The sequence below is a fragment of the Desulfobulbaceae bacterium genome (genome assembly GCA_015231515.1).
In the GTDB taxonomy this organism is placed as follows: Bacteria; Desulfobacterota; Desulfobulbia; order Desulfobulbales; family VMSU01; genus JADGBM01.
In genome coordinates, this window is sequence record JADGBM010000011.1 from 1 (window position 1) to 51,767 (window position 51,767).

43 protein-coding genes are annotated in these 51,767 nt (G+C 45.7%); 23 read left to right on the forward strand and 20 right to left on the reverse strand.

The annotated features are described in order from the left end of the window. Nucleotides 1-214 precede the first annotated feature (214 nt). Nucleotides 215-634 carry a hypothetical protein gene (locus HQK80_03315; GenBank protein MBF0221251.1) on the forward strand — a complete coding sequence of 140 codons (420 nt, stop codon included), beginning with the start codon at nt 215-217 and terminating at the stop codon, nt 632-634. Nucleotides 635-670: 36 nt separating this feature from the next. Beyond that, nucleotides 671-1,063 (forward strand): thioredoxin domain-containing protein, encoded by a 393-nt coding sequence (locus HQK80_03320; protein ID MBF0221252.1) that lies wholly within the window; start codon nt 671-673, stop codon nt 1,061-1,063. Between the two features lie 74 nt (nt 1,064-1,137). On the opposite strand, the gene HQK80_03325 is transcribed toward HQK80_03320, so the two are convergent. Continuing rightward, complete coding sequence (locus HQK80_03325; GenBank protein MBF0221253.1) at nt 1,138-2,208, reverse strand: AI-2E family transporter; 1,071 nt, start codon at nt 2,206-2,208, stop codon at nt 1,138-1,140. Nucleotides 2,209-2,433: 225 nt separating this feature from the next. Between HQK80_03325 and HQK80_03330 the strand changes: the two genes are divergently transcribed. The 3 genes from HQK80_03330 (at nt 2,434) to groL (ending at nt 5,899) form a co-directional block, all read left to right on the forward strand. Then, on the forward strand, nt 2,434-3,501 hold the full coding sequence (locus HQK80_03330) for a branched-chain amino acid aminotransferase (GenBank protein ID MBF0221254.1): 1,068 nt from the start codon (nt 2,434-2,436) through the stop codon (nt 3,499-3,501). A 404-nt stretch (nt 3,502-3,905) separates the two neighbouring features. After that, nucleotides 3,906-4,193: a co-chaperone GroES gene (groES, locus tag HQK80_03335; GenBank protein ID MBF0221255.1), complete on the forward strand. Its 288-nt coding sequence runs from the start codon at nt 3,906-3,908 to the stop codon at nt 4,191-4,193. A gap of 38 nt (nt 4,194-4,231) precedes the next feature. After that, a complete protein-coding gene (gene groL / locus HQK80_03340; protein MBF0221256.1) occupies nt 4,232-5,899 on the forward strand; it encodes a chaperonin GroEL in 1,668 nt (555 codons plus the stop codon). Nucleotides 5,900-6,060: 161 nt separating this feature from the next. On the opposite strand, the gene HQK80_03345 is transcribed toward groL, so the two are convergent. After that, nucleotides 6,061-6,525, reverse strand: a complete 465-nt coding sequence (locus HQK80_03345; protein MBF0221257.1) for a nucleoside deaminase — start codon at nt 6,523-6,525, stop codon at nt 6,061-6,063. Between the two features lie 263 nt (nt 6,526-6,788). Here HQK80_03345 and plsY point away from each other — a divergent pair, with 263 nt between their 5' ends. Next, complete coding sequence (plsY, locus tag HQK80_03350; protein MBF0221258.1) at nt 6,789-7,385, forward strand: glycerol-3-phosphate 1-O-acyltransferase PlsY; 597 nt, start codon at nt 6,789-6,791, stop codon at nt 7,383-7,385. A gap of 133 nt (nt 7,386-7,518) precedes the next feature. On the opposite strand, the gene HQK80_03355 is transcribed toward plsY, so the two are convergent. Beyond that, the gene (locus tag HQK80_03355) at nt 7,519-9,411 is read right to left on the reverse strand and encodes a SurA N-terminal domain-containing protein (protein MBF0221259.1); all 1,893 of its coding nucleotides are present in this window, start codon (nt 9,409-9,411) and stop codon (nt 7,519-7,521) included. Between the two features lie 188 nt (nt 9,412-9,599). Beyond that, a complete protein-coding gene (gene polA / locus HQK80_03360) occupies nt 9,600-12,278 on the reverse strand; it encodes a DNA polymerase I (GenBank protein ID MBF0221260.1) in 2,679 nt (892 codons plus the stop codon). Between the two features lie 488 nt (nt 12,279-12,766). Here polA and flgM point away from each other — a divergent pair, with 488 nt between their 5' ends. Continuing rightward, a complete protein-coding gene (gene flgM, locus HQK80_03365) occupies nt 12,767-13,072 on the forward strand; it encodes a flagellar biosynthesis anti-sigma factor FlgM (protein MBF0221261.1) in 306 nt (101 codons plus the stop codon). Between the two features lie 193 nt (nt 13,073-13,265). Here the strand turns inward: flgM and fliW are convergent, their stop codons facing one another. From fliW to HQK80_03425, 12 genes are all read right to left on the reverse strand, one after another. Then, a complete protein-coding gene (gene fliW, locus HQK80_03370; protein ID MBF0221262.1) occupies nt 13,266-13,745 on the reverse strand; it encodes a flagellar assembly protein FliW in 480 nt (159 codons plus the stop codon). Between the two features lie 70 nt (nt 13,746-13,815). Continuing rightward, a complete protein-coding gene (gene csrA / locus HQK80_03375; GenBank protein ID MBF0221263.1) occupies nt 13,816-14,049 on the reverse strand; it encodes a carbon storage regulator CsrA in 234 nt (77 codons plus the stop codon). A gap of 71 nt (nt 14,050-14,120) precedes the next feature. Beyond that, nucleotides 14,121-18,506, reverse strand: a complete 4,386-nt coding sequence (locus tag HQK80_03380; protein ID MBF0221264.1) for a hypothetical protein — start codon at nt 18,504-18,506, stop codon at nt 14,121-14,123. Nucleotides 18,507-18,526: 20 nt separating this feature from the next. Continuing rightward, nucleotides 18,527-21,358: a flagellar hook-associated protein FlgK gene (flgK, locus tag HQK80_03385; GenBank protein MBF0221265.1), complete on the reverse strand. Its 2,832-nt coding sequence runs from the start codon at nt 21,356-21,358 to the stop codon at nt 18,527-18,529. A 5-nt stretch (nt 21,359-21,363) separates the two neighbouring features. Then, a complete protein-coding gene (locus tag HQK80_03390; protein ID MBF0221266.1) occupies nt 21,364-21,915 on the reverse strand; it encodes a flagellar protein FlgN in 552 nt (183 codons plus the stop codon). Continuing rightward, complete coding sequence (locus tag HQK80_03395; protein MBF0221267.1) at nt 21,899-22,231, reverse strand: rod-binding protein; 333 nt, start codon at nt 22,229-22,231, stop codon at nt 21,899-21,901. The genes HQK80_03390 and HQK80_03395 overlap by 17 nt, the downstream gene beginning before the upstream one ends. A 26-nt stretch (nt 22,232-22,257) precedes the next feature. Beyond that, the gene (locus tag HQK80_03400) at nt 22,258-23,391 is read right to left on the reverse strand and encodes a flagellar basal body P-ring protein FlgI (GenBank protein ID MBF0221268.1); all 1,134 of its coding nucleotides are present in this window, start codon (nt 23,389-23,391) and stop codon (nt 22,258-22,260) included. Between the two features lie 181 nt (nt 23,392-23,572). Next, a complete protein-coding gene (locus HQK80_03405) occupies nt 23,573-24,268 on the reverse strand; it encodes a flagellar basal body L-ring protein FlgH (protein ID MBF0221269.1) in 696 nt (231 codons plus the stop codon). Between the two features lie 191 nt (nt 24,269-24,459). Next, the gene (gene flgA / locus HQK80_03410; GenBank protein MBF0221270.1) at nt 24,460-25,200 is read right to left on the reverse strand and encodes a flagellar basal body P-ring formation protein FlgA; all 741 of its coding nucleotides are present in this window, start codon (nt 25,198-25,200) and stop codon (nt 24,460-24,462) included. A gap of 1 nt (nt 25,201) precedes the next feature. Beyond that, a complete protein-coding gene (gene flgG, locus HQK80_03415; protein ID MBF0221271.1) occupies nt 25,202-25,984 on the reverse strand; it encodes a flagellar basal-body rod protein FlgG in 783 nt (260 codons plus the stop codon). 141 nt (nt 25,985-26,125) lie between these two features. Next, complete coding sequence (gene flgF / locus HQK80_03420; protein ID MBF0221272.1) at nt 26,126-26,854, reverse strand: flagellar basal-body rod protein FlgF; 729 nt, start codon at nt 26,852-26,854, stop codon at nt 26,126-26,128. A 160-nt stretch (nt 26,855-27,014) separates the two neighbouring features. Then, nucleotides 27,015-27,317 (reverse strand): EscU/YscU/HrcU family type III secretion system export apparatus switch protein, encoded by a 303-nt coding sequence (locus tag HQK80_03425; GenBank protein ID MBF0221273.1) that lies wholly within the window; start codon nt 27,315-27,317, stop codon nt 27,015-27,017. Nucleotides 27,318-27,421: 104 nt separating this feature from the next. Between HQK80_03425 and queC the strand changes: the two genes are divergently transcribed. The 4 genes from queC to nadA all read left to right on the forward strand — a co-directional run bounded on the left by queC (nt 27,422) and on the right by nadA (nt 31,136). Then, complete coding sequence (gene queC / locus HQK80_03430) at nt 27,422-28,132, forward strand: 7-cyano-7-deazaguanine synthase QueC (GenBank protein ID MBF0221274.1); 711 nt, start codon at nt 27,422-27,424, stop codon at nt 28,130-28,132. Between the two features lie 60 nt (nt 28,133-28,192). After that, complete coding sequence (locus tag HQK80_03435) at nt 28,193-29,155, forward strand: glycoside hydrolase family 3 protein (protein ID MBF0221275.1); 963 nt, start codon at nt 28,193-28,195, stop codon at nt 29,153-29,155. A 231-nt stretch (nt 29,156-29,386) separates the two neighbouring features. Then, the gene (locus HQK80_03440) at nt 29,387-29,917 is read left to right on the forward strand and encodes an HPF/RaiA family ribosome-associated protein (protein ID MBF0221276.1); all 531 of its coding nucleotides are present in this window, start codon (nt 29,387-29,389) and stop codon (nt 29,915-29,917) included. A gap of 124 nt (nt 29,918-30,041) precedes the next feature. After that, nucleotides 30,042-31,136 (forward strand): quinolinate synthase NadA, encoded by a 1,095-nt coding sequence (nadA, locus tag HQK80_03445; protein ID MBF0221277.1) that lies wholly within the window; start codon nt 30,042-30,044, stop codon nt 31,134-31,136. A 120-nt stretch (nt 31,137-31,256) separates the two neighbouring features. On the opposite strand, the gene HQK80_03450 is transcribed toward nadA, so the two are convergent. The 4 genes from HQK80_03450 to HQK80_03465 are packed head-to-tail and all read right to left on the reverse strand — an operon-like array spanning nt 31,257 to nt 37,277. Next, the gene (locus tag HQK80_03450) at nt 31,257-31,922 is read right to left on the reverse strand and encodes a serine/threonine protein phosphatase (protein MBF0221278.1); all 666 of its coding nucleotides are present in this window, start codon (nt 31,920-31,922) and stop codon (nt 31,257-31,259) included. Nucleotide 31,923: 1 nt separating this feature from the next. Next, nucleotides 31,924-34,212 (reverse strand): tetratricopeptide repeat protein, encoded by a 2,289-nt coding sequence (locus HQK80_03455; GenBank protein MBF0221279.1) that lies wholly within the window; start codon nt 34,210-34,212, stop codon nt 31,924-31,926. Nucleotides 34,213-34,236: 24 nt separating this feature from the next. After that, entirely contained in the window at nt 34,237-36,462 is a 2,226-nt protein-coding gene (locus tag HQK80_03460; protein ID MBF0221280.1) for a tetratricopeptide repeat protein, read from the reverse strand. A 5-nt stretch (nt 36,463-36,467) separates the two neighbouring features. Next, the gene (locus tag HQK80_03465) at nt 36,468-37,277 is read right to left on the reverse strand and encodes a hypothetical protein (GenBank protein ID MBF0221281.1); all 810 of its coding nucleotides are present in this window, start codon (nt 37,275-37,277) and stop codon (nt 36,468-36,470) included. Nucleotides 37,278-37,590: 313 nt separating this feature from the next. On the opposite strand from HQK80_03465, the gene HQK80_03470 reads away from it, so the two are divergent. The 12 genes from HQK80_03470 to HQK80_03525 all read left to right on the forward strand — a co-directional run bounded on the left by HQK80_03470 (nt 37,591) and on the right by HQK80_03525 (nt 51,627). After that, nucleotides 37,591-38,142, forward strand: coding sequence for a polysaccharide biosynthesis/export family protein (locus HQK80_03470; protein MBF0221282.1), 552 nt, complete (start codon nt 37,591-37,593; stop codon nt 38,140-38,142). A gap of 25 nt (nt 38,143-38,167) precedes the next feature. After that, nucleotides 38,168-39,616, forward strand: coding sequence for a TonB-dependent receptor (locus HQK80_03475; protein MBF0221283.1), 1,449 nt, complete (start codon nt 38,168-38,170; stop codon nt 39,614-39,616). Nucleotides 39,617-39,667: 51 nt separating this feature from the next. Continuing rightward, nucleotides 39,668-41,317, forward strand: a complete 1,650-nt coding sequence (locus HQK80_03480) for a hypothetical protein (GenBank protein MBF0221284.1) — start codon at nt 39,668-39,670, stop codon at nt 41,315-41,317. A gap of 30 nt (nt 41,318-41,347) precedes the next feature. Beyond that, nucleotides 41,348-42,298 carry a Flp pilus assembly complex ATPase component TadA gene (gene tadA / locus HQK80_03485; protein MBF0221285.1) on the forward strand — a complete coding sequence of 317 codons (951 nt, stop codon included), beginning with the start codon at nt 41,348-41,350 and terminating at the stop codon, nt 42,296-42,298. Nucleotides 42,299-42,393: 95 nt separating this feature from the next. Then, the gene (locus HQK80_03490) at nt 42,394-43,293 is read left to right on the forward strand and encodes a polysaccharide biosynthesis tyrosine autokinase (GenBank protein ID MBF0221286.1); all 900 of its coding nucleotides are present in this window, start codon (nt 42,394-42,396) and stop codon (nt 43,291-43,293) included. Between the two features lie 6 nt (nt 43,294-43,299). After that, nucleotides 43,300-44,685, forward strand: a complete 1,386-nt coding sequence (locus tag HQK80_03495) for a TIGR03013 family PEP-CTERM/XrtA system glycosyltransferase (protein ID MBF0221287.1) — start codon at nt 43,300-43,302, stop codon at nt 44,683-44,685. 26 nt (nt 44,686-44,711) lie between these two features. Further along, nucleotides 44,712-45,542 carry an exosortase gene (gene xrt / locus HQK80_03500; GenBank protein MBF0221288.1) on the forward strand — a complete coding sequence of 277 codons (831 nt, stop codon included), beginning with the start codon at nt 44,712-44,714 and terminating at the stop codon, nt 45,540-45,542. Next, nucleotides 45,529-46,164, forward strand: a complete 636-nt coding sequence (epsI, locus tag HQK80_03505) for an EpsI family protein (protein ID MBF0221289.1) — start codon at nt 45,529-45,531, stop codon at nt 46,162-46,164. The genes xrt and epsI overlap by 14 nt, the downstream gene beginning before the upstream one ends. A 158-nt stretch (nt 46,165-46,322) precedes the next feature. Continuing rightward, the gene (gene glmS, locus HQK80_03510) at nt 46,323-48,161 is read left to right on the forward strand and encodes a glutamine--fructose-6-phosphate transaminase (isomerizing) (protein MBF0221290.1); all 1,839 of its coding nucleotides are present in this window, start codon (nt 46,323-46,325) and stop codon (nt 48,159-48,161) included. Nucleotides 48,162-48,175: 14 nt separating this feature from the next. Then, complete coding sequence (locus HQK80_03515; protein MBF0221291.1) at nt 48,176-49,465, forward strand: nucleotide sugar dehydrogenase; 1,290 nt, start codon at nt 48,176-48,178, stop codon at nt 49,463-49,465. A 132-nt stretch (nt 49,466-49,597) separates the two neighbouring features. After that, entirely contained in the window at nt 49,598-50,623 is a 1,026-nt protein-coding gene (tviC, locus tag HQK80_03520; GenBank protein MBF0221292.1) for a Vi polysaccharide biosynthesis UDP-N-acetylglucosaminuronic acid C-4 epimerase TviC, read from the forward strand. After that, nucleotides 50,620-51,627, forward strand: a complete 1,008-nt coding sequence (locus tag HQK80_03525; protein MBF0221293.1) for an NAD-dependent epimerase — start codon at nt 50,620-50,622, stop codon at nt 51,625-51,627. The genes tviC and HQK80_03525 overlap by 4 nt, the downstream gene beginning before the upstream one ends. Nucleotides 51,628-51,767: the final 140 nt, after the last annotated feature.

Sequence of the window (51,767 nt, forward strand, 5' to 3'; positions counted from 1 at the left end):
ACTGCAGCAGGGACAGGGGCTATTTCTGCCGATTTTGTCCGGAGTTTTGTCTAGCGCCTTGAGGTCACCTGAAATGTAGAGCCACTGGCCATTTTCTTTCACAAAGCTGACCTCATGAAGAGTAACAACGTTGTGTTTAGATTGCCCAACAGCTATGATGTGGCAGACATGGATGTGGTACTTAATAGTTATTAACAACAAAAAGGAGATACTTATGACATTTTTTAAAAAGAGGGCGGTTTTGCTGGTTCCGGCATTGCTGGTGATTGCTTTGGCTTCCCCCTGTCAGGCTGCGGTGGAAACTGAAACGGTTAGCACGTACAAGGGGAAAGGCGGGGCCTTAGACACAGCCGTGTCAGGTGATGGGAAGTTCTTTTATGTGTTGGCGCCAAACGGGACTATTGAAATTTTTCCGACAGACGGTGGCCCCAAGGAGGAAGTCAAATTTGACGGGAAAGCTGATAAAGTGGCGGTCTCTGAAAGTGGTGATATACTTTTTTTGACTGATTCCGCCTCTGGAACTACCCGTTTGATGTCGGTAGAGTATGTTCAATCTTTTGATCTGGCAGGGGCACCATACAAGGGTCCTGAAAATGCCCCGGTGTCTTTGGTGATCTTCAGTGATTTCCAATGACCGTACTGCGCAAAGGTTCTACCTTTACTTGAGCAGGTGCTCAAGCTTTACCCGAATGATGTGAAACTGGTCTTTAAAAATTTTCCACTGCGGAGTCATCAGTTTGCTGAAGCGGCTGGCCTAGCTGCATTAGCGGCTGGCAAGCAAGGGAAATTCTGGCAAATGCATGACGCGATTTTTGAAAATTATAACAAGCTGAATAATGAGAAGATTACTGAGCTTGCGCAGCAAATTGGTCTCGATATGGTAAAATTTGAAGCCGACAGCAATGATACGCAGTTGAAAAAACAGGTTCAGCTTGACCTTCAGAGTGGTTATGCTGCTGGAGTAAGAGGAACCCCAACTCTTTTCGTGAACGGAAGAAGAGTTAAGCAACGAAGTGTGGAAGGTTTGAGGCAAATGGTCGATAAGGAGTTGGCTAATCGTTAACGGCCTGTTACCGTACGCAACCGTAAAACAACAACACCCCGGAAGGTTCGTCCTTTTGGGGTGTTGTTGTTTTATTAGGTCTCAATTGCAAGTGGCGAGTAATTTTTTCTGTAGATATCTGCCAGAGTCAGAAAGGCTGTAATGATGTGAGGGCCGTAAATGATTCCCAGCACACCAAAGACGCTCAAGCCGCCAATGATAGACAGGAAAACAATTAAGGTGTGCATTTTGACCTGACTGCCGACAAGTTTGGGCTTTAGCAGGTACTCGATGCTCATGGAGAGTATAAAGTAAAAAACAAGTAGAAAAACAGCTTGGCCAATCTGCCCTTTCAAGAAAAAAATTATCGCCGTCGGGATCAGGACTACGCCAATTCCGACAATTGGTAAAAAGGCCATGATCCCCATGATGCCGCCCCACATGACGGGTGAACCGATTTGCAGGTAGGCAAAGACTATTCCGCCAAGGACACCTTGGATCAACCCGCAAACACCGTTACCGACGAGGATTGCCTGGGCAATTTTCTGAAATTTACTGATCAGTTGTTCTTCCTGGTTATCGGGAAGAGGTGAAAGCTGTAGGATAAAGTCAACCAGTTTGTCGTAATCGATCAAAAGAAAAAATATGATGAGTATCATCAACGAAAAATCGACGATAAAATTAATAATATTGGCGGCCCAGGAACTGGCCTGATTGTAAAGGAACAGGGCCACTGTGCGGGAATATTCTGCGAGATTTTGACTGATGTCGTCGGCGGTGAAAGTTATTCCTAAGCTATGAAGGTGCTCCTGGGCCGAAATGAACAGAGTGTTGCTCTGGGTAAGTTCTTTTAATTTAAGGGTGAAATTTATCTCTTTCATGTATTGGAATTGAGCAAAGGCCTCGTTGGATAATGAGATGACAAAAAACGTAAGGGGTATGAATACCAGTAGGACAATGAGAAAGCAGGTGAGAAGCGAAGCAAAAGTGCTGGATGTGTAGCGATTTATATAACGGTAAATGGGGCGGAAGGTATTGACCAACAGAAAAGATAGAATAAATGTTGAGATGAAAGGCCAGAACAGTCTGCCAACAAGCAGTATGGCTATTGTGAAAAGAAGGAGGAAATATTTAAGCGCATGTTTGCTTACTGAATTGTGTGCCATATTTTGTCCTCTAACATGGTGTAATATAAAGTTTTTTTGTTTGGTTAAGGAAACTTTCTGATACTACTAATAGTCTTGTTTGGGGACAAAATTCAATCAAATTCAGGAAAGTTATTAATTTTAATTGGTTCATGACAATAAACTATGGTAGTTTCGGACAAATTTTTATTGATGTGATTTGTAAATTGCCCCGGATTTTTCTTCTCGTGGCGTAAGGAGCCAAAAATGGATTTACACATTGAAAAAGCTCAGCAGGCTGAGCTGAAAACCAAGCCGGACGAATCTGCTCTCGGCTTTGGTCGGTATTTTACCGACCATATGTTTACGATGAAATACCGACAAGGGAAAGGTTGGTATGATGCCAAAATTACCAGGTACAAGGAGTTCTCAATGGATCCTTCGGCCATGGTTCTTCATTATGGGCAGGCGATATTTGAAGGATTGAAGGCATATCGGGGTAAGGATGGAGAGATATCGTTGTTTAGGCCAAAAGATAATCTACAGCGGATGAATGTTTCAGCTGAACGGATGTGCATGGCGACAATTAACGTCGATGATGTTCTACACGCCTTGAAAGAGCTCATTCGTATTGACGCAGATTGGGTGCCAAAAACAATGGGATCAACATTATACATCCGCCCGACAATGATTGCGTCAGAGCCAGGCTTGGGTGTTAAACCAGCCAAAGAATATTTGTTCTTTATCATCTTAAGCCCGGTCGGGGCCTACTACCCGGAAGGATTTAATCCGGTGAAGATTTATGTGTCGGATAAATACGTTCGGGCTGTTCCTGGTGGGGTGGGGCATGTTAAGACAGCTGGGAACTACGCTGCAAGTATTATGGCTGCTGTGGAGGCCCAAGAGGAAGGTTTTACTCAGGTGTTATGGCTCGATGCCATTGAACGACGCTATATTGAAGAAGTTGGGACCATGAATATCTTCTTCAAGATTGACGGCAAACTTATCACCCCGCCACTGTCAGGCAGTATTCTGCCTGGCATAACCCGAGACTCGGTATTGACCCTGGCGCGAGAATGGGGGGTTGAAGTCGAGGAGCGGCCAATTGCCATTGATGAAGTTATCGAGGCAAATAGCTCCGGTCATCTGGAAGAGGTATTCGGATCGGGTACAGCCGCTGTTGTTTCTCCGGTTGGTTCTCTTTATTACAAGGGGCAGACCATTACTATAAATGGTGCAAAAACAGGGGAACTCTCTCAGCGCTTTTTTGATGTGCTACAGGATATTCAATATGGCAATGTTGAAGATCGCAATGGCTGGGTTGTCGCATTATAGCCAGTTCGCGCCTGGCAGAACTCTTTTCGCTGTTTTCGTGCAATAAAGTGTGTCGTTGCGCAAGAAGTAGGGAAATAGTTTTAGAATTTCAGGATTAGCTCCGTACCAAAATTGTCTGAAGCCGGTGTGGTGTGCTTGTGATCAGAGCACCATGCCGGCCTTTTCTCCTCTCTGTTTATCGGTGTTTCTGGGCACTCCCCCTTTCTTTATCGAAGCTGAAAATATTTTTTTTGGTTCACTTGATTTTTGAAAAATCGTCACTATAGTTTCGCCCATCCTTTCATATGGATCTGTTTTTTGAGGGGCTATACTAACTTAAACCTGCGGTGCAACTTTTCTTTTTTTGGTGTCACTCGTCGGGAAAAAAGTGTTAATTTAATCAAGAATTATTATGGAGGTAGTAAATGAAGATTCGTCCTTTGAATGACCGTATCTTGGTACAAAGACTCGAGAAGGAAGCGAAAACAGCTGGTGGAATTATTATTCCTGACAGTGCAAAGGAAAAGCCGGCAGAAGGCAAAATTATTGCTGTTGGTCAGGGCAAGCTTGATGACAACGGTAAACGTGTGAAAATGGAAGTTAAAGTTGGTGACAAAGTGCTTTTTAGCAAGTACGGCGGAACCGATGTTAAGTTGGACGGTGTGGACTATCTCATCATGAGAGAAGACGATATCCTCGGAATTGTAGAATAAAACATTAAATACGACTTTATAGTTTAGGAGAAATAACGATGGCAAAAGAAATTAGATACGGCGTAAAGGCAAGAGAATCCCTGCTGGTAGGTGTTAATGCCCTTGCAAATGCAGTAAAAGTTACATTGGGGCCAAAAGGACGTAATGTTCTCCTCGATAAATCTTTTGGTGCACCAACCATGACTAAAGATGGTGTGAGTGTTGCTAAAGAGATTGAACTTGAAGATAAGTTCGAAAATATGGGCGCCCAGATGGTTAAAGAAGTTGCTTCCAAGACCAGTGACGTTGCTGGTGACGGTACAACTACTGCTACTCTTCTGGCTCAGGCTATTTTCCGTGAAGGAACAAAACTTGTAGCTGCCGGCAACAACCCGATGGAAATTAAACGCGGTATTGACGCCAGTGTTGAGGCTGTAGTGGCTGAGCTGCGCAAAATTGCTAAACCAACCAAAGAGCAGAAAGAGATTGCTCAGGTTGGTACTATATCCGCAAACAATGATTCTACCATTGGTAACATCATTGCAGAAGCAATGGATAAAGTTGGTAAAGAGGGTGTTATTACCGTTGAAGAAGCAAAAAGCATGGAGACCTCTCTTGATGTTGTTGAGGGTATGCAGTTTGACCGTGGTTACCTTTCACCTTACTTTGTAACTGATGCTGAGAAAATGGAAGTTAATATGGAAGATCCTCTCATCCTTATTAACGAGAAAAAAATCAGCAGCATGAAAGATCTGCTCCCTATCCTTGAGCAGGTTGCTAAAATGGGCAAACCGCTTTGCATTATCGCCGAAGATGTTGATGGCGAGGCACTTGCTACTTTAGTTGTAAATAAACTTCGCGGTACGCTTAATATTGTTGCTGTTAAAGCGCCAGGTTTTGGTGACAGACGAAAAGCAATGCTTGAAGATATCGCTGTTCTTACCGGTGGGCAGGTTATCACCGAAGATCTTGGTATTAAGCTCGAGAATATTACCGTTGCCGATCTCGGTACCTGTAAACGAGTTGTTATCGATAAAGACAACACAACCATCGTTGATGGTGCAGGCGACAAGAAAGCTCTTGCTGCACGCGTTAAACAGATTCGTTCGCAGACTGAGGCCTCTACATCCGATTACGATAAAGAGAAGCTTCAGGAGCGTCTTGCAAAACTGATTGGTGGTGTTGCTGTAATTAATGTTGGAGCGGCAACTGAAATTGAAATGAAAGAGAAGAAAGCTCGTGTTGAAGATGCCTTAAACGCAACACGCGCAGCTGTTGAGGAAGGAATTGTTCCTGGCGGCGGCGTTGCTTACCTTCGCTGCATAGCTGCAGTTGAAAAACTTAAACTGAGCCACGAGCAGGAGTTCGGTAAAAAGATCATTATCCGTGCCCTTGAAGAGCCGGTTCGACAGATCGCGGCCAATGCAGGTTGTGAGGGCTCAGTTGTTGTTGAGCATGTTAAAGGTCTCAAAGGCGCTATGGGTTTCAATGCCTTTACTGAAACATATGAAGACCTTATTGAAGCAGGTGTAATTGATCCAGCTAAGGTAACACGTTTTGCACTGCAGAATGCGGCAAGCGTTGCTGGTCTGCTGTTGACTACTGAGTGTATGATTGCTGAAAAACCTGAAGATAAGAGCAGTGGCGGTGGTATGGGCGGCATGCCAGGCGGTATGGGCGGCATGGGCGGAATGGGTGGAATGGGTGGCATGGGCGGCATGATGTAACTAGCCCCACCCTTTTAGTTCTGCTTTGTGTTTGTTTAAAGGCAGGTGTCAATAGATGGTATCAGACGATACGTATCCATTGATGCCTGCCTTTTTTGTTTCACATGCCTGATGCATTTCAACTTCATTAATGAACTTAAGCCTGCCCATTGAGCAATAAATCAATAGGGGATCTTGTCTTCAAACTCCTCCCATGATTTGAAAACCTTAAGTGCCTCAGAGCGCATTAACTGTTTAAGGGGGATGGATCGTTGCTTTGATTCTTTGTTTAGCTCTTCGTAGATAAAGTCGTCTGCAAAACCAATGTCTGCAGCATCTTTTCGGGTCGCTGCATAATAGACACCTTTGATTTCAGACCAATAGATAGCAGCAAGGCACATTGGGCAGGGCTCACAGTTGACATAGATCGTGCAGCCGTCTAATGAAAAATTGTTCAGTGACGAGCAAGCGTTTCTGATTGCAACGATTTCTGCATGAGCCGTTGGGTCATTCGACGATGTGACCATATTGCAACCATGGGCAATTATTGTGTTGTTTTTTACGATAACTGCGCCAAAAGGGCCACCAAGCCCATGTTGAATGTTTTCCTCTGCAAGTTGGATCGCTTTTTTCATAAATTCGTTCATTTGCCGTTAATTCCTCCTCACCTGATCTCTGGGAATGTGAACAATAATTGGCCATATTTCATAGTGGGTGCTATATTGCGGGAGTTCTAAGGGATTCAACATATAATTACAGCATATGGCCGTGATTTCCTATAAACAATAATCAACCGACGAGCATTTGGAGTGCTTTTTGATTTTGCTGCGGCTCTTGGGGGTCATGATTTCTTAAGTTTGCAAGATCAAAGTGGCCAGAATCAGTAGTGGGCTTTAATCAGGGGAGGAGAATGGAATATTTATTGATAGTATTTGGCTATCTGGTGGGATCAATACCTTTTGGGTTAGTGCTTGGCAAGATGGCTGGCATAGATGTCCGTACATCTGGGAGCGGGAATATTGGAGCAACTAATGTTAGCCGCTTACTGGGTAAAAAAATGGGGGTTGTTACTCTGCTGGCTGATGCAGGAAAGGCTGTTCTTCCTATGTTGGTCGCAAGCTGGGTTCTGTCTGATTCGTCCCATCTGTATGTATATGCAACCGGTGGTGCGGCATTTCTAGGGCACCTTTATCCTGTTTATTTAAAGTTTAAAGGAGGGAAGGGTGTTGCAACTGCTTTAGGAATATTTATTTATATACAGCCGATCGCAATTGTTTTTTGTTTAGCTTTGTTTGTTGGTACCGTCAAAATGACGGGCTATGTTTCATTAGGGTCATTGCTGGCATCAGCACTTATGCCGATTCTGGTTTGTGCTTTGGATGGTATCACACCGGCGTTTTATCTTGCACTTTTTGTCGCAATTTTTATTTGGATTAAACATCATGAAAATATCAGACGCCTGTTGAACCACGAAGAGAATAGTTTTAAGGTGAAGGGTAAAGGGTAAAGGGTAAAGGGTGAAGGGTGAAGGGTGAAGGGTGAAGGGTGATGGGTGGAAGTTTGACACCCACCCCATTAACCAACCAGTCAACTAATCAACCAATTAACTAACCAACCAACCAATTAACCAGTCAACCAACCTAGAGCAACTGTTCGTTTGTCGTTATTTTTGAGTCCTGTCTTAAATGCTCCAGCCACGCAGCCAACAGATCGTTGTTTCTTTCCCTGACAAACTTTTCATTCAGCTCATTTTTTTTCTCTTCGAAAAGAGTTTCATCCGGGTCTTGCCGGTCGTTAAAAGCAATTATATAGAAAGTACTGTCGGCAGTTGAAATCTCTTCGGGATATTTATTTGTTTCTGAAAGAGTGAAGATGTTTTGGACAATCTGGGCAGGCAACGTTGCTGCTGAAAAGTCATTTTTAGAGATGAATGGAGTGGTTTTTAGTTCGGCACTTATCTTTTGTGCCTCAGCGGCAAAATCACTACTGGCTTTTAGCGAATTAAGCAAGGACTCGGCTGCAATCTTCGCGAGATTATTTGCCTCAGAGGCGATGTAATCTTTTTCAACCTTTTCTTTGACACTGGCAAGATCCTGCTGCTCCGGGGGTAGAGTTTCTACCACAAAGACGATGGCATAGCCCTGTGAGGTCTCAATGATTGAACTCAGCTCACCTTGTTTCAGGGTGAATCCTGCGTTAACAATTTCAGGTAGAGTCACGAGTGGTTCCGGGGGGTCTAGCTGGCTGAAAAACTCGGTTGTGGTAAGAGGCAGGGTAATGCCTTGTTCTTTCGAGTTGTCGACGAATTTTGCCAGGCTTCCGGATAAAATAATTTTTTCATAGGCAGAGTTTGCCAGCTCAAATGAACTGGTTTTTTTAGATTCCTGCTGAATCTTCGCGATGATCTGGTCGCGAACTTCTTCAAGTGGCTTAATGCGGGCCGGCTCGATCTTTTCCAGTTTGATAATGTGGTAACCAAATTGGGTCTCAACAATGTCGCTTACCGCGCCTTCCTCCATGCTGAATGCGGCATCTGCAAAAGGTTTAACCATCTGTTCCCGCTGAAAAAAACCTAAATCGCCGCCTCGTGAAGCAGAACCGTCGGCCGAAAACTCCTTGGCCATTTCGGCAAAATCTGCTCCCGAGCGAATCCTTGCCAGGACATTCTCGGCCTGAGCTTTTTGAACGGCATTTGTTTCAGCCACGTCACCGATTCTGAAAAGAATGTGTCGTGCGCTACGTTTTTCCGGCAAAGCATATTGGTTGATAGTGTTCTGATACATCTGCCCAATAGCACTGTCTGTTGGGAGAGTGTCTGTGTCTGCAAACGAGAATAGAAGGTAGTTTAATTTTGTTTTTGGTTCGGACTGGTAATTGAGTTTGTTTTCTTCAAAATAACTGTTGAGCTTTTCGTCGGTCACCTCAACGTTGTCAGTGTATGCGTCAGCGGTTAACTCAACATAGTCGAATTTTGTTGTTTGGTAAGTGTTGATAAACTGATCGTGGATTGATGACTTTGACGGGACCGCAAATCTGCTTAAGTGATCGAGAACTTTAGCTGAGAGCAGATCGTAGCGAAGCTCTGTTTCAAATTTTGAAACAGACATGCGGGAACTGGCCAATACCTCTTCATACCATTTTGCATCGAAAAAGCCGTTGCTCTTAAAGGCTTCCATCTCCTGGATAGTATTTCTGAGTTCCTGATCACTTACATAGAGGCCGGCTTCCAGAGCACCCTGGCGTAAAAGAGCGCCTTGAACCAGCTTGTTTAATACCTGCTGCTTGATGTTTATGGAGTCAAGTAAACCGGTGGGAATTGCTCCGCCAAATTGATCGCGAAGCGTGTTTACTGTTTGATCATACTCTCTTTGGTAATCCTGAAATGAGATGCCTTCGTCATTAACAGTTGCGACGCTGTTTTGGACATTACCAGTATTTGATCCGACACCAAAGAAAATAAACACCAGTATGATAATAACGATTGTTGCCTGTAAATAAGGCGATTGAGCCTTTCTTCGTAAGAGATCCAACATGATAAAATCCTTTGAGGTCTAACGCCCTGTAGCCGGCATGGTACAGGCGACGCCATTAAAAAAAACGAGAGGTTTAGTTAGTAACAAAATCAAGCTATCCTACGATTTTTGTAGGATAGAGTCAATAAAATTTACTGAAATCGGGCTGAGGAACTTACCCTCGTTTTTAACGATTTCCACTTCACAGGTCAGCTTTTGGCAAGGTTTTCACCCACACTCACATTGACCAGCAGGGGTACAGAGAGATCAAGCACGGATTCCATCACATTTTTTATAAGTGTAGCGGTTTTTTCAAGCTCATTGTCTGGCACTTCGAGAACGAGTTCGTCGTGGATTTGCAATAGGACATTTGCCTGGAGGTTGTGTTGTTTGAGCTGCTGGTCAACATTGATACTTGCCAGTTTAATGATATCTGCTGCCGTGCCCTGAATTGGGCTGTTTAGAGCAGTTCGTTCGGCAAATTCACGGCGAGTTTTGTTGGGTGAGTTAATGTCCGGTAGGTTGCGCCTTCGGCCAAGCAAGGTTGTCACATAGCCGGTTTCTTTTGCCTGTTCGACGATGGAACTCATGAAGTTTTTGACACCCCGGTAGTGATCGAAATATCGATCAATAAAGGTTTTAGCGTCTTTTCGACTGATATTGAGTTGAGCCGATAAGCCAAAGGCACTCATGCCGTAAACAATGCCAAAATTTATACTTTTTGCAACCCGGCGCATTTGATTTGTGACAAATTGCGGCATAATTTGAAATATTTCAGAAGCAGTTTGCTGATGAATGTCTTCACCAGTGCAAAAGGCCTTAATAAGGGCAGGATCCTGTGAGTAATGGGCCAGAACGCGTAAGTCGATTTGAGAGTAATCTGCAGCAATAAATTTGAAGCCGGCTGCGGGAATGAAGGCGGCTCTGATCTGTTGGCCCTCATTGCTGCGAATGGGGATATTCTGGAGATTGGGATTGCTGCTGCTAAGCCTGCCAGTTGCAGTTACTGCCTGGTTAAATGAGGTGTGCAGCCTGCCGGTTTTGGGGTGAACGAGAGCTGGGAGTTTGTCCACGTAGGTAGTTTTAAGCTTTGTAAGGGTGCGATGTTCGATAAGCAGCCTTGGTAGTTCGTGCATTGAGGAAAGTTTCTCAAGGACGTTCATGTCAGTCGAATACCCTGTTTTTGTTTTGCGGCCATGAGGAAGTTTTAGCTTCTCAAATAAGATTTCAGCGAGTTGTTTTGGCGAGCTGATGTTGAACTCCATGCCGGCCAGAGAAAAGATTTTTTTATTAAGTACTTCAATCAGTTCATGGAATTTATCGGAAAGGGTATTGAGCAGATCACAGTTCAGGCAGACCCCATGGAGTTCCATGTTAGCAAGCACCGGAATGAGTGGAGTTTCAACCTGGCTGAAGACTGGCCAGAGCCCAAGGGCGTCGAGCTCGGGTTCAAATTGTTCCCAAAGATGTTTTGTCGCATAAACATCCTCACAGGAGTAATTTGCGCCATCTTCAAGTGAGACAAAGCGAAAGGCATCTGCATTTTTATTGGCTTTTGTGACCTCGGCAAATGAGGTTAGTTTTACGTCGAGAAGTTCAGCGCTTAGATCGTCAAGTTTGTATGATGTTCTGGATGGGTCGATGAGGTATGCGGCAAGCATTGTGTCCCAGAGAGGGCCCTGCATGGTAACCCCATTTTGTTTGAGGACGGCATAGTCATACTTTATATTGTGACCAAGTTTCGGGAGCCTGGGATTTGTGAAAAATTTTGAAAATAGTTTGTTGATAACCTCAAGAGAGAACTGGCCGGAGCATTGGTTGCCTTCGAGATCTTGATGGGAAAGAGGGATGTAGTAAAAATCGTCCTCCGGCCCGGCTATTGAGATACCCACCAGCTCTGCTGTCAAGGTGTCAAGGGAGGTTGTTTCGGTGTCGATCGTGAGGTACGGAATGCCCTTTAAACGCTCTGCCAGTTTTTCAAGATCTTCTGCACTTGTAATCAAATGAAATGCGGCTGTATCAAGAGATTGGCACTGTTTAGTTTCTTTGAGCAGGCGGCTGAAGTCAAGGTACGTATATAGTTCAGTTAACTTTGCATTGTCAGGAATTTGTACTTTGTAATCAGCTAGTTGCTGAGGAACATCGACATCGGTTTTAAGTTCAATAAGGGCTTTGGATATAAAGGCATTCTCCCGGTTATTTTGAAGATTTTCCAGAAGTTTGAGGCGTTTTACTGAGTTCAGGTTATCATAAAGATTTTCTATCGTGCCAAATTGTTCGATAAGTTGCCCGGCAGTTTTAGGGCCGATACCTGGAACTCCTGGAATATTGTCAGATTTGTCACCCATGAGGGCAAAAAGGTCTAACAGCTTGTCTGGGGCGACTGTATATTTTTTTTCAACGGCGGCTGGATCCATTACCCGATCAAGCATCGGCTCCCAAACGGTTATCTGTTTGGAAACAAGTTGTAATAAGTCTTTGTCGCCCGACACAATGATTACCTGGTGGCCCTGATTAGCAAAGGTCGTAGCGACAGATGCGAGGGTGTCGTCAGCCTCGACCCCTGGTTTTTCGAGGGTTAGGATGTTATGGGCTTTAACTAAATCTCTAATGTAGGGCAGTTGCACGACCAGATCTTCCGGCATCGGGGGGCGATTCGCCTTGTATTCCGGGTATTGTTGATGTCGAAAGTTGGGTCCTTTGGCATCAAAGGCAATGGCAATATATTGGGGCTCTTTTTCTCGGATGACCCTCAGCAGGATATTGATAAAGCCATAAATGGCATTGGTCGGTAGACCTTCTTTATTGGATAGAGGGGCAATGGCATGGAACGCTCTGTAGATATAGGCGTTTCCGTCAATTATGTAGATTGGCGAATTTGAAGTCATAGAAGTTATCTGTAGGATGTTGCAATAGAGGTTATAGCCTGCTTGTGGGTTGGCGGATTTTGCTGTCTTTTGGCGTCAACCTGCTAAATTAGATTACCCTTTTTGGCACAGAACTCTCTGGAAGGCAACAGTTTTGTTCATTTGCGGATCAAGAGAAAATAAGGAATATCAGAAATGATGAAATTTGGTAAATGTTCGGCTTGAGCCTAGAAAATAACAAAATACCCGAATGGTTCGAAATTTGTTTTAAGGTTTCACCTATTCTTCCGATTTAAAAGTATCGGAACTTTTATTCTGGTAGTTGTGGGCAGCCTGCTCCTTGAAATACCGGTCAGCAAAAAATATTTTTTTTGTTAAAGTTTGTTTTTTTTAAACCGATATGATATTCAGAAGAAGTAGTACAGTTAGCATTAATGTGTTGTTGGGCTAGCGGAATAGCCATTATGGTTAGTTAACAAGGATTGTTAAAACACACTCAGGGGGCCGGTATGAAGATAAGTAATCTTGTGCCGCAAATTAAAACCGACAATAAGGTTCATAAGGCAAAAGCCAGTTCGACGGCGGAGCTGTCATCTACTCAGACTGCATCTACCGATCGAGTTCAGTTATCATCAAGTTCAGTTGATGTGCAAAAAATGAAAAGTATTATTCAGGAAACACCATCAGTCAGGATGGACAGGGTTCAGGCCCTCAAGGAACAGATTGAACGTGGTGAATACCAAGTCGATCCGTACCGGGTTGCTGATAAAATGCTTATGAATTTATTGTCTGAGAGTGGGCTAGCTGACGAGTAAAGTTCCTGCGTGTGAAGTTGTTGTAGTCCGTTGCTCTTATTTTCTCCTGATCGCATTAAATCCTCAGATATACGTAACTCCCCTCTCCTTTTTTTTCCACCCCCCTATTTCTACTATGTCACATTTCGAATTTTCGTCATCCCGGCATGTCGTTAGCCGGGATCCAGTTTCTTCTACAATGGTTGCGAGCGGCTTAATCGTTTTCTTGTAAGATCGGCCAACATGGCGAGTAAAGGGTGGGGTCAAGCAGGATCTGTTTGGCGAGGCATTTGGCAGCGTTTAAGGCAACCGGGCCTAACAGATTTGCGGTCATTTTTTGAGGGTTGCCCTGCGGAATTGTAATGATGAGTAAAAGTCCGATCTCAGCGGGGCTACTGGCTTGTAGTTCGACACACACAGAATGGGGAATGGGTGGATTGTACTGAGGGGTGATAATTGCCGGTTGCAGAACCACAAAGGCTAGATTCGGGTTGTCAACCGCCTGTAGCCACCAGAAGGCCGACTCATCGCTATGAGGTACCAGTACAAATCGTTTTTCATTGGCGAAACCAAGAAAGGGGCTGGTGAGGGAGATAATTTTTTCGGTGTTGATTTCAATCTCCCCAAATCGGCTGGTGCGGATAAGCGATTTCGGAGTTTGATCTGATTCTGTATTGGTTGGGATGCTTGTCATGTTGTATTCCAGGTTATGTAAAGAAGTTGGGTGCCTGCAGTATCACAGGTGCGACCCATTTCTGCTGGTTTTATTTTTTCGATTTTAATAAATCTGAGAGGTTGTTAAGGTCATGAGGTGCCTCTTTAGCAGCTTTTCGGTTTTCTTCAAGAATTCTTAAAAAGACTTCTTCCCTGTGCACAGCCACATCGTTTGGCGCCTCAACCCCTATCTTGACCTGGCCCCCCTTTATTTCTAGGAGCCGTACCTTTATATCGTCGCCAATTGCAATGGCTTCACCAATTTTTCTGGTGAGGATTAGCATAATGTGCCCTCCCTGGCTGCCTGTCTTACGTTCGAGGAAAGTGAAACTGTCGGTTGACTATACCTCTCGCCTTATAAGAAATCAACCAGGCTTAACTGCATGGTCTTTGCTGCCGCAGAAAGGGCTGCCTGATAGGAAACTTCTTTTGCTTTAAGATCCATGACGGCTTTGATCATATCAGTGTCCTGGACGATGGAAAGGTTTTCTTTGGTGGAGATCAGCATGTTGGCATAGATGTTTGATTGTATCTGGATACGGTTTGATCTGGCGCCAAAGTCGGAAATCTGCTCGGTCAGGTTCTCAATGAGGGCATCAATCGTGTTCAGCGACTCACTAATGGCCTGAGTTACAATGAATTCACTGCTCACTCCCGTTGCATTCAAGAAGTTGCTGCTGTCAAATCCTAGATCAATTGTGTAGCGCGATGGGTTCTCGGACTCAATCTTGAGGTGTCCGTCAGAGCCCCAAGCGGCAGAGATATGTGCCATACCATCAATTTTGCGGGCTATAGTTTCAAGTGTGTCGGTTGAGGTGTTGACATCTACTGTTAACGCCGATGTGCGGGCGGGATAATAATCATGGTCTGTGACAGTGACCGTGAAACGGCCGTCAGTGAACAGATTCTCATCGGGAAGCAAACCTTCCGGCTCAAGCCCTGTACTTCTGCTGTTCAGCAATTGGCTGGTATCTGTGGCCTGGTGGAAACTTGTGACGGTGGTAAAGTTTTTATTGTTGAGAAAATCTTCTAAACTTTTCAGTGTAGTGAAGACGGTGGTGGCTGCCATACCGTCTTCGCCGTTTTCCCCTACGACCATGGTGCTGGTCTTGCCAATTTTAATCTCCAGGCCGTTCTCCCGATCACCGTTATAGCGCACAGTGCCGATTTGATTGCGGATATTGAAGACATCAATTTTGCCGTCACCGGCAGTGTCGTCAGGTTCGCCGGTCACTGCGGCACCGCCGGACATGCCAATAGCTGCAAGGCCCACCTCATTCGGAGTTAGTGTCGTTGCTCCTAGTTCACTTTCGAGGGAAAATTTTCGATCAGAACTCAACTGCAAAGAACCAAAGAATACCTGGTCCAATGATCCACCATTAAGATGGGTGACGTTTTCTCCTAACCGGGAGGTCTGGATATGCATATTGCGTCCATCAAGTGCAGTAAGAACCATTTTCCCGTCGGCACCCCTGGTCGCCTGGATGCCGGTTTGAGCGGTTTTGGCATTAATTCCGTTCATCAAGGCCATGGTTGAGTCTTTGTCGGTGATAGCGGTAGGGATGCTGAAAATATCAACACCATTAATGGTCAGATCACCAGTGCTTAGATACTCGGGGGTGGCGCCATAGCTGACTGTGCCGGTTCCAGTTCTTTGTGAACCGTAGATGATACCATCTCCAGCAGTGTCATATAAACCACCGACCAAGCCGCCACCAAGACCGAAGACATCCAGTATAGCATCACTGCCAACGGTTGTTGGACTGGATAAATCAAAGGAGTTTGCGGAGGTTATTGTGATTTGTCCAGAGTTATTGGTGGCATTAGCTGCTTGGGAAAAATTAGTAAAGCCAAGATCGTTAGTGCTCGAATTAAGGGTGAAATTACTGACAACAATCGCTGAATCGTTGCCAATTGTTGTGTTTTTAAAGACAATTGAGTTGGCAGGGCCACCATTGGATCCGTCACCAACAAAGGCTGTAACCCCGCTTTGTGCTGCAACCAGATTGATTGCAGTGACAGCTTTGTCAGCGATACTGGTGCCAGTATCGCCTAATGAATAACTTACATTGACGAGTTCCCCATTGATAGTAAAGCTCATGCTTTCATCTGCTGTGGCTGGGCCAGCAATGGGGCCGAAGTTGGTCATGGTTGTTAAGTTTACTACTACATTAGGGTCAGCTGCCTCAATGACAGTTTTTGCACTGAAAGCTTGAGTCATGCGCACACCGTTTGTGGCGACGCCATTATCAGCAGGAATATCAGCAGTGGTGAATTTGCCGTTTACAGCTAGGTCCCCTGCCGTAATAAGGGTACCAGACATTGTTGCTTCCAAGACAGAACCTACTCCGACGCCGATAGCAGTTGCAGAGCTTAAACCAAGTTCGTTAATAATAATGTCAGCACCAGGGGAGGCGAGTAGTGGGCTGGTAATGGAAATTGGAGCATCAGACTCAAAGGATATTTGGCCGGTATTGTGGGTTGCGTCCGCTGAAGCGGCGGTTGTGCCAACAGCGAACCCAATAAGGGCGTCTTCTCCGGCATCAACGCCGCTTACCGTGATGCTGTTTTCGTTGCCCCGAATAATATTATTCAGGATGATGGAATTTGTTGCCCCGCCGTTTGTCCCATCTCCTAAAGTTGCTTCAACACCGGTCTGAGCACTAATGGCATTGATGGCGGAGATTGCACTCTGTGCTGAATCTTTGGCAGATATTCCCCCTGTCGAGAAAGATACCGTGTTGCCGTTAAGTGTAAATTCCACCGCAGTCGGGGTTCCGGTTGCAGCGACGCCACCCGCCAGCAGGGTGGTGAGGCGGGCCGCGACATTGGTGGTTGCGCTAATGGTATTTATCTGAGTAACAGCATTGTAGGCCTTCTCCATATTGAGGCCGTTGGTGATTGCACCTGCGTCAATCTGAGGAACCAAAGCGGTTCCATTTATAGCCAGGGTATTGGCAAGGATTTCGGTGTTGGTCACTGTGCCTGTGAGTCGGCTTAACTCAGTACCTGCTTCGACAGATGCGGGCGCGGTACGGTTGACAGGAATAATATTGGCGGTAACTCCAGTTTGATCAGTGATTGAATTGATGGCCGAGGCTTTTGCGGCTGCAGAAGCCTCGGCAAATATAGTGGATAACGAGTCAGTGCTGGTCGCCGGAACCGCGGTGCCGTTTATTTTCAGGTCACCTTCATTCAGTGGGTAGCCGTATGTGAGCTGGCCATCGGCGGCATCATCATAATTTCCAACACTGCCGCCGCCCAAGCCAATTAAGTCGAGAATAGTATCATCGGTTGCAGAGGTTGTTATTGAGATTATGGAGTCGGAAGCAAGGGAGACTTGTCCTGTATTGTTTCCGGCCCCAACAGAATAGGTGTCAAAGCCAGCGCCAACGGCAAGCCCGGATAATATATCTTCGGTTCCAACGGCTATATCTGTGAGCACGATAGCTGTCTCATCGCCCTCTTCGGTATTCTGAAGGATGACGGAGTTGGCTGGGCCGCCGTTGGTGCCAGTGCCCAGTAAGGCAGTAACACCGGTTAATGAACTGGCCTGGTTGATGGCCTCAACATGCTGCTGTGCCCTTGCGGCATCTGTCGCCACAGCCGTCAGGTTGTAGGCGAGGTTGACACCGTTGATGGAGAAATCCATACTTCCTGCTAACAGATCTGTGGGAGCAACTCCCGCCCCCTGAGTTGTGAGGGTGGCGGTAAAATATTCGGTTGGTTTGCTGAAGTTGGTAAAGCCGAGAGTGGCCCCGCCATTCAGTACTGTATTGAAGTTGGTCACCTCAATGGGAGTCGTATCGTCTGCTGTCACGTTTTGAAAAATTACTGAGTCTGTGGGGCCGCCGTTGGTGCCGGTAGCATTACCGATGAAAGCGGTGACTCCGGTATTGATTGATTCCGCGTTTATTGCTGCTATGGTTTTTGTTGCCACAGCGGTGGCAGTGTCAAGGGCCGCGGTGTTGACGGTAATTGCTACACCGTTAAGGTTAAATTGAAAAGTGCTGCCGGTGGTATCTGCGGTGGCAGTGCCTTCAGAGTAGAGACCGCTATTTACGTTTATTTGGGTCTTCAGGTTATTGGCGCCAATCATGTTGACTCCGTTTACATCTGCTCCAGTAGTCAGATCAACCTGGCCGATGTGTTGGCCGTTAATAAACAGATCATTATCGCCGAGATCTGCTGAGGCAGCAGCTGAGGCTATCGGAGAACTGGTAAGATATCTATCAAGGGGTGTTAGTGCACTACCGTTAATCCAATGGCCATTTCCCTGATCCAGTACAAACGGGGCAGGCTCGGTTTCGGTATAACCGCTGGTTCGGTAGCCGCCGAAGATGTACTTGCCGTTTATCTGGGTGTTGCCAAGTTGTATGGCTTGATCCAGCATATTTTTAATTTCTAGAGAAATTGCCTCCCGGTTGCTTGGAGTAAGGGCTGGGTCGGTTGCCTGAATGGCCAGGGTTTTGGCGCGGATAGCCATGTCTTTAATCTCTACTAAAGCTGCCTCTGAGGCATTCACCAGAGTCTCTCCATGCTTGATGTTTTCAGTAAACTGATCCATTTCAACGATTGTAGTCCTAAATCGCAGGGCGCTGACCAGATTAACAGGGTCATCAGATATTTTCGACATTTCAAGACCGGTGGAGATACGTTCATTGATCCTGTCCATGTCTCTGGAAATCTGGCCAAGATTGGTCTGAATCTTTGTGTATATGGTGTTTAACGTTACTCGCATGGCATAAGCCTCGGAAATAATTAAATCGTGTTCAGCAGAGTCTGCATAAGTTCATCTGCTGTAGAAATCAGTTTGGCAGCGGCAGAGTAGGCATGTTGATAGCGAATAAGGTTCGACATCTCCTCGTCAAGGGAAACTCCGGAGGTGGAGTCCCTGAGCTCAGCCAACTGATCATTTACCATTGTGTTGTAATCAAGATTCACGTTAATGCTGTCGCCCTTAAGACCAATTGTAGCGATAAGTGAATTGTAAAAGCCGTCGAAGGTATCAGTTCGGTTGCCGGTAAAGGTAATGGTCTCGTCGCGCTGTAGATTTGATATGGCAAGTGAATTACTGTTGTTACCTGTGAAAATTTCACCAAATTCATTGACTTGTCCTGCCGCCAGATGACTTAAGTTTGAGACAACGGTTTGGTTAATACCAAAAGTGCTGGCCGAATTACCTGTAAAAATAGTGTTGATGCCAATTGAGGCCAGGAAATTAGAGGTGTCGCCACCAAAGGCGAATTTATGACTGCTATCCGGGGTAAGTACTAATTGGTTAGCAACAACTGAGGCCTCTACCCACGGAGCAGAAGGCGTCGGAGATATGGAGTTTATAATTGAAATATTAATGGCATCGGCGACATCACCTAAGTCGTAGGCCCGTTCCAAGGAGACATTAACGGGTTGTGATAAGGCGAGAGAACCGTCGGTGTTGTAGATCCACATGTCAAAACTGCCGCCATCGGTTTGTAAGGTGTCGGCATACGCCATGCCCATCAAGGAGTTGGCCACCATATTATCAGCTTTTTCATAGCTAAGTTTGCCGTCATTGGAAGTTTCATCTGCCGAGTTGGCGCCAAGTTTATTTATCTCTGTCAGATTAAGAATATCGGTCCCGGTGACAGTATAGTTCTCTATAGTAATATTTGTGATGTCACTGGAAAAAACTATTGAATTTAAGGGGCCGCCATTTGTGCCATTGCCGACTTCTGCCGTCACACCTGTAAAAGCGGCAACCTTGTTGATCTCGTCCACTGCAATGGAGGTCACCGATGGAGCAGGTGGAGCAGCAGTGACTGGGGTGCCGCCAGGGACTGCAATGATGATGGTTCTGCCGTTGAGGTCAAATTGCGTAGTGCTGAGAGCGGCATCGCTGGTGACTGCCTGATTGCTGTAGCGAATAGTCCCAGCCCAGCCAAGGTGACCAAGATAAGTATCATCGGCTCCGCCATCAATTTGAATAGGATCTTCATCGGAAAATAAGCTTAACTCTCCGGTGTTATGGGAAGCATCGGCCACGTAAGTGCCATCGGTAAGCCCAAGCTTTGCCTCAGCAGCCCCTATCGTGTTATCTACACCGGCAATAATAATCCGAGATTCATCGCCTTGGTTGGTGTTTCTTAGCACTATTGAGTTTGTTACCCCGCCGTTAAGGCCGTTGCCGATAATGGCCTCAAGAGTCATTTCGGACGGGACGTTTTGGGGGACGGCAGTGTCATATGAGTTGATGGCGGCATTAATCTTGGTTACTACCCCGGAAGCTGTCTGGGCGGCAGTTTCTCCGCCCGCCCCGGCTGTGTGAGTGACAGTGATTCCGTTGACCGAAAAAGTTATTGTTTCATTGGCGCCAAGACCGGTGACTGCGTTACCGGCAACTAAGGTGGTTAGGCGTGCTTGTACACCCGCCTCGGCAGCATTAATAGCCTGAGCGGCATTGTAGGTTTTTTCCATTGCCAGACCTCTGCTATTAATTCCAGAGTCTATGCGGCCAATACTTCTGTCGTTAATCGTTAACGTTCCGGCGGGGATAAAATCCGAGCTGGAGAGCGTATCAACAGTTGTATGCAAAAGAACGGCGTTGTTGGCAAGCTCTGCGCTGGTTAACCGTTCACTGAAGCTGATCAGACCCACGCCTTGAGTATGAATCTGGTTGACTTCGCGAATGAGTCCGTTTGCCAGGGCATCGAGTCTGCCTCGATAGTTGTCGGGGTTGCCTTCAACAAGATTCTTGTTGAGATCAATCAGGCCGCCAATTTTACCGTTCATGTTGTCTGTTTGGTCAATTGTTGTGCGGTACTGTTTGCCGGTAGAGGTTGTGTTGATCCAGAGCAGGTTGTTGTCGGCCCAGTCAAGGGACCAACTGGAGCCTTGTTCTACCAGGGAATGGCCATCCCCCATAAGAATTGTATAGGCACCGTTTGAGGTTTCGAAATAGGAGACGTCCACCAGAGATGCTAGATCTTTTAACAACTGGTCACGGTTGTCACGAAGATCATTTTGTTGTTGTTTGCTGGTTTCTGAGCTTGCAATATTAACATTTAATTTGGCAAGTTGTGTTGTGAGTGCATTAACATCATCAATTGAAGAATCAATTGCGACACCGATATCGATACTGGCCTGGGTAAGTTCTGCCGCCATGCTTTCAAATTGTTCACCAAGCAACTGGGCCTGCTGAACCACTGTCTGGCGCGAGGCGCTCAGTTCGGGGTTGTTGCTCAGACCCTGCCATGCATCCCAGAATTGGCTCATAAGATCGTTAACAGCAAGACCAGGAACCTCATTAAAGGTGGTCTCGATTATTCGCATCGACTGCTGCTGGCCTTCAAGATAATTCATTGTTGAGGACTGATCCATCAGGCGCTGAACGAGGAATTGATCGTATTTTCGAGTTATTGATTCAGCCACAACGCCGTTACCGAAAAAACCGACCCGGTGCGGTGTCGCCAGGGCCTCGTTAAGCTGAAGAACCTGGCGCGAGTAGCCTGGCGTGTCAACGTTGGCAATGTTGTGGCCAGCTACTGAAATTGAGGCTTGATGTGTTAAAAGGGCCTCTTTGGCTATATTGAGAACTGAACCAATACTTGACATGTGCGTTAAACCTCGCGGCTTATCATCTGAGGCATGGAGGATGATCTTTTTGGCGACGACATTCCCTTGGCACAATAGGTGTTGTTCTTAGTGACGGGTTGCGTGAACAATGCGATAGCGTCGCCAAGATAGCCGAGGGTATCTTCAGTAAATTTTTTATTGATATAGTTTTTTACGATAATTTCCTGACGAATTTTGTTCAGTTTCGCTTTGCAGGAGTTAGCCGCCTCTACCTTGTCTTGAGGCAGAAGCTGAATGAGACCGGAGAGCTTAAAATTTTCTGGGACCACCGCACCGGCATAACCACCGTTTTTGGGTTTTGACTGTTCGACCGGAATACTGTCGGCCATGTGATTTTTTAAAGATTCGTCAAGAAATTGAATTCTTGAAAGCAGTGTCCGTTTTTGCTTGCTTATTGTTAATAGCTCTTGGGGGTTCATGGCCTTTAATGCCTCAGACTCATTGCCCAGCAGGGTAAGAAGATCCTGTGAAAGCTTAATGTTTAAGCTGAGGGCTTCAAAAACATCTTGAACAACTTGATCATTTAATTGTGTCATAAGGCTGACCTATGTTGGTTGTTTGACTGGTTTTTCCAGAAACTTCATTGTAAAGGGCCTGCGCAATCCCTATGCCCTTTCCGTGTGCTATGCTTTTAGCGAGTTCGTCATCCTGCATTGACTGGAACGTCTCATTTTCAAACCCATTTCCAAATAAGCCGCCCTTGGGAATGCTTTTTCTCATGCTCGTCAGGAGCTGCTTGACGATGATTGCCTCAAAGTCGTTACAGGCCTTTTTCAGCTTGATATCTTTTGCCGCGTCTGCTGAAACATCATTTCGTGTAATCGGTGTGAATTGGTTTTGTTGTATTTTCATTGTTGCTTGTGAGGATCGAGTGTTTGTTAAATAATTTTCAATTCAGCCTGTAAGGCGCCGGCTGCTTTAATTGCCTGGAAAATGGCGATCAAGTCCCTTGGCGCGGCACCAACAGAGTTTAGTGCCCTGACCATTTCTCCAAGTGTGACACCTGGGGTGAGATTGATCAGCTTGCTCTGTTGGGCATTGCCGCCTGGTGTGCTGATAGCGTCTGTCATCTTCCTGACCATTTCGTCGGTCAGGATTTGACCGATCATCTCGTTGGGGATCGGGGAGTTGGGTTTGTCCGATACCTGAATACTTAAATTGCCATGGGAAAGAGCGAGATTACTGATGCGAACATTTTCTCCCATGACTATTGTGCCGGTTCTTTCGTCGACAACAACCTTTGCTGTGCTGTCAGGTATAACCTCGATGTTTTCAATTGATGCGATAAAACCTATCTGTTGGTCATCCATGTTTTCGGGGATCTGTATTGAGACTGTTGCACCATCGACTGCTGTTGCAAAAGGACCATTAAGATAGGAGTTCACGGCAGCGGATAGGCGAGAAATTGTTGTGAAGTCGGGAGTGTTAAGGCTGAGAATAATCTCTTTTTTTCCCGCAAACGAGACAGGTACTTCACGTTCAACTGTAGCGCCATCCGGTATTCTGGCAACAGTCAGATGGTTGGCCTGTATTCCGTCAGCAGGGGCTCCTGTGCTTTGAAATCCACCGATACTTATGGGGCCTTGGGCAACAGCATAAACCTGGTCATCAAGTCCTTTGAGGGGCGTTGCCACCAGAGTGCCGCCTTGCAGAGACGAAGCATCGCCCAGCGAAGAAAGAACAACGTCAATGGCCTGACCGGCCTTGACAAATGGTGGAAGGTTGGCAGTTACCAGAACACCTGCAACATTTTTTACCTTAATATCGTTTTCATTGACTGGGATTCCCATGCTTTTAAGCATATTGACAAGGGCCTGGGTTGTAAAAGCGGCTTTGTTGCCGTCTCCGGTGCCGTTTAGACCGACGACGAGGCCGTAGCCAATCAGCTGGTTGCTTCTGACGCCTTTAACTGAGGCGAGATCCTTGATGCGAACCGCATGGGCATAATCTGCCGGGAGAGTGAAGATCACGGTCAGGCTGAGGATACAGAGTAGTTGAAGTGCTAAGCGCATTGTGTCTCCTCCTGGACAAAAAATTAGTTTCCAGGTGTGAAAAGCTGTTTGTATGGATACAAAGCAAACCCTATGCCAGAAGATAGGGCTAAAATAATGGTCATTAATGTCAGGCAGTTAGCTGTTTTTTTTCTAAATAGCTTGGGCGAGCTGGGAAATTTCTTCCCAGTCATAAATCTGTTTAAAACGGCCACACAATATCCAGGGCATTTGCCAGCCAGCCAGGTTGTTGTTTGGAGGCAATAGCCCCTGTTCCGGTGTACTCAATGCGGGCATCGGCAATATGTGAGGATTCAATTGAATTGTCTTTTGAGATATCTGACGGTCTGACTAAGCCGGAGAGGACGATGTGCTGGGTTTCGTTGTTGACCCGAACTTCTCTGTAACCACGAATAATTAAGTTGCCGTCTAAGGTCACATCAATGACCCGAGCCGATAAGGTCGCTGTTACCGTGCTGTCCCTTTTCGTTTCTCCTGTGCCCGTAAAACTTTTCTGGAGGTTCGTGCTCATGCTGGTCAGAGATGGGGTGTGTTGGCCGTCCGGACCGGCAAACAAGCTTTCAAAACCAAATAGAGAGGATATGCCTCCTTTGAGACTTGAATCCCTTGACGTTGTTGTCTCTGCGGTTTTTTTGCCGCTGGAAGTTTCAACAATTTTAATCAGGACAATATCGCCAATAGCTTTGGCCCGGCTATCAGAATAGATATTCCTGGATTGTCCGGAAAATATTGCTCCTTCTGCGGGTAAATCCTGCTGGCGCTCGACTAGTGGGAGGCTGTGACGTTCAGGGAAGGGCTGGCTGACCTGGGCGGATTGTTTGGTTACACAACCAGTCATAAAAAGAGCTGTGACAATTGTAAAGATGAGGCTTTTCATAATTTTTTCTCCTTCAGTTTGGCACCGCTAACACTCTTTCCCCAACAAATTAACAAATTAACAAATCAACCAATCAACCAACCCAGCGAGGCTTAAAAGGGGTGATGCCCTGCGGGTATAGGTCCTTTAAGAAATCATTTTCTTATAAAAACAGATATTTGGTTGACCTTGAAAAAATGATTTCTAAGTCACTAAAAATCGACTTGTACCTCTTCGGCATTGATAACTCGGGCATAGATCTCTTTTCTGCTCATCAAGTTCTTGACACGAACAAGATCCCCCTTGGCGCCGGCTGACTCAATTCGCCCTGGAACTCGGATGTTGAGGCGCTCGGACTGGGCCAAGATAGAGACCACATCCCCTCGTTTAACGATTTCCGGTTGCTTGAGAAACCGTTTGTAGATGATTGCGCCTGGCCGCAGGGTGGTTTTAAGTTCTGTGCCAACGGCAAAGGCAGCCTTACTGATGAAGTCCGGGCCAAGCATGTTAATCTCACGACGAATTGTTATTAAGTCACTCTGCTGTAGTATCTGGTGCCTTTCTAATGAGTGGGCGGCACATACCACCTCACCAAAGAGATGAACATCACCACTAAGCTCAATACGGCCTTGGGTGTAGCCGTCCACCAGGACATCTGCGGTGATTACTTCTTTTCCAAGCTGGTGGCCTCGTGACTGGGAAATTATCAAATAGTCAACCACCCCTTGGGAGACTGAAAGCTGACAGGGGTCGCAGAAGAAATTCCTGATCTCAACATCATCGGCAGAAAAAAGCTGGTTGCGGGTCACAAGTTCAGAAAATGCTTTTTCAAACTCCTTCTGTTGTAGGGTGTAGTGTGGCAGATTTTGGGAGCCGTTTGCTAGTGCCGGTAACAGGGATATGAAGCCGATAAATATTAGAAAAAACGGGTGTTTACGTTTGAATAGGTTCATGTTATCGTTTCAAGGTGTTGGCAATTTCCAACAATTGATCAGCGGTTGTGATTGCCTTTGAGTTAACTTCATAGGCCCGTTGGGTGATAATCAGGTTGACCATTTCCTCGGTGACATCAACGTTTGAGGTCTCCAGGAAGTTTTGCGCCAAGGAGCCAATGCCGTTGGAGCCAGGATTGCCTTCAGTTGGTGCTCCGGAGGCGGCGGATTCCACATACAGGTTGCCGCCTACGCTACGGAGCCCTGCAGGATTGACAAACTTATGTAAGGTTAACTGGACGGTACCCAGGGTCTGTTGGCCATTGTCTTGGGCAACAAGCATACCGCTGGAGTCGATATTTATAAGTGTTGTGCCATCGGGAATTGCAAATTCAGGCTGAAGCCGGTCGCCATTGGCTGTAACCAGATACCCGTCGGGGTCAGTCTTGAAACTACCGTCACGGGTATAATACGATTCGCCATCCCGCAGAATCTGAAAGAATCCATCACCCTCAATGGCCATATCAAGGTCATTGCCGGTCTGGGTGTAGTCACCTTGAGTGAAGATTTTCTGGACAGAGGTCACTCGTGTGCCTAGACCAACCTGAACACCGGTTGGCACGACACCCCCCGCTACGGTTTCGGCGCCGACAGACCGCAATGTCTGGTAAAACAGATCCTCAAACTGAGCCCGACTCTTTTTAAAGCCGCCGGTGTTAACGTTAGCCAGGTTGTTGGCAATAACGTCTAACTGTGTTTGCTGGCCATTCATTCCTGTTCGAGCTGAGTATAATGCGCGGATCATTTTATTTTCTCCTTATCATTGATAGTCCGAAAATTTAGTGCCTTACAGAGTATTTTCTTGTTTTTTTTACTAGAAAATACTCTGCGAAAGGCACTTATCCCGTTCATCGGGGTTAGACTATGGCTGTCATTAAAACTATCACTATGTCAATTTGCCGACTCTTGTGATGGACTGGCTGTCAAGGTCGTCAATGGTCTGAATAACTTTCTGTTGGGTCTGGTAGGCACGCTGCAAATCGATCATTTCGGTCATCTCGCTGACAACGCTCACATTGGCACCTTCAAGGTGGCCCTGCTGGATATTTACGACATCCACAGGGATTGCCAAGGCACCATTGTCTTTAATTCGAAAAAATGTTTTTCCTTCTTTTTCGAGACTGTTCAGGTCTTCAAAGGTGACCAGGCTGAGCTGGTTAACCACCTGGCCATCGGCCATTATCTGGCCATCCTGGCCTATCTGGACGTTTTCGTTCGGCAGGACTATCGGGCCACCGTCGCCAAGAACCAGGCTGCCGTCATGGCTGCTTAACTGCCCTTCAGCGTTTAAGGTGAAGTTGCCATTACGTGTATAGCGAACGCCATCGGCTGTTTGAATTTGAAAGAACCCTTGCCCGTTAATCGCCAGGTCCAGGGGGTTGCCGGTCGTGTTGATGCCGCCCTGAGTATGTGTGATTAAGGGCTTCAGCGCCTTGCCAACCCTTTGGCGGTTGTCGGCAGCAGTGAACATCATCTCCCAGAAGGTAATATTTTCCTTCTTATAGCCAGCGGTATCGACGTTTGCCAGGTTGTTAGTGATCTGGTTCATACGGTGTTCCTGGGCGAGCATGGTTTCAGTGCCTTCAATGAGGCCAAGACGATTTTTTACAAACACGATTGTTCTCCTTTTTGCGGTTTGCCTAGGGAATCTGCAACATGCATGCCATGTTCAGAAGGCAGAGGACAGGGGATAGAAGGCAAGGGACAGAAGTCTGAATGCAGGGGTTTAAGCAGATAAGTTCGATTTAAAGGATATGGAAGGCGGTAATAAGTTCCTAGCCAGCCTTGGGGTTGTAAGACTGGTTGGTTCTGTAGACGAAAGCGAGGATTTCGGCAACGATGACGTAGGTTTCTGGAGGGATTTCCTCGTTAAGGTTTAAAAGGGATAAAACCTCTATGAGGTCAGCATCAGGATGAATAGGGATGCCATGCTCGGCAGCAAGATCAAGTATCTTTTGGGCAAGAAGGCCTTGCCCTTTACCAACGATTTTGGGAGCCGAATCTTTGCCGCGGTCATAGCGAAGGGCAACGGCTTTTTTCTTGGGCTTTTGCTTGATGGAAGATTTTTTTTGAGGCATAGTAGTAAGTATGAGTACAAACAAGACGTTTCAAAAATTACTCGTTGACGACCTATTCTAACCGATAGCCAGCCATATCACATGCATTATTGAGTGGAAAAAATATGAGTGAACAAAAAAAAGCTGTGATCCTTTTGAGTGGTGGTCTGGACTCAACAACGGTGCTCGCCATTGCCCTTGATCAAGGGTATTCCTGTTATTGCTTGAGCTTTTCCTATGGCCAGCGGCAAACCATTGAGCTTGAAAAGGCCGCAGCTATTGCTGCGCAAAATGGAGCAAGGCACCTGGTTCTTGATATTGGTTTAGGGAAAATAGGTGGCTCTGCCCTGACTGATGCTATAGATGTCCCCAAGGATCCTATCGGTTCTGCGACGGCAGCTGGCGCAGTGGGTAAGATACCGGTTACCTACGTCCCTGGGCGGAATACAATCTTTCTCTCTTATGCAATGGCGTGGGCTGAAGTTGTGGGCGCCTGGGATATTTTTATTGGTGTCAATGCGATGGATTACAGCGGCTACCCTGATTGTCGGCCTGAATTCCTTCAGCAGTTTGAAAAGCTTGCCAAGTTAGCCACTAAATCAGGGGTTAGCGAGGATCGGTATTTTAAGATTAATGCCCCTTTAATGCATCTGACTAAAAAAGAGATTATCATTAAAGGGCTCAGCTTGGGTGTGGATTATAGCATGACCCACAGTTGTTATGATCCTGATGTGCAGGGGCGGGCTTGTGGGCGATGTGAAGCTTGCCAGCTGCGTTTGAAGGGTTTTGCTCAGGCAGGCAGAAAAGATTCAATCCACTATCAGGTTGGCGAATAGTTGCCAGGGAGATTTAATTTGCGGAACATCTTTGATGATCATGAGCCAGGGCATGTTTTTATGGTTGGAGTTCCGGGGCTGGAATTGGATGATTCAACACGACAGCTGATCAACCAGGATAAAATTCACAATTTTATTCTTTTTCGGAGAAATGTTGGAGATAAAAAGCAGCTCCAACGGCTTTGCGCCGATTTAAAAAAGGCTTGTCTTGACAGTGGCCTTCCGGCTCCACTCATATCTATTGATCAGGAGGGTGGTTCGGTTGCCAGGCTTGCTGCACCGTTTACCGTTTTCCCTGATCAGCGCCTTCTTGCTGAAGATGTTTTTCCTGAAGATAAGCTTCGTGAATACGCGATTACCTGTGCCAGAGAGTTGCGGGAGCTTGGTGTTAATATGAATTTGGCGCCGGTGCTTGATGTCTGTCCCAGAGGAAAGGATCTTTTTATGGAACGGCGCTGCCTCGGCAACGATCCCGAAAGGGTTGCTGAGCTTGGCGTGGTTGTTATCAAGGCGATGCAGGGAGAAAGGGTGGCGGCTTGTGCAAAGCATTTCCCCGGTTTAGGCATGGCAGAACTCGATCCGCATTTAGACCTGCCCGTTGTTGATCTGCCGCGGAGTCGTTTTAATGAGGTTGAATTGGTCCCTTTCAGGCGGGCAAAAGAGGCTGGTGTGGCCGCTTTCATGACTTCCCATGCTGTCTATTCTGATTTTGATGAAGGGCTTCCCGGCACATTGTCGCGCGAAATAGTCCACGGATTTTTACGAGGGAAACTTGGGTACCAGGGGCTCGTTATTACCGATGATCTTGAGATGGGTGCAATCGAGCAGTTTATGCCTTTCGCCAAGGCCACCCTGCAGTCTTTTGTGGCAGGTGCTGATTTGCTTTTGGCCTGCCATGATCACGAAAAAATTCGAGTAGCCTTGAAAGAGATGCGTCGAGCGCTGGAAGGTGGCTTAATTTCAAAAGAGGCGATTTCAATTTCTTTACATCGACAGGTTGACGTACTCGATATGGTTGCTTAGATTCTTTTACGCTAGCTTTTGAAAAACAGTTTGTGATAGAGTGTAGTTAAAGAAGTTTCTCTGCGGATGTCGCAGGGTTTCCCCTTCGGATTTCCGGGGGTTATGGGCTATTCGTTTGGTGCTTGGCCAATTGAGGCTGGGCGATAGGGCTGGAGATCAGATAGCTTTTTATAGCTGTTTAGTTTGCACCTCTCAGGCGAATAATTGCTGAAAACATGTAGGAGGGTTTCTATGGAGCTTCAGGTAGAAGGCCGTAATGTAAGTATCAGAAACGCGTGGCAGGAAAAAATCGAAGATGAAAAGGAGCGTTTGGACAGGCATCATCCTGGGCTTGTGCACAATTTACGTGTAACAATCACAGCGACAAAGCATCACAAGGAAGGGGGGTACGAGTTGCAGGTAGTTGCATCGGTGCCGAATGATACCGTAGTTGTGAAGCGCAAGGGTGAAACTGTCCGCGTTTTGCTTGGTGATGCTTTTGACACGTTGGGTGGTCAGTTAAAGGAGCTACAGCGCAAGCGTCGGCAGACCACCAAGGTTCCAGACAGTGTAGCCGGGGCATCAATAGAAGGTGTAATCAAAAAACTGGTTCCCTATGAGTCTTATGGTTTTTTAACGACTTCTGACGGCAAAGAAGTTTATTTTCACGAAAACTCATTAAAAGATGTAACGATGGATCGCTTGTCGGAAGGAGATAATGTTAAATTTGGCGAGGGCGAAGGAGATAAAGGCCCTTGTGCTGCTTGGGTACGATCAGCATAGAATGCCATAAGTATTTTTTCTGTACTTTTTAATTAAAATAGCGTAGTTTTTACGCCTTGCGAGCCCACAGGATACTTTCTGTGGGCTTTATTTTTTAAATGAAAACAGTATAAAGTTGATGGTTATGACTAAAGTAGACCAAATTGACATCGGGCCTGAGTATCTTAAACAAGACGAAACAGTGTTGCTGCAGCGAATTGCATCCAGGAAAAATGAGCTTGGCGATAAACTGCTCATTTTAAGTCACCATTATCAGCAAGATACGGTATTTGATTTTGCTGATTGCACTGGAGACTCTTTGAAGCTTGCCAAAAATGCGGCAGAGGCAAAGGATAAAAAATATATTGTCTTTTGTGGGGTGCATTTTATGGCTGAGTCGGCAGATATACTTACATCCGAAGAGCAGATAGTGGTACTGCCGGATTTGACAGCTGGCTGTTCAATGGCCGACATGGCTTCACGTGAGGACGTTGAAGAGGCTTGGCAGGAGTTGGCTACCCACACCGACAGTCATGCAATTATTCCGATAACCTATGTCAATTCTTCAGCAAGTTTAAAGGCCTTTGTGGGTGAAAAGGGAGGCTCTGTCTGCACATCGTCCAATGCCGAACGTGTATTAGCCTGGGCCTTAAAGCGTGGGGAAAAGGTTTTCTTTTTCCCGGATGAACATCTTGGCAGAAACTCGGCCCATGCGTTAGGGATTCCAGCAGATGAGGTTGTGCTCTGGGTTCGCGGTGAAAAACTTGGTGGCAACTCAGAAGAGGCGATCAGAAAAGCAAAGATAATTCTCTGGGATGGCTACTGTACCGTTCATATGCAGTTTTCTGTCGCGCAGATAGAACAATTGAGAAAGGATGACCAGGATGTGCGCGTCATCGTTCATCCTGAATGTCGCCGAGAGGTTGTTGAGGCTGCAGACCAATATGGCTCAACTGAGATGATCATATCGGCTGTTGCTAATTCGCCGGCGGGATCAAGCTGGGCGGTTGGTACAGAAGTCAATCTGGTAAAGCGCCTCGCCAAACAATACCCGGATAAAAATATTCGATCGGTGTCACCGGTCGAGTGCTTATGCTCGACAATGTATCGGATTGATCCTGCACACCTGTTATGGACCTTGGATAATCTTGCTGAAGGGCGCGTGGTGAATCAAACTACAGTCGATAGCAAGACAGCTGAGCTTGCTAAATTAGCACTGGACAGGATGCTGAAGATTTAGGGCACTGGTTGACTTGGTGATTGGTGGATTAGTTAATTGGTTAACTGGTTGATTGGTTAATTGGTTAACTGGTAATGGCAACGATAGACCCAACCAACTCAACAAACCCAACTAACCCAACTAACCCACCGGCCAAAACTTCTCTCCTTTTACCTGAATAAATTCAAGCTCTGGAAGCACAAGGCATGTGAGGTGGCCACCATATACGGCACCGGTATCGATGCCTATCTTTCCTGGGCCAACCTTTGGTTTTTTGAAGGCCGAGTGGCCATAAACAACTGTTTTTTCTTCACTGTTTGGCGTCATGCTGTCTGTGCTGTCTCGTGACCAGAGAAGCCACTCTTCTGACTGAAGGGCCATTGGCACCCCGGGCTCGATTCCTGCGTGAGCGTAAATCTGCTTGTCATCCTCCCAGTAGAGCAGCAGTTCGTTAAAAAAACGGAGATGCTCTCTGGGAAGTTTTTCACTTGCATCATCCTCAGGAGTTAACCCATAGCTCTCTAATGTTTGCAGGCCACCAAAATGCAAAAAGGCCTTTTGCTTAACAGCAGCAATGTAATCCAGCAACATTCGTTCATGATTTCCCATCAGGGTGATGGTGTGCGGATATTCAGCTCGAATGTTGAGGACGGTATCAACAACCTCTCGTGATTGAGGGCCGCGATCGATATAGTCACCAAGAAATACAATTCGGGCATCAGCCGGGATCGGCCCAATTTTGTCGAGGAGTCGCAAAAGGACATCGTTGCAGCCGTGAATATCGCCAATTATATAAGTTGCAGTCATGCTACTGAAGAGAATTTAGTAACTGTTTGGCCTGTTCAAGTTCTGGGAAATCAGGTGTTGTGATGGCCTCTGTAACCGCTTTTCTTGCCTCGTCAACCTTGCCGTCACCCTTTAGGGCCAGAGCAAGATGATATTTGAAGGTGCCTAACTCTGGTTTGGCTTCAATGGCCTGGCGAAATTGGGTTGCGGCAAGAGAGTACGACTCTCTTTTTAAATGAACCCAGCCAAGCGTATCGCTGATATGAGGATCTTCAGGGAAGGCACCTTTAGCGATCATCGACAGGCGCAGGGCTTCACCCAAGTCAGCGTTTTCTTCTTGAGTTAAAAGCCAGGCCAGATTGTTGGCCGCTGCTGCGGAATTTGGAACTATTTCAAGAACTTTCCGGTAGGCTTCCTTGGCGAGTGCTGTTTCGCCGGCCCGGTCACGCAAGGCGCCAATTGCTAAAATTGCCGGCACGTAATTTGGCACGAGCTCTGTGAGTGTTTCGTATTCCTGTATCGCCTCATCTCTTTTACCTGTTGAATTAAGAATTCGGGCAATTTGCATAAAAGGCTGTGGACTTTTAGGCGAGAGCTTTTGCACTTTTCTGAAGGCCTCAACTGCCTCGTTAAATTGCTGGTTGTCAGCAAGCAGATTCCCTAAGAGCATGCTGTGGCCAGCAGTATCAGGAGATTTTTGAACATATTTTTGGGCTGTAGCGAGGGCTGCGGCGCCATCGTTTTTGCTTTGATAGATATTGACCAGCGTGATCAGTGCTGGTGTGTTGTCTGGTTCAAGGGTTAAGATTTTTTCCAGATCCTGCTGGGCCTCTTTGGTCTTTTTCAGGGCCAGACTGGCTAGGGCCTTATTGTGGAGAACTTCGGTGTTGTCTGGGAGCATGCTGGCCATTTCAGAAAAGATCTTGAGTGCCTTCTCGTATTCCTTATTATGTAAGATGCTTTTGCCGAGAATGATGGCCGCTCTGTAATTGCTGGGTTTGAGCCGTAAGGCAATGGCTGCCTCCTTGGCAGCATTGTCGAAGTCATTGACCATCAGGTAATGCTGACCCAGCAGGGTATGGGCGTTGGCATTGTTGTTATCTAAGCGCACAGCCTCGGTGGCTGAAGCCTGGGAAAGCTCAGCCTCATTTTGTCCCATCAGGGCGAGGGCTTTCTGGTAATGGGCCTCACTCCAATTGGGCTGGTTTGTGATCAGTGTTTCCAGTATGGTAAGAGCCTCCTGGTTACTGCCATCCTTGATGAGAAGTTTGGCTTTTACCAGATTCCCCCTGCCATGTTTAGGGCCATCAGCCAAAATGGCATCGACCTCTTCCTGGGCCAGGTCATATTTGTGCTGTTCAAAATAAAAGTCGGCAAGGACTGCTTTTACATCCTGGGGCCGGTCAGTTTTTTCAATGGCCTTTTTAAAAGAACTCTCAGCTTCCGCAAATCTATTCTGCTGTGTATAAATATCACCAAGTAAAAGATAAAAGTCCGGGCTGTCTGGAGTCTTAATCAGCCCTTCTTTAATGACACCTTCGGCTTTATCAGGATTGTTTTGGCCCAGATAGAAAGCGGCAAGCGAAAAGTAGGGTTGGGTGGAGTCTGAGAAATTACTCTTTATAGTAATAAGCTGCTGCTCGGCTTTGTCTGGGAGCTGTTGGGACTGATAGAAGCTGGCTAAGGCCTGCTGGAAAGAGATCTCCTCGGGTTCGAGTTCAATTGCCTTTTTAAGAGATTGTTCCGCTGCTTCATTGTCTTTTTTGATCGATTTAACTTTAGCCTGGGTTAAGTAGAGCCTGGCTAAGGCGGGGTTTGCCTGGATGGCTTTGTCAATCGCCTCCTGGGCTCCGTCAATGTTGTCGTCCATCAAATCAAGATTGGCCTTTAGGGCAAGGGCTTCGGCGTGATTTTGATCCTGCGTTAGAATTGTATCAACGTATTTCCGACTTTCCTCTTTTTGCTTGCCGAGAAATAGAAGCTCTGCCGCCTTAAGTGCTGCATCAAGATTAGTGGTGTCGAGGTTTGAGGCGCGACTCAACTCGTTTAGTGCATTACGAGGTTCTTGATTCTTTAAGTGCAAAAGCCCTAATTGGTAGCGGGCATCCGCATACTTCGGATCAAGCTGAATAGCATTTTTAAACTCAATTATTGCTGCACTGGAGTTATCTTGTTTAAGATACTCCATCCCTTGAGTGAAATGGCTGAGTTTCTTGTCATCACTGTTTTTACAGCCAGAAATGAAACTCAGCATGGAAAATAACATGATAACGGCGGCTAAGGTTTGTTTAGTTTTATAGGCCTGGGGCATAGAGACTCTCCGGTTGTTTGAAAATTAATTGTTTTGTTTGTCAATGATGGCTTGAGCTTCAATCAGTTTACCTGGTTCAAGCCCATTTGCAACTGCTTGACTGGCATATTTTTGAGCGGCCGGAACATTTAGTGTTGCTTCATAGGTTTTAGCTAAGTGAAAAAGAATAATTGGATTGTTGGGACTTTGGCTTAAAGCTTCTTCGAACAGCCATTTTGCTCGAGTAAAATTTTGTTTTTTTAAGTATGCCCAACCAAGAGTATCAGCAATGGCAGGATCATCAGGGGCAAGGTCATAGGCTTTTTGCGCGAGTATGAACGCATCGTCGGTGTTTATTCCATTGTCAAGGTAAAGACATGCTAAGTTATTGCTAATATGAGGCGATGTCGGGTTTTGTGCAAGGCTTTCTTGTAAAGTTTGAGTGGCGCTGTCAACGGAAAGTTGTTTTAGTTGGAGTTCTGCGAGTTTTAGCGCAGCCGCCTCAAAGGTTGGCTGAAGTTGTAATGTTTTTTGGTAGTTTATGATCGCCTTCTGCCATTGATTTTGTTTTTCATAGAGTTCAGCCAGATAAAAGTAGGCGGAGTAGTTTTCGGGATTAATCTCTAGCGTTTTTTGCAGGTGATTTTCTGCCTGCTCAAATTTTCTTTCTAAGAAAAAGAACTTGCCCAGTTCTAAATACGATACAGGTGATATCTGTGGTCGACTTGTAATAAAATCGATATACTCCTGTACTTTTTGATACCCGCCTATTTGCTTAAGGGTGTTAAGGTATTTGCCTAATAAAATTTGGTCTTCTATTCCTTGGTCAAGGAGCGCTCTGTACTTCTCGGCGGCACTGTTAATGTCTGTGTGTTCTGAAATTTGAATTGAATAATAACTGGGACTAAGGTTTTGACTATTAAGCTCGCCAGCATTTTCGAAATCCTCTCTGGCCTGGTCGAGTGACCCCTGTAAAAGGTGAAGCTGTCCCGCAAGCAGATAGGAACGGTAGTTCTCAGGCTCTTTTTCTTTGACTCGCTCAAGATATTGGAGGCTGGTTGCAAACTCCTCATTCAGGAAAAAAATATTGGCCAGTAAGAGTTCCGCGTCGGTAAAATTAGGGTCAAGACTTAAGGCTTTTGTGGCATTTTGGCGGGCTAAACTTTGATGCCCTCCGGCAAGATAGGCGACGGATAAAAGATAGTGAGAAAGTGGGAATTTCGGCTCCTTTTTAACAGCTTCGGAAAACATGGAAACGGCAAAGTCAGGTTCCTTATTAAGGAGATAATATTTACCTTTAAGCAGATAGGTTTCAACGTCAATTGCACCGGCATCTTCGAGTGTTTTAAAAAGCTGTAATGATTCGTCAAATTGTGCAAGGCGCAAATGCACCTCAATTAAGAATTTACTGAAAATAGGGTTTTGTGGTTGCTGAGAGTGAGCGTTTTCCAGGACAGCAAGGGCTGAGCGGTAGTTCTCATTAAAGAAAAATAGTTCAGCAAGATTTTTTTTCAATAATAGATTGTTTGGGTCAGCTTCAATCGCTTTTTGTAGGTTGGCTTCTGCTTCAGAAATATTCCCCTGTATTCGATAAAATAGCGCAACCTGAAAAAGGATTTCAGGTTTTCTTAGGGAGGTGTCGGAAACTTCTTTGAGCAGTAACTCTGCTTCCCGGTCTTTTTTGAGGCTAAGCAGGCTTATAGCTAAACGGCAAAGGATATGGTCTTTTTCCTTATCTGTACTCTTCTTTAATGCTGCCCGATATGATTGTTCTGCCTGGGTAAAGTTTTTCTCAACAATGTATAAATCGCCATAGGCAAGTAACCTCTCTACCGTGGATAAGGGGGCGAGGCTATCGAGGGTAGACTCGGCCATTTTAAGGTTATAGGTAAGTGTGTCTTGCTTGGCCATGGCCAGCTTTATTGCTGTAGATTTTGGGTAAAGAGCTACCGCTTTCTGTAGTATGGACTGAGTTTTGGAAATTTGACATAGCTTCTGAAACGCTTCAGCCTGGTTAATATACATCTCTTCAGAATGAAACTCCGGCGCAAGTGCCAACAGTTTTTGCCACTGGGCAGTTGCTTCAATATAATTGCCCTCGTCATAGTAACGGCGTGCATCTTGATGAAGTTCTTGAGCAAGTTTTTTGGGGGGCGGTGAGCATGAAATGATAGTGCATGCCAGAGAAATCAAAAGCAGATGTTTCCATAAAAGCAGTACCATGCCTGGTTGAAATTGTAACTGTTTTTGAATGTGATATTTTGATAACATAGCGATTACTGTTTTGACGATCGTAAACTTGAAAAAATACTGATGACGACTATGACACCAATACCAAAAATCGCACTCTCAAGTGCGTGTGCCATCATATAGCTTAGGGCCCGCAGTGGCGCCTTAATGATCCAGGGAAGTTCTATGTCATCATAAAAAAGAGATGAGTTCGCGCGGCGTTCTATTTTGTTGTTGTTGTTTGTCTCGGTGGGGATAAGCGGAAGAGCATCCCTGAAATAGGGATTTTTGAAGCTGGGGTTACTAAAATCAGCAGACGCTAACTGTTTTCCCGACCCTACGGGTATTGAGCCAGTAGCAACAGGTGATTTATTGGCTATTTCATCTGCTGTTTTTAGCTCCTTACTTATATATTTCACGAGATCTCTGAACTCCATAAGCGATGAGGTCAAGATTTGTGGGAGCTCATTTATTTGCGTATTGGCTAACATTGCGGGTGTCGTATCTGCTGTGCTGATTTCTTTTAGAATGTCTTGGGCCTTCTTTTGTACGAGAATATAGTCATCGAGTATTTTTTTTAGTTTAATGTTGGCATATAAAGTATTCTCAATGCTGTCCTTGGGGATGGTTGGGTTTTGGAGGGCATTAAACAAAGGCATTGAAAAAGGAATGCTGTTTTTGGGGAAAGAGGGGTTGTCTGCTATGGGGTTTTTGCTGTCATCGTGTGTTTCGATCAGCAGTAATTGGGCGGTAGGGGCGATGACAACGATGTTATGGGATCCTGAATTTTCAGGGTTGGCTGAGGTTGGATATCCTGAGGCGGGCACGAATGTTTTAAGTACGAAGAGTACTGGCATCAGGGTGGTTATCAGAAGTATAAAGATACTTTTTTTAGAGAAGTAAGGCATGGAATGGTAGATGTTTTTCGTCGAGTTACGGTTGTTTGGTAGATTATGTTAGAAATATCCTTGTTGAGTTCGTGTGTAATTATCTGTAATATAATCGCATATAAAGACAAATATTCATAGCCTAATCAAGCCTCTTTGGAAATAAGGGGGAGCTTGATGACGGTTTTCAGGCAAGTTCAAGATGGTAATGCTACGGGGGGTGGGTATGTGGACAGTGTTCAATTATAGGCAGTTGCTTGTTGTGTTTTTTGTATTGTGCTTTATGCAGATACACAATGAGGTTTTGGCTTCAGAGCAAGAGGTTAACCAAAACAAACAACCGGTGGAGTTTGGTGAGTATGTAATTGGTCTTGGGGATCAGTTGCAGATTATGGTCTGGAAGGAACCGGAGCTTTCGCATTCCACGTTTGTTCGAATTGATGGCCGGATTTCTTTACCGCTGGTTGGGGATGTTTTTGCGGCAGGCAAAACAATTAAAGTGTTTCGCGGCGAGTTGGAAGGTCTGCTCAGTCAAGTAGTCGCTGAGCCGGCTGTGTCTGTTATGTTGTTGCAGAGTAAAAGCTGGCGCTATTATATACTTGGCCAAATTAAGCAGCCCGGAGAGTTTCCTATTGATTACCCAATTACCCTGCTTCAGGCAATTGCGCGAAGTGGAGGGTTTATGGAATGGGCCAAAAAAGACGAAATTATAATAATTAGAAGAACTGATGATAAGGACACAATTGTCAAGTTCAACTATGATTCACTTGTGAAAGGTGAAAATTTGGCACAAAACATTATCTTACAGCCGGGAGATACAATCATTGTCCCATAACAATGATTGGAAAAGAGGAAAATAAATGAAAAAAGTTAATTTTTGTATATTTATACTAATATGTGGTCTAAGCCTCCCAGGGGTCATTTCCGCCCGGCAGAACAGTCTTGAGGGAAGTGTTGGCTTAGAGAATGATTATCGTTCCAATGTTTTTAATACCAAGTCTGGCCACGTTGATGAGTGGAATACACAACTGTCTCCAGTTCTGACGGTTGTATCTGTTGGACAGAGTGACAATATGTCGGTGACCTATGCGCCGACATTTTCCTACAACCATCGCCGAGATGAAAATGAGCTTGAATATGGGGGGGTATCTTTTGCGGGGGATAAAGCACTTTCCGGGCAGTGGAAACTAAGTGTTTCAGATTCGTATAATTACCATGAAGCTCCGGTTTTTGAAGCAAATACGAGCTTGAGCCTGGGGCAGCAATTTCTCAGGGCAGATGATGCCACCCAGGCCGAGATCGTTCGCTTACTCTTTCCTGAAATGACAAGCTGGGATGGTTCCCAGACGACCCAGATTCTTGCCGAAATTGATACTAGATATCAAGCCGCGACCCAGTCTGTGAAGAATCAGGTTGATCGACTTCTTGACCCTGCCAGTAATGGGCAAACTCGAAAACGTTACTGGGATAATTCCTTATCTCTAGTAAGCGATTATGAATTTGCCAAAAACAGCACGTTATCCTTGGGGTACTCGATTGATGTCCATGATGAAAAGACTGGCATACAGGCTGATAGTGTTTCTCACGCACCAAACCTTTCGATCTCCTATGAGATATCTCCGCAATGGGCAATACAGGCTGGCTATGGTTATGGTTATACAAGTTATGATACCTCGGATGACAGTAAGTCGGATGATATTGACCTGAGACTTGAGTTTAACCCACAACCGTCAACTTCTCTCTATGGCGCGTATACTTTTGCTGCAATTGATTATGACGGTAATACCGACAACTCGACTACGCAAAGCACCTCTGTTGGCATCTCCCATGAAATTGACCAAAACACCAGCCTGAACGGAGATCTTGGCTTTTCGTATCTGGCGCGTGGAATAGCAGCAGATGAGAGGGATTTTTCATTAACAACCTCGCTCTCAAGGGCAATCTCCCGGGGATCTATTTCCGCCAATATTGGAGCGGATCTTGGCGAAACCAGCTCGACAGGAAGCTGGGGGAAATTGAGTAATAGTTGGAGCATAGGAAGTGTTCTTCAATACGATTGGTCGCAGGATGTTTCAACATCGCTAGATTTTTCTTATGAACGCCGTAATTCCTGGACAAACAGTTCAAAAACCACCTATGATGATTTTAACGCTGGTGCCGGGGTGTCCATCCCATTTTTGCAATGGTTTGTTGTCTCTGTCGATTATGATTATCACCTTTTTGATTCAACCGGCACAAGTGTCGATGATTATGATGAGCATCGAGTCAGCGTTAACCTGTCAGCCAGTAAAGAGCTACTTCGTTGGTAATGATCTGTTAATCAGGCAAATGAATTTTCGAGTACGGTATTTGGAGCAATAATGGAAGAGCAACAACGGCAACAACTGCAGAAATATTTGGACATGGTCTACCGCCGGAAGATCATGATTATGGCCTTTCTTTTGTTGGCAATTATTGCCGGACTAGGCGTTTATCTGAAAACGGCAAAAGTTTATGAGTCAACGGCGTTGTTGATTTATCAGAGGGCTCGAATAAACCCCGGCAGTAATATGACTCCAGACGTACAGACCCAGACTCGTGAAATGGTTGCCACCCTTACTCAACAGGTGACTAGCCGTACAAGTTTGGAGTCTTTGATTAAGCAGTTTTCTCTGTTTGAAAAAATGCGGGAAAAACTGCCGATGGAAGATGTGGTCGATGCGATGCGCAAGCATATAATTATCAAACCGGAACGTGGAGATGTTTTCAAGGTTACATTTACCGGGGCTGAGCCCAAGAAAGTAATGCAGGTGGCAAATGCTATTGCCGCACGCTTCATTGAGGAGAACCTTCGTTATCGAGAAGAAAAAGCAACCGAAACGTCCGCTTATGTACAGGACGAGCTGAACCTTTCCAAGAATGATCTTGATAAAAAAGAAGCGGCGATGCGTGACTATAAGCTCAAATTTTATAATGAGATGCCGCAGCAATTTGAAGCGAACATGGCCCGCTTGACTTCCCTGCAGGAACAATCGCAAAAAAATCGCGATAGCTCGCAGGATTTGGAACGAACAAAGGTCTTGATTCAGGAACAGATTTCACGCAGAAAAGAGGCGCTGGCATCAGCGGCTGTTCAGGCCCGCTTGACAGACTCTGCGGCTATGAAAAGTGGGATCAGTAGTGGGCAGGTAGAAAGAAACCCCGTCTTGGCACAGTCACTTGAAGAGCTGACGGCTGTAAATACGGCTTTGGAAAATCTGCTTTTGAGATACACGGACAAACATCCTGAGGTTCGGCGGTTAAAGAAGAAACAGGAGCAGCTTGAAGAAGAGCAAAAAAAACTTGTCGCTTCGTTAGGAAAAGATGATGAGGCTGTATCTAGCCAAGCAGAAAATGAGGGAAGTCCGACTGTAGTTGCAGAAGACTTTTCTAGTCTGGATACACAGTTGCAAGAGTTAAACCTGCAGATGAAACAGATCAACTATGCGAGAACGCGGCTTGGTGAAGAGAGCGAGGAGCTGCAAAAGCAGATCGAACAGTATAAGAAGTGGATAGAAATGACACCTGCCCGAGAGGCGGAATGGACCGCTCTTACTCGAGACTATAAACAGTTGTATGACCACTATCAGAGATTGGTTGTCAGAAATTTAGAAGCAGCCTCAGCTGAAAGTCTTGAACGCCGACAGAAGGGCAGCCAGTTTAAGATTGTTGATTCGGCCTATTTTCCCGAGAAGCCGGCCAAGCCTGATTTTAAAAAGATTATGGCTTTGTCAGTTGCCCTAGGGCTGGGCCTTGGAGGCGCCTTGGCGTTTTTGCTTGAAATGAAGGATTCTTCGTTTAGAAGTCCAGTTGAGCTCGAGAGTTTTCTTGGTGTTCCGGTGCTTTGCGCTTTGCCGCACGTATTTACAGAGAAGGAGAAGAGGGCTAATAGATTTAAAACGCTCGGCTGGGTGCTGGCCTTTTCTGTTGTTGTGGTTTGCATTTTAGGTGGAATGGCATTTTTGTATAAGTCCGGGCGAATTATTATTTAGACCCTAGCCGTCTAATTTCAAGATCAAATTATGTACGAAAAATATTATGGACTTCGCTCCAAGCCGTTCGATCTAATCCCCGATCCCGACACGGTATTTATGAGTGATTCCCACCAGGAAGCTCTGGCTGTCTTACGCTATGGGGTGATTGATCGTAAAGGTTTTTTGCTGCTTACGGGGGGTGTTGGGACCGGCAAAACAACACTCCTGCAGGTACTCTCTCAATCGATAGATTCAAAAGTTCATCTTTGTCTCCTCTCAAATCCAACTCTTTCAATTAATGAATTCTATTATTTCCTGGCAGCTAAATATGGGTTGCCGGAATACGACTTTAATAAAGCGAAATTTATGCTGCAATATGCAGATTTCTTGAGGTTGTGTCGTGAAAAAAAAGAGAGGGTTCTGTTAATCATTGACGAGGCACACGCCCTGCCGGAAGACCTGTTGGAGGAGATCAGACTTCTTTCTAATCAGGAACATCAAGAATTTGGTTTGATGAGCATTTTTCTCGTTGGACAGCCCGAGCTTAATGAACGATTGGCGAGTGACAGGATGTTGCCCTTGCGTCAGCGGATCGGTATCCGTTTTCACCTGGAACCTTTTTCAAAGGAAGAGACGCAGCAGTATATTAATTTTAGATTGATGAAAGCTGGTTGCCAGCGGGGTAATTTATTTGATCCTAGTGCAGTTGAAACCATCCATGCTTTGAGTAAAGGGATTCCGCGTTTGATTAATGTGATATGTGATCAGGCATTGCTTTCAGGTTTTGCTGAAGAAAAATCAGTGGTCGACCAAACAATTATAACTGCATGTATCAATGAGATGCAGATTTCCGGTAAAGTGGTTGAGTTGCCGCACTCCCCTGAACCCGCAGAGAAACGCCGCTTATCAAAATGGTTTGTAGCAGTTAATTTTGGGTTAGGAATTGCTATCATTCTTGCCGGTGTGATACTATATTTATTTGTAGTGAATAATCGATAGAAAGTTTTTTGCATCCAAGTCTTTTTTGAAGCGTTTTGTCCTGTTTTGTGAAGAATTTCTTTGGTGCTAAAAAAATATTATAACGAGGTGTTAATTTGGGAAAAGTCTTTAAAGCATTAAACAAATTTAAGGGTGTATCCCCGGAGATTGACAGTGCCGCTGAAACGAGCCTGCAAAACAAAACCGAAGAAGAATTTGAAGCCTCTTCTTCGGTCCAGCCTTCAAATAAAGTTGAACAGCAATTACACTCTACTCCGAAGAGTGTTGCCCCTCAAACAAAGACCGTTCCCAGTGGGCAGTGGGATGAAAAACTATTGACCTTTTCTGAACCTGGATCAGTGTTTTCTGAAAATATTCGAAAACTTAGAACGCGTATCCTTCACCCTGGTACGGCAGAGCCCTTTAAGAAAATATTAGTCACAAGTGCGCTTCCTGGAGCAGGGAAAAGTTTTACTTGCGCTAATCTGGGAATAGCAATAGCACAAGGCCTAGAGCACCACGCCTTACTGGTTGATTGCGATTTGCGCAGGCCCAACTTGGCTGCTTGGTTTGGTGTTGCTTCACAAGACGGTAGAGGACTTGTGAATTATCTCCGCGATGACGAAGATCTTGGCGACCTCATCATGAAAACTGGTATGGAAAAATTATCAATTATTCCGGGGGGCACTCCACCGCCAAATCCTGCTGAAGTATTGGGAACAACAAGAGTGGGACAAATGTTTGCCCAGTTGGAAAACAGATATGATGACAGATTTATTATTATCGATACGCCTCCAGCAATGCTAGCCAATGAAGTTTTTGTTCTGGCAAGGCATGCAGATGCCGTTGTCGTTGTTGTCCGTTGGGGAGGAGGGGGGAAGGAACAGGTGAAACAGCTTGTTGATTCTATTGGCAGAGAAAAACTTATTGGAGTGGTTTTTAATGGTTACCAGACAAACTTTTTCAGCACGCAGCTTTCTGGCTATAATGAATACGCCCAGTACAGTTACAAGTAATTAAATATGCCTTATTTTTCGGGGAAATATTATCCCCTTCGCCGTATAGTGTTCTTTTTCGGTGAAGGGCTACTAATTTTCACAGCCATATACATCATCAACAGAATCTTTCTGGCGAGTGAAGGGCAAGAGGTTGTTGCTGCCGTAACTGTCTGGCGCAGCGCAATGGTTACTGTTATTTTTCAGTTGAGCCTGTACTTTTTTGATCTCTATGACCTTAATGTCTACTCGTCTTTTTCTGAAACAGCAACACGCATGACTCAGGCCTTTGGTTTCGGGTGCATTGCCCTTGCCGGTTTATACTACCTGTTCCCTGTATTTGTGATCCCGACATCGGTATTTGGAGTGGGGTATCTTCTTGTTTGTTCTTTTCTCGCCGGGTGGCGATTTTTTTATATTTTTGCGGTGGGCAAACGAGTTTTCTCTGAAAGAATTATTATTCTTGGGACGGGTGAGTTCGCTGGCAGTATCGCTCAAGAAGTAACCGGAAAGCTTGATTCTGGCTACGAAATTGCCGCATTTGTGGGGTCACAAAAACCGGGGTTTGATGTTGGGAAAGTACCCTTTTATGAAACCAGCGAAAATAACCTCGGAGACCTCTGCCGCAAGTATGAGGCTGAACGCTTAATTGTGGCGCTTGAGGATAGACGGGGAACAATGCCGGTTGGCCAGCTGGTGCAGTGTAAATTAGATGGTATTGAAATTACGGCGGGTACCGGCTTCTACGAAGATATGACCGGCAAGTTGATGGTGGAAAAAGTCAATCCAGATTGGATTATTTTTTCGACGGGCTTTACCATAGGCAGAATAAATAATGTGTTGAAGCGAGTTGGTGATATTGCTCTTGCCCTGGTGGGCTTGGTGTTCGCTTCGCCGATAATGTTGATCAGCGCTTGCATTGTTAAGTTGGAGTCGCCAGGGCCAGTTTTTTATAAACAGGAACGAGTAGGTCTGCGAAACAGAAGGTTTGATGTTTTTAAATTTCGGTCCATGAAGCAGGATGCTGAAAAAGATGGCGCCGTTTGGGCCATGAAAAACGACACCCGTGTTACCAGGTTTGGCGGGTTTATTCGCAAGGTCCGCATTGATGAGCTTCCTCAGTTGTGGAATGTTTTAATGGGGGAGATGAGTTTTGTCGGACCTCGACCTGAGAGACCTGTTTTTGTGAAACAACTCAATGACAAAATTCCATTTTATTCCCTCCGTCACAACATTAAGCCGGGCGTTACCGGATGGGCGCAAATTTGCTATCCTTATGGAGCCTCGGAAGAGGATGCTCTTCGTAAACTTGAGTATGATCTGTATTACTTGAAAAATCTCAGCTTTTCCTTGGATCTTTGGATTCTTTTTCAAACAATCAAAACAGTGCTCTTCCAGAAGGGAGCTCGATGATTTTGTTCTAAAGGGGTGAATACGCTATGATGATATTGTCGAGGTTAATTCAGTGGATAGTTATTGTGGGGCTTGCAGTCTTTTTTTACTGGGATGTGCTGACTGCCTGGGGTCAAAATCTATGGGACGATCCGAATTACTCGCACGGCCTGCTTATACCGTTTATTGCCATGTATATTGTCAGGGAGAAACAAGCTCAGTTGCAACGAGCAAAACAGCAGACATATTGGCCAGGCCTGGTTGTCGTTTGTTTAGCGGTTTTGCTTTATGCGGCTGGGTATGTCGGGGCAGAATTTTTCACTAAACGGCTCTCCTTTCTGGTTTTGTTGTACGGAATGATTCTCTTTCTGGAAGGCAAAGAGGTTGCAAAAATCCTTCGATTTCCAGTGGCGGTACTTTTTTTCGCTGTTCCATTGCCGTATGTTCTTTATAACTCGGTGGCATTTCCTTTAAAGTTGATTGCATCAAAGATAGCAGCCTTCCTTATTGCCCTCACAGGTATGCCAGTTTTTTTGGAAGGTAATGTTATTGCGCTTTCACATACTACCATGGAAGTGGTTGATGCCTGCAGCGGTATTCGGTCGTTGATGACACTTTTTACTCTCGCCTTTCTGCTCGGCTATTTTCAGCACAAACAAACCTGGAAAAGAGTTATTGTTTTGTTGCTTGCCACGCCGGTTGCGGTTTTCAGTAATGCTGTGCGCGTTACTGCAACGGGAATATTAACCAAATACGACCCAGCCTGGGCGGAAGGAAGCCTGCATGACACAACGGGATGGTTGGTTTTTGTGTTGGCCTTTGCGATGTTGCTGGCTGGTTCGGCTCTTTTGAAAGGGGGGCGAAGTGAAAAACTTTAAGGGCTCCATTGTTTTATGCCTGATTCTGGTCGCTTCTATCTGGTGGTTTAAAGGTCTGGGCACGATTGTACCTCAGGAGATGCCGACACCATTTTCTGAGTTCCCGAAAGTAATTGGCAATTTTACCTTTGCCGGATCGCAACAGTTTAGCGAAGCTGTTGTTGAGAGTGCTGGCATGGATGAGTACATCATGTGGTCGTATAAAGATCCTGATGGTTACGTTTTAGGGCTTTATGTCGGCTTTTACCGTGATCAGACAGAGGGTTCAATTATCCACTCGCCCAAACATTGCATGCCCGGAAGTGGTTGGGAACCATCAGAAGTAGGAACCGTTGAGTTTCAAGATCCTCAAGGGCACCGCTTCAAGGTGAACCGTATGGTATTGCAAAAAGGTGTTGATAAACAGTTGGCCTACTACTGGTATCAAGGCAGGGGGCGGGTGCTTGCCAGTGAATATGCTGACCGGGCGTATATGGTGCTTGATTCGATTGCTTTGAAGCGATCGGATGGGGCTTTGGTTCGTATTACAGGGCCAGGGAATAATGTTGACGAGTATAGTAAGAAACAGCAGCAATTCATGGGCTCCTTAATGCCTGTTTTGGAAAAGTTTTTACCACAATAGGCGTCTGGTTGACTGGTCGATTGGTTGACTGGTTGACTGGTTGACTGGTTGACTGGTTAAATAGTTGAATAGTAAACTCACCAGTTAACAAGTCAACAAGTCAACCAATAAACTAATTAACCAATCAACCAGTTAACAAATTAACAAAGGATAGAACTATGTGCGGTATCGTCGGCTACGTCGGGAATCGAAAGGTAGTACCAATTATTATAGAAGGCCTCAAACGCCTCGAGTACAGGGGCTACGACTCTGCCGGCCTCGTATATCTTGAAGGCGATACGCTGGTAAAACACCGGAGTCAGGGCAAACTCATCAATCTTGAGGAGAAGATGGATGCCATTGAGGTTGCCAGCCACATTGGATTAGGTCATACCCGTTGGGCCACTCATGGTGCCCCATCAGAAGCCAATGCGCATCCTCATAGCGATTGTACCGGCAATGTCGTGGTGGTGCATAATGGAATAATTGAAAATTATCGCTCACTGCGTGAGGAGCTTCAGGCCAAGGGGCATACCTTTACCTCCGAAACAGATACTGAGGTTATGGCACATCTCATCGAAGAATATCTTGAGGATGATCTTGTGGCTGCAATTCGCAAGGCGGTTGCTCTGGTTGAGGGATCGTACGCCCTTGGTGTTCTGTGGGCTGGTCAACCGGATAGAATTGTAGCGGTTAGGAATCAAAGCCCTTTGGTTTTAGGTGTTAAAGAGGGGGGGGGCTCTTTTATGGCCTCTGATATCCCGGCCTTGTTGCCCTATACGAAGGATGTTGTTTTCTTAGATGATGGGGAGTTGGCAGTTCTGCAAAAAGATAGCTGGCAGGTCTTGAATATTAAAAGCGGTGAGCCTGTTGAAAAAGCGGTTAACACTATTGACTGGAATGCCGGCATGGCCGAAAAGGCTGGGTTTAAGCATTTTATGCTGAAAGAGATTTTTGAGCAGCCCCAGGCAATATTGAACACCTTTCGGGGGCGTTTTGACCCTGAAACCGGAGAGGTGAACCTGCCCGAAATCAATTTAAGCATCGAGCAGCTTGCCAAGATTTCCAGAATCTCCCTTGTTGCTTGTGGCACCTCCTGGCACGCTGCTTTGGTGGCTAAATACTGGATTGAAAAATGGGCGCGAATCCCTGTTGATGTCGATATCGCCTCTGAGTTTCGCTATCGAAGCCTTATCCTTGACGAGAACGTATTGGTTGTGCCGATCTCGCAATCGGGTGAAACCGCTGACACCCTGGCAGGTATGCGGCTGGCTAGGACATTAGGGGCCAAAATTGTTGCTATCTGCAATGTGGTCGGCAGTACAGTGACCCGTGAGGCGGATGGGATTATCTATACCCATGCCGGACCGGAAATTGGAGTGGCGTCCACTAAGGCCTTTACCTGTCAGTTGGTCGCTCTCTTCCTGTTAACGCTTTATCTTGCCCAAGCCAAAAAAACCATCACGGAAGATGAAAGCCGGGCCCTGTGCGGTGTCATGCTGGATATTCCCATAATTTTAGAAAGGGAAATTGGCCGAATTCAAAACGATGTTGAGCAAATTGCCGAAGCCTTTGTCAAAAGCCGTGATTTTCTCTATCTAGGCAGGGGCGCAAATTTCCCGATCGCTTTGGAGGGCGCATTAAAGCTTAAAGAAATTTCCTATATTCACGCAGAGGGCTATGCCGCCGGTGAATTAAAACATGGCCCCATTGCTTTAATTGATAAAGATATGCCGGTATTGGCCTTAGCCCCTAAAGATTCGGTTTACCAGAAAGTTATCTCTAATGTTGAGGAGGTTAAGGCCCGCAATGGCCGAATGATTCTGATCGGCACTGAAGGGGATCAGAATCTGGCCCGCATTGCGGAGCAGGTGATTTACCTTCCAGAGATTCATGAGGATCTAAACCCGATTCTCTACGTCATTCCTTTGCAGCTGTTGTCATATGAAATTGCAAATCTGCGTGGCTGTGATGTTGATCAGCCCAGAAATTTAGCCAAAAGTGTAACTGTCGAGTAAGAGGAAAACTATTTATGGATATTTCAAAATCATGTGTTGCGGTTGTTGGGTTAGGGTACGTAGGGCTGCCGCTGGCAATTGCCTTTGGTAAGCAGATTAAAACGATTGGTTACGACCTGAAAAAAGAAAGTATTGAGGCCTATCGAAAGGGAATAGATCCCAATGAAGAGGTCGATTCAGAAGGTTTTGCCGAATCTAAACTTACTCAGTTTACCAACGACCCAAAGGACATTGCGCAGGCGGATTTTATTATTGTTGCGGTGCCAACTCCAATCGATCAGGCCAGGCAACCAGATCTGTCTCCAATGGTTGGGGCGGCTCAAACGGCAGGAAAGCAGATGAAAAAAGGCGCGGTGGTTATTTTTGAGTCCACCGTTTATCCTGGAGTTACCGAAGAGATATGTGTGCCGATCCTCGAAAAAGTTTCCGGCATGGTCTGGAAAAAAGATTTCTTTGTCGGCTACTCCCCGGAGCGGATAAATCCAGGCGATAAAGAGCACACCCTGACCAAGATTGTCAAGGTTGTTTCCGGGGATTGTGAGGAGACCCTGGCCGGTGTCAAAGCGCTTTACGAATCGATTATTGTTGCCGGAGTATACCCAACCAAATCAATAAAAGAGGCAGAAGCGGCCAAAGTTATTGAAAATACCCAGCGGGACTTGAACATAGCCCTGATGAATGAACTTGCTGTGATTTTTGATCGTTTAGACATCGACACTAAAAATGTGCTGGAAGCTGCCGGCACTAAGTGGAACTTTCTACCTTTTCGACCGGGCCTGGTTGGCGGCCATTGTATAGGTGTTGATCCCTATTATCTAACACACAAAGCTGAGACCGTTGGCTATCACCCTGAAGTGATTTTAGCAGGAAGAAGAATTAATGACGGAATGGGAAAGTTTATTGCCGAAAAAACCGTGAAGATGATGCTTCATTCTGACAGACGAGCGCAACGGCGGGTTGGGATTCTCGGCTTGACCTTTAAAGAAAACTGCCCCGACTTAAGAAATTCAAAAGTTGTTGATATTATAAATGAATTGAAAGCCTATGACATGACAGTTTTGGTTTATGATCCTAAGGTCACTAAAGATGATGCTATGCGTCATATGGGGGTTAAACTCTGTGATTGGGAAGATTTACAGGATCTTGGTGCCTTGATCTTTGCTGTGCCGCACAGGGAACTGTTGGCTAAAAGTGTGGCAGACCTTGTTGGAACTTTAACAGAAAAGGGTTCCCTAATTGATGTAAAATCGGTGCTTGATGTCGCAGAAGTCAAGAAACATGATGTCAATTTCTGGAGACTGTAATTTGGTTGACTGGTTGATCGGTTGACTGGTTGACTGGTTGATTGGTTAACTGGTGAGTTCACTATCCACTCAACAAACCCAACAAACTCAACAAACCCAACAACCCAATAACCCAACAAAAAAGAGAAGATTATGAGTACATATAAAGAGATACAAGAGCAGCTCAGGAAATCCCCAAAAACATGGCTTGTGACCGGAGTTGCCGGCTTTATTGGCTCTAATTTGCTGGAGACGCTGCTCAAACTTGAGCAAAGGGTTGTGGGCTTGGATAATTTTTCTACTGGTCATCAGCGCAATCTGGATGAGGTTCAAGCACTGGTAAGTGCAGACCAGTGGCAAAAATTTACAATGATAGAAGGAGATATCCGCAACCTTGACGACTGTAGTCTGGCCTGTAAGGATGTTGATTATGTGCTGCATCAGGCGGCGCTGGGTTCGGTTCCCCGCTCGATTGAGGATCCTATTACGACCAATGCCAATAACCTGACGGGATTCCTTCATATGCTTGTGGCAGCCCGTGATGCCGGAGTAAAACGGTTTGTCTATGCGGCCTCAAGTTCAACCTATGGTGATCATCCTGGCCTTCCCAAGGTTGAAGATACAATTGGCAACCCACTGTCTCCGTATGCTGTGACAAAGTACGTCAACGAGCTCTATGCTAGTGTTTTTGCCCGCACCTATGGCTTGCAGAGTATGGGGCTTCGCTATTTTAACGTCTTTGGCCGACGCCAGGATCCAAATGGAGCGTATGCCGCAGTTATCCCGAAATGGTTTTCCGGAATGCTTAAGGGTGAGGAGATCATCATCAACGGGACCGGTGAAACCAGCAGAGATTTTTGCTATATCGACAATACGGTTCAGGCGAATATCCTGTCAGCCTGTGCAACGCACGCCGAGGCTGCCAATCAGGTCTATAATGTTGCCTATGGTGATCGCACTAGTTTGAATGAGCTCTTTAATCACATTAAAGATCGTGTCGTGCCTTACCGCGCAGAAGTTCAAAATAGTGAGCCAACCCATCGTGATTTTCGTGCCGGTGATGTTATGCATTCACTCGCCGATATCTCCAAGGCCAAGAAGCTTTTGGGCTATGAGCCAACTTTTTCTGTTGGGGCCGGTTTGGATGAAGCAACAAAGTGGTATGTGGAGAACTTATGAAACGGATATTAGTTACTGGGGGGGCGGGTTTTATTGGTTTTTTTCTTACCAAAAAGCTTGCGGATAAGGGATTGGAGGTTGTTGGGATTGATAATCTGAACTCCTACTATGATCCAACCTTAAAAAAAGATCGGCTTGAGCAGTTGCGCTCCTACAAGAATGCCTCTTTTGTAGAAGGTGACATGGCTGATCGCACCTTTATGAAAGATCTGTTTGCGACAAAAAAATTTGATGCAGTTGTTAATTTAGCCGCCCAGGCGGGCGTGCGGTATTCCATCGAGAACCCTCTTTCCTACGTGGACTCAAATCTTTTGGGGTTTGCCAATATTCTTGAAGGCTGCCGGCACACCAATGTTAAGCATCTGGTTTTTGCCTCGTCAAGTTCCGTTTATGGTGGCAACACCAAGACCCCCTTTACTGTTCATGATAGCGTTGACCATCCTGTTTCACTATATGCCGCCACCAAAAAATCCAACGAGCTTATGGCCCATAGCTACAGCCATCTGTATGGCCTTCCAGTGACGGGTTTACGGTTTTTTACGGTCTATGGCCCCTGGGGCAGGCCGGATATGGCCTACTTTTTATTCACTAAGGCGATTCTTGCCGGCGAACCGATTAGCATATTTAACAATGGCAAGATGAAGCGAGACTTTACCTATATTGATGACATTGTTGAAGGCGTAGAAAGGGTTATTTTTTCGCCCCCGAAACCGAACCCTGAATGGAATACCGATGAACCAGATCCATCAACAAGCTGGTGCCCTTATAAAATATATAATATCGGCAACAACAAACAGGAAACTCTGATGCATTTTATAGAAGTTCTGGAAAACTGCCTGGGCAAAAAGGCAGAAAAAAACTACCTGCCAATGCAAAATGGCGATGTAAAGGAAACCTATGCAAATGTTGACGGCCTGATAAAAGACTTCAACTTCCAGCCTTCGACAACCATCGAGGAGGGTTTGGCGAAATTTGTTAAGTGGTACCGGGAATATTACGGTTAATTTTTTGATGGCCACGGAACCACACGGAAGGCCACGGAAAAAACAGCGAACGAGGGAAGATTTGTGGGGTGGAAATTGGTTTACTGGTTAATTTTTATCACCCTAAAGCAACCATTAAACGATTTGTGCTTTAACTTCAG

Excerpts from the sequence above, each read along its gene's own strand:
- groES (MBF0221255.1), top strand. The coding sequence starts at position 3,906 with ATGAAGATTCGTCCTTTGAATGACCGTATCTTGGTACAAAGACTCGAG.
- HQK80_03355 (MBF0221259.1), bottom strand. The coding sequence starts at position 9,411 with ATGTTGGATCTCTTACGAAGAAAGGCTCAATCGCCTTATTTACAGGCA.
- nadA (MBF0221277.1), top strand. The coding sequence starts at position 30,042 with ATGACTAAAGTAGACCAAATTGACATCGGGCCTGAGTATCTTAAACAA.
- HQK80_03395 (MBF0221267.1), bottom strand. The coding sequence starts at position 22,231 with ATGAAAATACAACAAAACCAATTCACACCGATTACACGAAATGATGTT.
- HQK80_03480 (MBF0221284.1), top strand. The coding sequence starts at position 39,668 with ATGGAAGAGCAACAACGGCAACAACTGCAGAAATATTTGGACATGGTC.
- HQK80_03525 (MBF0221293.1), top strand. The coding sequence starts at position 50,620 with ATGAAACGGATATTAGTTACTGGGGGGGCGGGTTTTATTGGTTTTTTT.
- HQK80_03330 (MBF0221254.1), top strand. The coding sequence starts at position 2,434 with ATGGATTTACACATTGAAAAAGCTCAGCAGGCTGAGCTGAAAACCAAG.
- HQK80_03345 (MBF0221257.1), bottom strand. The coding sequence starts at position 6,525 with ATGAACGAATTTATGAAAAAAGCGATCCAACTTGCAGAGGAAAACATT.
- HQK80_03515 (MBF0221291.1), top strand. The coding sequence starts at position 48,176 with ATGGATATTTCAAAATCATGTGTTGCGGTTGTTGGGTTAGGGTACGTA.
- queC (MBF0221274.1), top strand. The coding sequence starts at position 27,422 with ATGAGTGAACAAAAAAAAGCTGTGATCCTTTTGAGTGGTGGTCTGGAC.
- groL (MBF0221256.1), top strand. The coding sequence starts at position 4,232 with ATGGCAAAAGAAATTAGATACGGCGTAAAGGCAAGAGAATCCCTGCTG.
- HQK80_03325 (MBF0221253.1), bottom strand. The coding sequence starts at position 2,208 with ATGGCACACAATTCAGTAAGCAAACATGCGCTTAAATATTTCCTCCTT.
- HQK80_03470 (MBF0221282.1), top strand. The coding sequence starts at position 37,591 with ATGCAGATACACAATGAGGTTTTGGCTTCAGAGCAAGAGGTTAACCAA.
- HQK80_03390 (MBF0221266.1), bottom strand. The coding sequence starts at position 21,915 with ATGACACAATTAAATGATCAAGTTGTTCAAGATGTTTTTGAAGCCCTC.
- HQK80_03475 (MBF0221283.1), top strand. The coding sequence starts at position 38,168 with ATGAAAAAAGTTAATTTTTGTATATTTATACTAATATGTGGTCTAAGC.
- HQK80_03400 (MBF0221268.1), bottom strand. The coding sequence starts at position 23,391 with ATGCGCTTAGCACTTCAACTACTCTGTATCCTCAGCCTGACCGTGATC.
- HQK80_03315 (MBF0221251.1), top strand. The coding sequence starts at position 215 with ATGACATTTTTTAAAAAGAGGGCGGTTTTGCTGGTTCCGGCATTGCTG.
- HQK80_03455 (MBF0221279.1), bottom strand. The coding sequence starts at position 34,212 with ATGCCCCAGGCCTATAAAACTAAACAAACCTTAGCCGCCGTTATCATG.
- HQK80_03460 (MBF0221280.1), bottom strand. The coding sequence starts at position 36,462 with ATGTTATCAAAATATCACATTCAAAAACAGTTACAATTTCAACCAGGC.
- flgA (MBF0221270.1), bottom strand. The coding sequence starts at position 25,200 with ATGAACCTATTCAAACGTAAACACCCGTTTTTTCTAATATTTATCGGC.
- csrA (MBF0221263.1), bottom strand. The coding sequence starts at position 14,049 with ATGCTAATCCTCACCAGAAAAATTGGTGAAGCCATTGCAATTGGCGAC.
- HQK80_03450 (MBF0221278.1), bottom strand. The coding sequence starts at position 31,922 with ATGACTGCAACTTATATAATTGGCGATATTCACGGCTGCAACGATGTC.
- glmS (MBF0221290.1), top strand. The coding sequence starts at position 46,323 with ATGTGCGGTATCGTCGGCTACGTCGGGAATCGAAAGGTAGTACCAATT.
- tadA (MBF0221285.1), top strand. The coding sequence starts at position 41,348 with ATGTACGAAAAATATTATGGACTTCGCTCCAAGCCGTTCGATCTAATC.
- tviC (MBF0221292.1), top strand. The coding sequence starts at position 49,598 with ATGAGTACATATAAAGAGATACAAGAGCAGCTCAGGAAATCCCCAAAA.
- HQK80_03465 (MBF0221281.1), bottom strand. The coding sequence starts at position 37,277 with ATGCCAGTACTCTTCGTACTTAAAACATTCGTGCCCGCCTCAGGATAT.
- flgM (MBF0221261.1), top strand. The coding sequence starts at position 12,767 with ATGAAGATAAGTAATCTTGTGCCGCAAATTAAAACCGACAATAAGGTT.
- flgG (MBF0221271.1), bottom strand. The coding sequence starts at position 25,984 with ATGATCCGCGCATTATACTCAGCTCGAACAGGAATGAATGGCCAGCAA.
- HQK80_03440 (MBF0221276.1), top strand. The coding sequence starts at position 29,387 with ATGGAGCTTCAGGTAGAAGGCCGTAATGTAAGTATCAGAAACGCGTGG.
- polA (MBF0221260.1), bottom strand. The coding sequence starts at position 12,278 with ATGACTTCAAATTCGCCAATCTACATAATTGACGGAAACGCCTATATC.
- HQK80_03405 (MBF0221269.1), bottom strand. The coding sequence starts at position 24,268 with ATGAAAAGCCTCATCTTTACAATTGTCACAGCTCTTTTTATGACTGGT.
- HQK80_03380 (MBF0221264.1), bottom strand. The coding sequence starts at position 18,506 with ATGCGAGTAACGTTAAACACCATATACACAAAGATTCAGACCAATCTT.
- HQK80_03435 (MBF0221275.1), top strand. The coding sequence starts at position 28,193 with ATGGTTGGAGTTCCGGGGCTGGAATTGGATGATTCAACACGACAGCTG.
- plsY (MBF0221258.1), top strand. The coding sequence starts at position 6,789 with ATGGAATATTTATTGATAGTATTTGGCTATCTGGTGGGATCAATACCT.
- HQK80_03425 (MBF0221273.1), bottom strand. The coding sequence starts at position 27,317 with ATGCCTCAAAAAAAATCTTCCATCAAGCAAAAGCCCAAGAAAAAAGCC.
- HQK80_03495 (MBF0221287.1), top strand. The coding sequence starts at position 43,300 with ATGCCTTATTTTTCGGGGAAATATTATCCCCTTCGCCGTATAGTGTTC.
- flgK (MBF0221265.1), bottom strand. The coding sequence starts at position 21,358 with ATGTCAAGTATTGGTTCAGTTCTCAATATAGCCAAAGAGGCCCTTTTA.
- xrt (MBF0221288.1), top strand. The coding sequence starts at position 44,712 with ATGATGATATTGTCGAGGTTAATTCAGTGGATAGTTATTGTGGGGCTT.
- fliW (MBF0221262.1), bottom strand. The coding sequence starts at position 13,745 with ATGACAAGCATCCCAACCAATACAGAATCAGATCAAACTCCGAAATCG.